This window comes from uncultured Shewanella sp. (assembly GCF_947497935.1).
GTDB lineage: Bacteria > Pseudomonadota > Gammaproteobacteria > Enterobacterales > Shewanellaceae > Shewanella.
Genome location: NZ_CANMIO010000002.1, coordinates 57,672 through 115,342, shown reverse-complemented (window position 1 = coordinate 115,342; position 57,671 = coordinate 57,672). Strand labels below are relative to the sequence as shown.

55 protein-coding genes (2 of these 55 cut by a window edge) are annotated in these 57,671 nt (G+C 47.3%); 15 read left to right on the top strand and 40 right to left on the bottom strand.

Annotated features, from left to right (window positions below; translation table 11 throughout):
* The 3 genes from typA to pdxY all read left to right on the top strand — a co-directional run.
* On the top strand, positions 1-1,177 hold the 3' portion of the coding sequence (typA, locus tag Q1A86_RS02700) for a translational GTPase TypA (protein ID WP_299803135.1). Its footprint begins 653 nt before the window's first position; only the last 1,177 of its 1,830 coding nucleotides appear in the window; the start codon falls outside the window, past its left edge; it ends in the stop codon at positions 1,175-1,177.
* A gap of 662 nt (positions 1,178-1,839) precedes the next feature.
* Positions 1,840-3,294 carry a disulfide bond formation protein B gene (locus tag Q1A86_RS02695; RefSeq protein WP_299802748.1) on the top strand — a complete coding sequence of 485 codons (1,455 nt, stop codon included), beginning with the start codon at positions 1,840-1,842 and terminating at the stop codon, positions 3,292-3,294.
* 289 nt (positions 3,295-3,583) lie between these two features.
* The gene (gene pdxY / locus Q1A86_RS02690) at positions 3,584-4,447 is read left to right on the top strand and encodes a pyridoxal kinase PdxY (RefSeq protein ID WP_299802747.1); all 864 of its coding nucleotides are present in this window, start codon (positions 3,584-3,586) and stop codon (positions 4,445-4,447) included.
* A gap of 555 nt (positions 4,448-5,002) precedes the next feature.
* Here the strand turns inward: pdxY and Q1A86_RS02685 are convergent.
* The 3 genes from Q1A86_RS02685 to Q1A86_RS02675 form a co-directional block, all read right to left on the bottom strand.
* On the bottom strand, positions 5,003-6,217 hold the full coding sequence (locus tag Q1A86_RS02685) for a 4Fe-4S binding protein (protein ID WP_299802746.1): 1,215 nt from the start codon (positions 6,215-6,217) through the stop codon (positions 5,003-5,005).
* A 183-nt stretch (positions 6,218-6,400) separates the two neighbouring features.
* Positions 6,401-7,048: a DUF2959 domain-containing protein gene (locus Q1A86_RS02680; protein WP_299802745.1), complete on the bottom strand. Its 648-nt coding sequence runs from the start codon at positions 7,046-7,048 to the stop codon at positions 6,401-6,403.
* A gap of 28 nt (positions 7,049-7,076) precedes the next feature.
* Positions 7,077-7,298 carry a hypothetical protein gene (locus Q1A86_RS02675; protein ID WP_220760816.1) on the bottom strand — a complete coding sequence of 74 codons (222 nt, stop codon included), beginning with the start codon at positions 7,296-7,298 and terminating at the stop codon, positions 7,077-7,079.
* Positions 7,299-7,419: 121 nt separating this feature from the next.
* On the opposite strand from Q1A86_RS02675, the gene Q1A86_RS02670 reads away from it, so the two are divergent.
* From Q1A86_RS02670 to Q1A86_RS02650, 5 genes are all read left to right on the top strand, one after another.
* Positions 7,420-8,415: a virulence factor BrkB family protein gene (locus tag Q1A86_RS02670; RefSeq protein WP_299802744.1), complete on the top strand. Its 996-nt coding sequence runs from the start codon at positions 7,420-7,422 to the stop codon at positions 8,413-8,415.
* Positions 8,415-9,347: an alpha/beta fold hydrolase gene (locus Q1A86_RS02665; protein WP_299802743.1), complete on the top strand. Its 933-nt coding sequence runs from the start codon at positions 8,415-8,417 to the stop codon at positions 9,345-9,347. Before Q1A86_RS02670 ends, Q1A86_RS02665 begins: the two co-directional genes overlap by 1 nt.
* A gap of 19 nt (positions 9,348-9,366) precedes the next feature.
* Positions 9,367-9,960: a hypothetical protein gene (locus Q1A86_RS02660; RefSeq protein ID WP_299802742.1), complete on the top strand. Its 594-nt coding sequence runs from the start codon at positions 9,367-9,369 to the stop codon at positions 9,958-9,960.
* Positions 9,961-10,217: 257 nt separating this feature from the next.
* On the top strand, positions 10,218-10,655 hold the full coding sequence (dtd, locus tag Q1A86_RS02655; protein WP_299802741.1) for a D-aminoacyl-tRNA deacylase: 438 nt from the start codon (positions 10,218-10,220) through the stop codon (positions 10,653-10,655).
* 45 nt (positions 10,656-10,700) lie between these two features.
* Positions 10,701-11,165, top strand: a complete 465-nt coding sequence (locus Q1A86_RS02650; protein WP_299802740.1) for a thioesterase domain-containing protein — start codon at positions 10,701-10,703, stop codon at positions 11,163-11,165.
* Positions 11,166-11,196: 31 nt separating this feature from the next.
* Here the strand turns inward: Q1A86_RS02650 and Q1A86_RS02645 are convergent, their stop codons facing one another.
* From Q1A86_RS02645 to gmk, 29 genes are all read right to left on the bottom strand, one after another.
* Positions 11,197-11,523, bottom strand: coding sequence for a rhodanese-like domain-containing protein (locus Q1A86_RS02645; RefSeq protein ID WP_299803132.1), 327 nt, complete (start codon positions 11,521-11,523; stop codon positions 11,197-11,199).
* Positions 11,524-12,136: 613 nt separating this feature from the next.
* Positions 12,137-13,384, bottom strand: coding sequence for a beta-ketoacyl-ACP synthase (locus Q1A86_RS02640; protein ID WP_299802739.1), 1,248 nt, complete (start codon positions 13,382-13,384; stop codon positions 12,137-12,139).
* Positions 13,381-14,106, bottom strand: a complete 726-nt coding sequence (locus Q1A86_RS02635) for a 3-ketoacyl-ACP reductase FabG2 (RefSeq protein WP_299802738.1) — start codon at positions 14,104-14,106, stop codon at positions 13,381-13,383. The genes Q1A86_RS02640 and Q1A86_RS02635 overlap by 4 nt, the downstream gene beginning before the upstream one ends.
* Before the next feature lie 78 nt (positions 14,107-14,184).
* Positions 14,185-14,661, bottom strand: coding sequence for a thioester dehydrase (locus tag Q1A86_RS02630; protein ID WP_299802737.1), 477 nt, complete (start codon positions 14,659-14,661; stop codon positions 14,185-14,187).
* Positions 14,662-14,725: 64 nt separating this feature from the next.
* Positions 14,726-15,955, bottom strand: coding sequence for a beta-ketoacyl-[acyl-carrier-protein] synthase family protein (locus Q1A86_RS02625; RefSeq protein ID WP_299802736.1), 1,230 nt, complete (start codon positions 15,953-15,955; stop codon positions 14,726-14,728).
* Between the two features lie 22 nt (positions 15,956-15,977).
* Positions 15,978-16,688, bottom strand: a complete 711-nt coding sequence (locus Q1A86_RS02620) for a DUF3261 domain-containing protein (RefSeq protein ID WP_299802735.1) — start codon at positions 16,686-16,688, stop codon at positions 15,978-15,980.
* Positions 16,676-17,953 carry an NAD(P)/FAD-dependent oxidoreductase gene (locus tag Q1A86_RS02615; RefSeq protein WP_299802734.1) on the bottom strand — a complete coding sequence of 426 codons (1,278 nt, stop codon included), beginning with the start codon at positions 17,951-17,953 and terminating at the stop codon, positions 16,676-16,678. The genes Q1A86_RS02620 and Q1A86_RS02615 overlap by 13 nt, the downstream gene beginning before the upstream one ends.
* A complete protein-coding gene (locus tag Q1A86_RS02610) occupies positions 17,943-20,360 on the bottom strand; it encodes an MMPL family transporter (RefSeq protein ID WP_299802733.1) in 2,418 nt (805 codons plus the stop codon). Before Q1A86_RS02610 ends, Q1A86_RS02615 begins: the two co-directional genes overlap by 11 nt.
* Positions 20,360-21,124, bottom strand: a complete 765-nt coding sequence (locus tag Q1A86_RS02605) for an outer membrane lipoprotein carrier protein LolA (protein WP_299802732.1) — start codon at positions 21,122-21,124, stop codon at positions 20,360-20,362. The genes Q1A86_RS02610 and Q1A86_RS02605 overlap by 1 nt, the downstream gene beginning before the upstream one ends.
* A complete protein-coding gene (locus tag Q1A86_RS02600) occupies positions 21,124-21,570 on the bottom strand; it encodes a thioesterase family protein (RefSeq protein WP_299802731.1) in 447 nt (148 codons plus the stop codon). Before Q1A86_RS02600 ends, Q1A86_RS02605 begins: the two co-directional genes overlap by 1 nt.
* Positions 21,567-21,701 carry a hypothetical protein gene (locus Q1A86_RS02595; protein ID WP_299802730.1) on the bottom strand — a complete coding sequence of 45 codons (135 nt, stop codon included), beginning with the start codon at positions 21,699-21,701 and terminating at the stop codon, positions 21,567-21,569. Before Q1A86_RS02595 ends, Q1A86_RS02600 begins: the two co-directional genes overlap by 4 nt.
* Before the next feature lie 130 nt (positions 21,702-21,831).
* Complete coding sequence (gene hutH, locus Q1A86_RS02590) at positions 21,832-23,394, bottom strand: histidine ammonia-lyase (RefSeq protein ID WP_299802729.1); 1,563 nt, start codon at positions 23,392-23,394, stop codon at positions 21,832-21,834.
* Positions 23,391-25,142: a glycosyltransferase gene (locus Q1A86_RS02585; RefSeq protein ID WP_299802728.1), complete on the bottom strand. Its 1,752-nt coding sequence runs from the start codon at positions 25,140-25,142 to the stop codon at positions 23,391-23,393. Before Q1A86_RS02585 ends, hutH begins: the two co-directional genes overlap by 4 nt.
* Complete coding sequence (locus Q1A86_RS02580; RefSeq protein WP_299802727.1) at positions 25,142-25,528, bottom strand: thioester dehydrase; 387 nt, start codon at positions 25,526-25,528, stop codon at positions 25,142-25,144. The genes Q1A86_RS02585 and Q1A86_RS02580 overlap by 1 nt, the downstream gene beginning before the upstream one ends.
* Positions 25,525-26,904 (bottom strand): AMP-binding protein, encoded by a 1,380-nt coding sequence (locus tag Q1A86_RS02575; RefSeq protein ID WP_299803130.1) that lies wholly within the window; start codon positions 26,902-26,904, stop codon positions 25,525-25,527. Before Q1A86_RS02575 ends, Q1A86_RS02580 begins: the two co-directional genes overlap by 4 nt.
* Positions 26,901-27,449, bottom strand: a complete 549-nt coding sequence (locus Q1A86_RS02570; protein ID WP_299802726.1) for a hypothetical protein — start codon at positions 27,447-27,449, stop codon at positions 26,901-26,903. The genes Q1A86_RS02575 and Q1A86_RS02570 overlap by 4 nt, the downstream gene beginning before the upstream one ends.
* A 2-nt stretch (positions 27,450-27,451) precedes the next feature.
* Positions 27,452-27,697 (bottom strand): acyl carrier protein, encoded by a 246-nt coding sequence (locus Q1A86_RS02565; RefSeq protein ID WP_299802725.1) that lies wholly within the window; start codon positions 27,695-27,697, stop codon positions 27,452-27,454.
* 8 nt (positions 27,698-27,705) lie between these two features.
* Entirely contained in the window at positions 27,706-27,960 is a 255-nt protein-coding gene (locus Q1A86_RS02560) for a phosphopantetheine-binding protein (protein WP_248999947.1), read from the bottom strand.
* Positions 27,957-28,775, bottom strand: coding sequence for a 1-acyl-sn-glycerol-3-phosphate acyltransferase (locus Q1A86_RS02555; RefSeq protein WP_299802724.1), 819 nt, complete (start codon positions 28,773-28,775; stop codon positions 27,957-27,959). The genes Q1A86_RS02560 and Q1A86_RS02555 overlap by 4 nt, the downstream gene beginning before the upstream one ends.
* Complete coding sequence (locus Q1A86_RS02550) at positions 28,768-29,493, bottom strand: beta-ketoacyl synthase chain length factor (RefSeq protein ID WP_299802719.1); 726 nt, start codon at positions 29,491-29,493, stop codon at positions 28,768-28,770. The genes Q1A86_RS02555 and Q1A86_RS02550 overlap by 8 nt, the downstream gene beginning before the upstream one ends.
* Positions 29,494-29,737: 244 nt before the next feature.
* A complete protein-coding gene (locus Q1A86_RS02545; protein ID WP_299802711.1) occupies positions 29,738-30,607 on the bottom strand; it encodes a DUF3014 domain-containing protein in 870 nt (289 codons plus the stop codon).
* Between the two features lie 142 nt (positions 30,608-30,749).
* Positions 30,750-32,825 carry an ATP-dependent DNA helicase RecG gene (recG, locus tag Q1A86_RS02540; RefSeq protein ID WP_299802706.1) on the bottom strand — a complete coding sequence of 692 codons (2,076 nt, stop codon included), beginning with the start codon at positions 32,823-32,825 and terminating at the stop codon, positions 30,750-30,752.
* A 205-nt stretch (positions 32,826-33,030) separates the two neighbouring features.
* Positions 33,031-33,954 carry a calcium/sodium antiporter gene (locus Q1A86_RS02535; RefSeq protein WP_299802687.1) on the bottom strand — a complete coding sequence of 308 codons (924 nt, stop codon included), beginning with the start codon at positions 33,952-33,954 and terminating at the stop codon, positions 33,031-33,033.
* 181 nt (positions 33,955-34,135) lie between these two features.
* Positions 34,136-35,791 (bottom strand): AMP-binding protein, encoded by a 1,656-nt coding sequence (locus tag Q1A86_RS02530; RefSeq protein ID WP_299802682.1) that lies wholly within the window; start codon positions 35,789-35,791, stop codon positions 34,136-34,138.
* 327 nt (positions 35,792-36,118) lie between these two features.
* Positions 36,119-36,805 (bottom strand): tRNA (guanosine(18)-2'-O)-methyltransferase TrmH, encoded by a 687-nt coding sequence (gene trmH, locus Q1A86_RS02525; protein ID WP_299802678.1) that lies wholly within the window; start codon positions 36,803-36,805, stop codon positions 36,119-36,121.
* Positions 36,806-36,893: 88 nt separating this feature from the next.
* On the bottom strand, positions 36,894-37,277 hold the full coding sequence (locus Q1A86_RS02520; protein WP_299802672.1) for a RidA family protein: 384 nt from the start codon (positions 37,275-37,277) through the stop codon (positions 36,894-36,896).
* Between the two features lie 39 nt (positions 37,278-37,316).
* Entirely contained in the window at positions 37,317-39,422 is a 2,106-nt protein-coding gene (spoT, locus tag Q1A86_RS02515) for a bifunctional GTP diphosphokinase/guanosine-3',5'-bis pyrophosphate 3'-pyrophosphohydrolase (RefSeq protein ID WP_299802666.1), read from the bottom strand.
* 13 nt (positions 39,423-39,435) lie between these two features.
* The gene (gene rpoZ, locus Q1A86_RS02510; protein WP_012275521.1) at positions 39,436-39,717 is read right to left on the bottom strand and encodes a DNA-directed RNA polymerase subunit omega; all 282 of its coding nucleotides are present in this window, start codon (positions 39,715-39,717) and stop codon (positions 39,436-39,438) included.
* A gap of 61 nt (positions 39,718-39,778) precedes the next feature.
* Complete coding sequence (gene gmk / locus Q1A86_RS02505; RefSeq protein WP_299803128.1) at positions 39,779-40,402, bottom strand: guanylate kinase; 624 nt, start codon at positions 40,400-40,402, stop codon at positions 39,779-39,781.
* Positions 40,403-40,742: 340 nt separating this feature from the next.
* Here gmk and Q1A86_RS02500 point away from each other — a divergent pair, with 340 nt between their 5' ends.
* The 3 genes from Q1A86_RS02500 (at position 40,743) to Q1A86_RS02490 (ending at position 44,072) form a co-directional block, all read left to right on the top strand.
* Positions 40,743-41,873, top strand: a complete 1,131-nt coding sequence (locus tag Q1A86_RS02500; protein ID WP_299802639.1) for a DUF805 domain-containing protein — start codon at positions 40,743-40,745, stop codon at positions 41,871-41,873.
* A 130-nt stretch (positions 41,874-42,003) separates the two neighbouring features.
* Complete coding sequence (locus tag Q1A86_RS02495; RefSeq protein WP_299802631.1) at positions 42,004-42,912, top strand: NTP transferase domain-containing protein; 909 nt, start codon at positions 42,004-42,006, stop codon at positions 42,910-42,912.
* A 92-nt stretch (positions 42,913-43,004) separates the two neighbouring features.
* Entirely contained in the window at positions 43,005-44,072 is a 1,068-nt protein-coding gene (locus Q1A86_RS02490) for a phosphotransferase enzyme family protein (RefSeq protein WP_299802624.1), read from the top strand.
* A 14-nt stretch (positions 44,073-44,086) separates the two neighbouring features.
* On the opposite strand, the gene Q1A86_RS02485 is transcribed toward Q1A86_RS02490, so the two are convergent.
* On the bottom strand, positions 44,087-44,785 hold the full coding sequence (locus Q1A86_RS02485) for an SOS response-associated peptidase family protein (protein ID WP_299802616.1): 699 nt from the start codon (positions 44,783-44,785) through the stop codon (positions 44,087-44,089).
* A 199-nt stretch (positions 44,786-44,984) separates the two neighbouring features.
* Here Q1A86_RS02485 and Q1A86_RS02480 point away from each other — a divergent pair, with 199 nt between their 5' ends.
* The 4 genes from Q1A86_RS02480 (at position 44,985) to Q1A86_RS02465 (ending at position 49,353) form a co-directional block, all read left to right on the top strand.
* Positions 44,985-46,253, top strand: a complete 1,269-nt coding sequence (locus Q1A86_RS02480; protein WP_299802610.1) for an amidohydrolase family protein — start codon at positions 44,985-44,987, stop codon at positions 46,251-46,253.
* Positions 46,254-46,444: 191 nt separating this feature from the next.
* On the top strand, positions 46,445-47,887 hold the full coding sequence (locus Q1A86_RS02475) for a pyridoxal-dependent decarboxylase (RefSeq protein WP_299802606.1): 1,443 nt from the start codon (positions 46,445-46,447) through the stop codon (positions 47,885-47,887).
* A gap of 37 nt (positions 47,888-47,924) precedes the next feature.
* A complete protein-coding gene (locus Q1A86_RS02470; protein WP_299802602.1) occupies positions 47,925-48,362 on the top strand; it encodes a hypothetical protein in 438 nt (145 codons plus the stop codon).
* Positions 48,363-48,660: 298 nt separating this feature from the next.
* Positions 48,661-49,353 carry a TetR/AcrR family transcriptional regulator gene (locus Q1A86_RS02465; protein ID WP_299803126.1) on the top strand — a complete coding sequence of 231 codons (693 nt, stop codon included), beginning with the start codon at positions 48,661-48,663 and terminating at the stop codon, positions 49,351-49,353.
* Between the two features lie 69 nt (positions 49,354-49,422).
* Here Q1A86_RS02465 and Q1A86_RS02460 read toward each other — a convergent pair whose 3' ends face one another.
* The 7 genes from Q1A86_RS02460 to Q1A86_RS02430 all read right to left on the bottom strand — a co-directional run.
* On the bottom strand, positions 49,423-49,665 hold the full coding sequence (locus Q1A86_RS02460; protein ID WP_299802598.1) for a hypothetical protein: 243 nt from the start codon (positions 49,663-49,665) through the stop codon (positions 49,423-49,425).
* A gap of 116 nt (positions 49,666-49,781) precedes the next feature.
* Positions 49,782-50,402 carry a molecular chaperone TorD family protein gene (locus Q1A86_RS02455; RefSeq protein ID WP_299802591.1) on the bottom strand — a complete coding sequence of 207 codons (621 nt, stop codon included), beginning with the start codon at positions 50,400-50,402 and terminating at the stop codon, positions 49,782-49,784.
* Between the two features lie 48 nt (positions 50,403-50,450).
* On the bottom strand, positions 50,451-52,538 hold the full coding sequence (locus Q1A86_RS02450) for a hypothetical protein (protein WP_299802588.1): 2,088 nt from the start codon (positions 52,536-52,538) through the stop codon (positions 50,451-50,453).
* 1 nt (position 52,539) lies between these two features.
* A complete protein-coding gene (locus Q1A86_RS02445) occupies positions 52,540-53,157 on the bottom strand; it encodes a DMSO/selenate family reductase complex B subunit (RefSeq protein ID WP_299802583.1) in 618 nt (205 codons plus the stop codon).
* A gap of 9 nt (positions 53,158-53,166) precedes the next feature.
* Positions 53,167-55,617 (bottom strand): molybdopterin-dependent oxidoreductase, encoded by a 2,451-nt coding sequence (locus Q1A86_RS02440; protein WP_299802576.1) that lies wholly within the window; start codon positions 55,615-55,617, stop codon positions 53,167-53,169.
* A gap of 10 nt (positions 55,618-55,627) precedes the next feature.
* The gene (locus Q1A86_RS02435; protein WP_299802570.1) at positions 55,628-57,325 is read right to left on the bottom strand and encodes an MtrB/PioB family outer membrane beta-barrel protein; all 1,698 of its coding nucleotides are present in this window, start codon (positions 57,323-57,325) and stop codon (positions 55,628-55,630) included.
* A 9-nt stretch (positions 57,326-57,334) separates the two neighbouring features.
* On the bottom strand, positions 57,335-57,671 hold the 3' portion of the coding sequence (locus Q1A86_RS02430; RefSeq protein ID WP_299802563.1) for a DmsE family decaheme c-type cytochrome. Its footprint extends 527 nt past the window's final position; only the last 337 of its 864 coding nucleotides appear in the window; its start codon lies off the right edge, out of view; it ends in the stop codon at positions 57,335-57,337.

Here is a 57,671-nt window from a genome sequence, read left to right as displayed (position 1 = left end):
CGACTACAACTCATACGTGGGTGTTATCGGTATTGGTCGCATCAAGCGCGGTAGCGTTAAGACTAACCAACAAGTAACTGTTCTTGGCGCCGACGGCAAGAAACGTAACGGTAAGATTGGTCAGGTATTAGGTTACATGGGTCTAGAGCGTCACGAAGTTGCAGAAGCTAACGCTGGTGACATCGTTGCGATCACTGGTCTTGGCCAGCTACAGATTTCTGACACGATTTGTGCGCCTACTACAGTAGAAGCATTACCTGCGTTGTCTGTTGATGAACCAACACTAACAATGACTTTCCAGGTGAACACTTCTCCGTTCGCTGGTAAAGAAGGTAAGTTTGTTACTTCACGTAATATCCTTGAGCGTCTACAGCAAGAGCTAGTACACAACGTAGCACTTCGCGTTGAAGAAACTGACAGCCCAGATCGTTTCCGCGTATCAGGCCGTGGTGAACTTCACCTTTCAATCTTGATTGAAAACATGCGTCGTGAAGGTTACGAGCTAGCCGTTTCTCGTCCAGAAGTTATCATCAAAGAGATCGATGGCGAGATGTGTGAGCCGTTCGAAACACTAACTGTTGACGTTCAAGAAGAACATCAAGGTGCAGTGATCGAGAAGCTTGGTACTCGTAAGGGTGACATGAAGGACATGCAGTTAGACGGTAAGGGTCGTGTACGTATCGACTTCGTTATCCCTAGCCGTGGTCTAATCGGTTTCCAAACTGAATTCATGACAGCGACTTCTGGTACTGGTCTTATTTACCATTCATTCGACCACTACGGTCCTCTGAAAGGCGGCGACATTGGTCAACGTGCACGTGGTGTATTGATCTCTAACGCAACTGGTAAAGCACTAACATTCGCACTATTCGGTCTTCAAGAGCGTGGTCGTCTATTCATTGGTCACGCTGCAGAAGTATACGAAGGTCAAGTAGTTGGTCTTCACGCACGTGCTAACGACCTAACAGTTAACTGTTTGAAAGGTAAGCAGCTAACTAACATGCGTGCATCTGGTACTGACGAAGCACAGGTACTAACTCCGCATATCGAAATGACACTAGAGCAAGCGCTTGAGTTCATCGATGATGACGAATTAGTAGAAGTAACGCCACTGAACATCCGTGTTCGTAAGCGTTTCTTGACTGAAAACGAGCGTAAGCGTCATAACCGTAAGTAATGACCGCTTTTAGCTTCAACCTTTAATTAGGTTAAGTAGTAAAAAGCCCCCAACATGCAGATGTTGGGGGCTTTTTTGTTGTTTGCAGTTATGCGCTTTGAGTGGCATTGCTCACCCTATTTCCAGATTATTGTTTTAAATCCCATTAATTCATGCTTTTAGCCTAGAGTCACAACTTGCTTTAGAGTGTGAATTCCTACTCGCCTACCTGTTAGCCACAAGCGCTATCGCTCACTGATTTAGCGATAAATGAATCTGCTTTGCAAAAATAAGAATGCGCTAATACTCATTTGGAGGTATGACGGTTGTGGCACATTTTTTTAATTTGATTTGCCGTAATTTAGTCCGTGCTTTAGTAGCAAGTAAACCTAAACGTCAATGCTACTAATTCGGGCTGTTTTTGCCGCAGACATATTTGAGTCAATATTTGGCTTATTGCTAAGCGCATTTTTGAATTGAGTTCTAGTGAACTCTATTGGAGAAAGTTGTGGAATTTCTACTTTTTTGCCTGATTTTTATTGCTTGTTTCTTGGTTGCTTTTAAACCTCACAAACAAAAAATGGCGCATATTTTTTTAGCTCTGAGCATTTTAATGAGCATGGGTATTTGGTTAATCGCCACTTGGGGCATGTTAGTACCTGCCGGTAACTTGTGAGAACACGATGATGAATGAATTAACAGTAAACAGAATTGTATCGTTAGCGGCTTTAGCGCTGATCGCTTTGCCTGTGGGTATTGCTTGTATCATCTTAGGTTTTGCTATGGGTGACACGCCATGTATTCTTTGCTGGCAAGAGCGCACCGCTATGGTGCTGGTATCGCTGATTGCGATTTTCATCATGCGTTACGGCTTAAAGCCTAAGTATATTGGCGCACTGATTATTACCGCGGTATACGGCTTATGGGCGGGTTACCGTCATAGCTCGGCGCATATCCTTCGCGATATTGGTCAAGGCTTTGGCCCAGCTATTTTTGGCGTTCACACTTATGTGTGGGTGATTGTAGTGTTTGCGATTATCTTATTGTTTGCAGGTGTATTAATGCTGCTACAAGGCGATAAGCTCGTAGAGAAGAGCGATAGCAGTGAATGGAGCCTACTGAACAAGATCACGGTCAACGTGTTCCTAGTGATTATTGGCTTCAACATAGTACAAGCCTTTACGCAAACAGGCCCATTCCCATATATCGGTCAAAGCGATCCAGTGCGCATGACCTTTGATTCAGAGAAAACCATTTGGTCTACGGCTAACTGGCCAACGCTTTCTAAGCTGTCAGCGCGTGGTGCTTACTCAATCGAGAAGCCTGATTTTGCAACCATGACTCAAAATGATGCCACTAGAGTTGCGACAAGCGACGAGCTTCAATTGCTTAAAAGCGTTGAGCTGCCAAGTGACATCTTTGGCCTAGCAACGGGCATGAGCTACAACCCACAAAGCAAGTTGTACGCTGTCGTAACAAGTAATAATTGGGTTTATTTCTTAGATGACACACTGACGACTGTTTTGGCTAAAGTGCAGATTGATGCGGCTTTCTCTGCAGAAATATCTAACCTTGCCGGTGTGACTTTCGACGGTGAAACGTCAGTATTGGTGACTGCCGATCACAAGAGCTTTGTACGAGTCGAGTACGACCCAAGTGTGAAGTTTGATGATACTTATGGTCGCTTTATCGAAGGCACTGATGGCGTGCGTGAACTGAAACGTAGCCGCTTTGCGACAGTACGAGCTAAGTACAACTACGTTGCTAACGTTGGTTGGGACGCGAACACCCAAGAGTACTTAATGGTGACTCTGCCTGATACTAAGCGTAATAACTTTGTGGTTTCGCGTTTAAGTGGCAAAGACTACGAGCTTAACAGTGAAGCGATTATTAGCATCGACGCTGAGCAATACCCAAATGTAACCGGTATTAGCGTGGCAGATGATAAAGCTTATTTACTTAGCCATTCAGGGCTGCAAATCTTGACCATGGATTTGGCCACGAATACCGTTGTTGCATCAAGCGATGTCGCGGGTCTGAATAACCCACAAGCAATGACATTGGTAAATGGTGAGTTTGCTGTTTTGGATGCGACTGAAGCTAACAACCGCGTTAACTTCTACCAAGTTCAGCACTAATCATTTAAAGCAATGTAATAAATTGCTTTGATAATACTAAGCCCTTAATTGATCGTTAAGGGCTTTTTTAATGCTTTAAGCTAGCTCATATGGTGTGTAAGGAGGCCCTATCAACTGGTGATTGGCCATCGAGAATACAAATCCTATGCAATAGCTCACAAGCTGATTAAGTTTGAGAATACTAATTTAGCCTAATTGGTATAATTGCTAAAAATCTCTGCTAGTTGTCAATAAACGGCAATAGAGCACCCTCAATTAACATCGCTAATAACATTAAAGGTAGTGACCAATGAAGCGGATTTTATCCATTCAATCCCATGTGGTATTTGGCTGCGCTGGAAACAGCAGTGCTGTATTCCCAATGCGTCGTCTAGGTATGGAGGTTTGGCCAATTAATACGGTGCAGTTCTCTAACCATACGCAGTACGCACAAGGATGGGCTGGAATGATTATGCCTGCGGGTCAGATCACTGAGTTGGTGCAGGGGCTAGATAATATTGGTGAGCTGAAGAACTGCGATGCACTATTAAGTGGCTATTTAGGCAGTGCCGAGCAAGGCGGGGAAATTGTTGCTGCGGTGAAAAAGATGAAAGCTGTTAACCCTAAGGCTATCTATTTTTGCGATCCGGTAATGGGTCACCCAGAGAAGGGCTGCATCGTTGCACCGGGCGTGCAAGAGTTTCTAAAAACTCAAGCCTTGGCGGAAGCCGACATTATCGCACCTAACCTATTAGAGCTTGAAACGCTTACCGATAGAGAGCTACATAATCTCGGTGAGGTTATTAACGCTTGTGAGTGCTTGTTAGAGAAGGGGCTTGAGATAGTAGTGGTTAAGCATCTTGCTAAGGCCGCAACTTGCCAAGAGCAGTTTGAGATGTTGCTGGTGACAAAGGCTGGAAGTTACTTAGTATCTCGTCCGTTATACGAATTTGAAAAGCAGCCTGTAGGCGTTGGTGACTTAATCAGTGGCTTGATGTTAGCTAACCTGCAAGCCGGTTTTAGCCCAGTTGAAGCCTTCGAGCGCACCAATGCCTCAGTCGATGCAGTACTGCTAGAAACCTTTAACCAAGGCGCTTATGAGCTGCAATTAATCCGCGCTCAAGATGCGATTGCAACGCCAATCATTAAGCAACAAGCGCAAAAAGTTAGCTAATTTAAACTTAGTAGAGTCTGTATTTCATACTCTTGATTACCGCGTATTGATAATAAGTTTCAACTATCTTAGTTAATTAGCATGCTCCATCTATGGAGCATGCTCTTTGCTTACCATAACCGTAAGCGCAACGTTCGGCTTTTCCGTCTTTGCTTTCCCTAGATCCTAGATTCTAGGACGCTGCGCTTCGAGGACGGGCTGCGCCCTGCTAGGAACAGCAAAAGCTAAAAGCACCATCTTTTCCGTAAGCGCAGCGTTCCGTTAGGCCGAAGGCCGTTCGTCTATTATCGTCTCTGCCTTTCCTAGAACCTAGAACCTAGAACCTTTCTCAGCCTTTCCTAGGACCTAGATCCTAGGGCGCTGCGCTTCGAGGACGGACTACGCCCTGCTAGGAACAGCAAAAGCTAAAAGCACCATCTTTTCCGTAAGCGTAGCGTTCCGTTAGGCCGAAGGCCGTTCGTCTATTATCGTCTCTGCCTTTCCTAGAACCTAGAACCTGCTTTTCCTAGCACCTAGCACCTTTCTCCGCTTTTTCCTAGAACCTAGCACCTTCCGTTAATGCCCAATTCTATCTAGATGTTGAATCAAATACATTCTTGCCTCAACCGGTGTTTCGCTGTGCCAGAAGCCACCTAAATACGCGACTAGCGGCAAAAAGAACATAATCGTTAGCAGCATAATGGTGAGTCCACGTGCAGACAGTTTCCAGCCATTACGAGTACTCAAACTGAGTGCCTCCTTCTTAGGGCAAGCCGACATACAGCGCATACAAGCCTGGCATTCATCTGAGCGGATATTTATCTGCTTATGTACCGAGATATTGGCCGGACAAGCACGGCTGCACTTGTCGCAATTCATGCCTTTAGTTTCGATTAAACAGTGTTGAGTACTGCGGCGTATTTTAAGGGGACTTAAGAAACTTAATAGGCCTAATAGTGCGCCATAAGGGCAGATGTAGCGGCAAAAGCCTTGGCGTCGCCAAGCTGCTAAGCCGAGAATAAAGCCGAAACAGATAAGGGTGACTAATCCCGGAGTGATGAAGAATAGCGCCATCTTGAGATCGGCTATCTTGTGATAGTTACTGTTTAAGTAGCCGGGAATACTCTGACTCGGCATGCCGATGATGATGTATAGCAAGGCCAGTAATAACAGGTATTTGACCATACGCAGTGGCCAGTCTATCCAAGCTGGTGGCAATAGTTCTTGCTTGATAAAGCGTTTGCGAAGTTTATAGAGATACTCGCCTGCCAAGCCAAGCGGACAGGCCCAACCGCAAAAGGCACGCTTGCACAGTAAACCCGTAAGTAGCACGACTGTGAGCATAACCGCTGCCGCAGGATGGTTCTGGTCCCAAACTCCTAGAGTGAGAATAGCCTTTATTTCAATACCGCCAGCAATGGGTAGGAAGGCATCACCAACATCGGGTCGTATTAACCACGGGGTTATCCCCGATTTGAGTAATGCACTATTCACCGCAAACTGTACGCCAACTAATAACATGGATAGAGCAAGCAGGTGTTGCAGGCCATCTCGCATGTTATTGGCTCTTAGCTCACCTTGAGCCGCTTCAGGTTGGAACTTTGTCACTAAGCCTATGATGATTGCTGAAATCGCCAGTGCAGCGATAAGGGGCCAATATAGGCTAGAGATAATGGCTCCAGTAATGAGTCCGCCAGTGGCTAATGCGCCCCACTTCTTACCACTCCAATAAATCAGGCTAACGCTATAGGTCAGCGCTAGGGTGAGGGTCAATGATTCGATAAAGCTCATAAATAGCATCAGTTAAAATATGATTGATACTATTGTGAAACTTTTAAAGAAAATAAGTTCTGAGTAAGTACGTGGCTTGTGGTGGAGATCGAAGTTTTGCGATGGCAGAGTGTGAAATGTGGTTGAAGCTCACAAAGTTGGTTCCTAAGGGATAATGCTCAGGAACCAAACTTAAGAACTTACTTATTTGTTTTCTAACGAGGCGATAAACTTGTTCGACTCATCAATAGACTTGTTCATCTCTTTGATTAAGCCTGAAATGTCAGTCTGTAGGCTAGCAAACTCGCCTTTGATCGCGCCAATAGCTTGGGCATTCAAGTTATGCTTTAGGTACAGCATGTTATCTTTCATCGCTGTGAGTACCGGCTCCATCTTGCTTTCAGCACGGCGCATACTTTTAACGAGCTGAGAATAAGAGCGTTGAGTTTCTCTTAGTTTTGACTCACTGTTACGACGTAAGCTCGCTTTGCTTATTTCGCCAATTTCAGTTTGCCACTCGTCGAATAGTGCCTCGGCAACATCTTCAACTTTATCAATGCGATTGGTGACGTCATCGGCAGCACCTTGCGCAGACTCGTACTCATCTTTTGCCTTGTTATAGGCACTTTCAAGATCGCCACCATCGTGATTTAGCAGCGCCTGCATCTCTTCGAGGGCAGAGCTGAATTGCTCTTGGGCTTCTTCTTGTGATTCTTTGGCATCTTCGACGCGATCGACCATGATGTCACGTTTGTGATAACCCACTTTTTCCATGGCACCGTAATAAGCGCTCTGGCAACCTGTTAGCAATAAACTGGTAGCGACAATCGCACTGGTGATTATTTTATTCATTTTCTAATATCCCTGAAAATTCGGTGAGTTACTCTGAGCGATACTTAGCTGCGTCGATAATACTCCACAGGTGAGCGATACCGCCTATGATAGCGGGAACAATGAGCCACCAAAGGGCATAACCAACAACGGCAATAATACAAAAAATCAGTGCAGCTAAAATACGACCTTGAACGAGTTGTCCAAGACCTGGGAAGAAAAAGCTCGCGATAGCGGCAATAACATTGCCCGCAGATCCTTGTTGAGACATCAATTCAATCCTTATGCTTGTAAAGAGAAGGTTATAAGCTTTATTGTACCAAGATAATGATCCGCAGATCATTTATCGACTAATGAATTAAGACTAACTTTAACAGAATCAAGAGTAACAAGTGAAAAATAAGATAGCGATAAATCAGGTTCGTTCTTTTTTACTGAGCATTTTGGCATTTTTCTTACATCTACTCAGTCGCTTCAAAGAGGACCAAGTTAACATCAAGGCAGGGCACTTAGCCTATGTCACCTTGCTGTCTTTGGTGCCGATTGTCGCGGTGATGTTTTCCATGTTGTCTGCGTTTCCCGTTTTTTCAGGTATTCGTGAAAAGTTAGAGGGTTTTGTTTACGACAACTTTTTGCCAGCCGCGGGTGATACGGTACAAATTTACATTAACGAGTTTGTTGCCAACGCATCTAAGGGCACTAGCGTCGGTATAGTCGCTTTAATGGTGGTGGCATTGATGCTGATCTCGGCTATCGATAAGGCGCTCAATAGTATTTGGCGTACCAAAGAGAAGCGTCAGGCGGCGGTGTCATTTTCTATGTATTGGATGGTGCTGACTTTAGGGCCTGTACTAGTGGGGGCAAGCTTAGTGGCGACCTCCTATATTGTGTCGTTAAAGCTATTTAGTGAAACCGAGCTTTCAGGTGTGGTGCCAATATTGATAGAGCGCTTACCTATGCTGTTTTCTGTGGCGGCCTTCTTGCTCCTGTATATGGTCGTGCCGATCAAAAAGGTTAAGTTTCTGCATGCACTGCTAGGTGCGTTAGTGGCTGCGATGCTGTTTGAGTTGGGTAAGAAGGGCTTTGCCTATTACGTGACTCAGTTCCCCAGTTATGAGGCGATTTATGGCGCCTTAGCGACCATTCCTATTTTGTTTGTTTGGGTCTATGTTTCCTGGGTAATCGTACTCGTCGGCGCAGAGATCACCGCGGGGCTACCTGAATACTTGCATGAGTGTCAGCTGATCCGTGAAACCGCACTAGCCGAGGCTCAAGGCGAAACTAAAACCGAAACTAAAACTGAAACTAAAGCCGATGAGCCTAGCCAAGATAAGCAGGCTGAGCAAATCGATAAAGACGATCAAACCAAGTCGGGTAAGCAGGATTAATGTCTGTCGTGCAGCCGCCACTCCTTCGTCGAACCTGGTTAGATGTTGGGGAAGGGCATCAACTGTATGTAGCGCAGTACGGTAATCCCAATGGGATCCCACTGCTGTATCTACACGGTGGTCCGGGAGCCGGTTGCAGCACGGAAGACTTAAAACTCTTCGACCTGTCTGTCTATCAAGTTATTTTGCTCGATCAGCGCGGCGCAGGGCGTTCTCGCCCCCGCGGTGAGCTTAGGCATAATAATTTGCACACCTTGTTGGATGATATAGAACGGGTTCGTTGTTGGCTTAATGTTCCGCAATGGATGCTAGCGGGAGGCTCATTTGGTGCAACTTTAGCTCTGCTTTATTCTGCCTGTTACCCCAGTCGAGTGATATCACAAGTACTGTGGGGTTTGTTTGTCCCTAACCCCGCTGGCATTGAATGGCTCTATGGTAATAGCGGTGCAGCCCGTTTGTTTAAAGATGAATATAGCGCTTTTACTCAGGGTGTTGAATGCCAAAAGCTCGAGACTCTACTCGCTCATTATCGTGCAAGACTTAAGAATGAGTGCCGAGAGATCCGGCACGATTCTACCAGACGCTGGCTCGGTTGGGAGATGGCTTTAGCCTATCCCGGCTGCATGCTCGGCGAACCCAATGCACCTTTCAGTCAGTCTCTAGCAAGCATTGAGCTTTATTATGTAGCTAATGATTACTTTGGTGCATTTGAAAAACTCATCGTTAAATTGCCTTTGATTCAGTGTCAAACATACGTACTGCAAGGTGAAATGGACTGGGTCTGCCCCTTTAAGGTGTTACAAGACTTCTTTAAAGGCAGGGCGAGCCAGTTGGTAAAAGTGACTGAGATTAAAGGCGGGTATCACGCTTTGGCCGATGTTAAGATGGCTAAAGCGGTAACAGATGCCATACGGGAAATGGCCAAACAATAGATAAGGAAATATAGACGCTATGAAAAAACTGATTGTTGCAGGCTTAACTATGAGCCTCACTATGGGGTTAACGGCATGTGCTTCGACTGAAAACACTGCAGAGGCAGAGGCAGAGGCAGAGGTCGTAGTTAAAGGGCCTGAAAGTGTTGATTTAGGCGGTTTGTCTAACGAAGAAGCCACAACTAAGCTGCTAGAAGCACTGTTAAGTAAAAATTATTTGGCATCTCGCGCGGGTCCTAATGGGGTGGCTGTAAATTTCGATAACAACCAATTTATTTTGCAGCCTAGCATCAATCCTGATGGTATAGATCGCATCATGATGAATCGCTTTTATGCCATTCATCCTAAGTATGTGGGCAGCAAAGAGATGTTGTTTATGATTGGCACCCTTAACCAGAAGCTGAACTTCGCTAAATTTGTCGTCCGTGATCAAGGTGCAGTTATTCAGGTGCAAGGTGCGGCAACATTTGTAGATACCATCAGCATGGAAGAGATCCGCCGTTTTATTCTTTGGACCGATGAAGGCTTACGTCAGGTCGGCCAGTCGTTACCGGAAGGCGCTGAAGATGTGATCAAGCCTATTCCAGTGATGAAGAACATTCAGTCGATTTAAGTAAACAAGGTTCTAGGAAAAGAAAAGAAAGGTCCTAGGTCCTAGGGAAAGCTAAGACGTTAACAGCCGAACGGCCTACGGCCTTACGGAACGCTGCGCTTACGGAAAAGATGGGAAAAGCGGGAAGCTAACTAAGAGCGCAGGTGATGCTTTTGGCTTTTGCTGTTCCTAGCAGGGCGAAGCCCGTCCTCGCAGCGTAGCGTCCTAGAACCTAGGTCCTTACTTTTAAATATTTAATTTTTTTGGAGAGTGTGTACGTGATTGCCTTAATTCAACGTGTGAGTGAAGCAAAAGTTGTCGTTGATGGCGCGACTATCGGTGAGATAGATAAAGGCCTGTTGGTGTTACTCGGTGTTGAGCGTGAGGATAACATCGAGAAGATGCAAAAGCTGGCCACTAAGGTGATGAGCTATAGGGTGTTTTCTGATGAGAATGGCAAGATGAATCTTAACCTTGAGCAGGTAGGTGGCAGTCTGTTAGTGGTATCGCAGTTTACCTTAGCTGCCGATACTGGCCGTGGACTGCGCCCGAGTTTTTCAGGTGCAGGTACGCCAGATCAAGCCCGTGAACTCTACGAGGCCTTTGTCGATTTCTGTAAATCAAAAGGCGTGAACACCCAGACGGGTCAGTTTGCTGCAGACATGAAAGTATCATTAGTTAACGACGGCCCAGTGACCTTTAATTTGCAGGTGTAGAGCTGTACTGCGTCCGCAGGGGGAAGGCTGGTATTAGGAAAGTAGATGACAGAGTCAAACTATCAAACATTACTAGAACAGTTGCAACAAACTTGGCATCAAACCATACCTGTTAGTGAGTTTATGCAGATAGCACCGTTGGCGTTTGATGGTGATACTTTTGAGGTTTCAGCTCCACTAGAGCCTAATATTAACCTGCATCAGACCATGTTTGCTGGCAGTATTTATACTCTTATGACGCTGACTGGTTGGGGCATGTTATGGCTGCAACAGAAGTTGGCTAATGTTGATGGTGATATCGTCTTGGCTGACGCCAATGTGCGTTATATCGCCCCCATCGACAGCCAGCCAATTGCTAAGGTTAAATGGCCTGAGTGTGACCTATCAAAACTCGCATTAGGCCGCCGAGTAAAGGTGCGTATAGAGGTCGAGCTCTTTTGCAATGACAAGCTATGTGCCAGCTTTTCAGGGCTGTATGTCAGTAAGGCGTCAGTTCAACTTAAACCTTAACTAGTTGCGAGCTCTGCTTTAAATGATGATTTTAGCTTTTAGGCTGACAGCTGAGTAGATCTTTTAGTGCACCGCCGTTGATCACGCTCTCTAAGCCGTTAGCCGTTAAAATATCGCAGCCCTTTTGGGCGCGAATGCCAGCGCCGCAATAGAGCACAAACACTTGCTGACGATTTTCAAGCTTGTGCAACCAAGTATCTAAGGTATCTAAAGGAACGTTGATCGCTTGCGGCAGGTGACCACCAGCAAACTCTTGCGGCGATCGCACATCAATCACAGTCGCGCCTTTTTCTATCAGTTGCCAGCATTGCTCGCCAGCAGGTTTGGTCGATAACTTTGAGATTGTCGTTTTCATTATTTTTACTCTACCTTGAGTTTTCCTATCAAACTTATGCTGATATTTAAACCTTTAATTAGATTAAATTCAATAAGTTTTTTCTAATGCTTGGTTTGTGCTGGTTATAGGTTTATGGCTAGAGAAGGGAAATTAACGATGAAAATCAGCTATAAAAAAGGACCTAGGTTCTAGGACGCTGCGCTTTAAAACAAGGACCTAGGTTCTAGAACGCTGCGCTGCGAGGACGGGCTACGCCCTACTAGGAAAATCAAAAGCTAAAAGAACCACCTTTACCATTTCTTAGTTTTAAAACAAGGTACTAGGTTCTAGGACGCTTCGCTGCGAGGATGGGCTACGCCCTGCTAGGAAAATCAAAAGCTAAAAGAACCACCTTTACCATTTCTTAGTTTTAAAACAAGATACGAGCATCCTAGGATGCTTCGCTGCGAGGACGGGCTACGCCCTACTAGGAAAATCAAAATCCCGACATACAGAAAAACATACTTTTTCGGTTTTACCTAGGACCTGCTTTTCCTATCTTTTCCGTAAGTGACGTAGTCACGTCCGTAAGGCCGTAGGCCGTTCGTCTTTGCTTTCCCTAGGACCTTTCTTAGCATTTCCTAGGACCTAGGTCCTATCTTTTAAACCGCTTAAAGATCAGCGAAGTATTAATACCACCGAAGGCGAAGTTATTACTCATCACATAATCGGTTTCAAGCAAACGAATGTCATCTTTGATGTAGTCCAGTTCGCCGCACTCAGGGTCGATATCTGTCAGGTTTAGCGTGGGTGCAAACCAGCCTTCATTCATCATCTCTATGCTCACCCAGGCCTCTAGCGCGCCGCAAGCGCCCAGTGTGTGGCCAGTGTAGCTCTTAAGTGATGAGATAGGTTGCTTAGCACCAAATACAGCATGGGTTGCTTGAGTTTCAGCGATATCGCCGCGATCGGTTGCCGTACCGTGGGCATTCACATAACCAATTCTATCAGGGGTAATAGCTGCATCTTTCAGCGCTAAGCGAATGGCGGTTTCCATGGTCTCGCTATTTGGTTGAGTCACATGTAGACCGTCGGCATTGGTACCAAAACCGACTATTTCGGCATAGATTTTTGCGCCGCGAGCTTGAGCGTGTTCAAGCTCTTCTAGCACCAGTGTGCAGGCACCTTCGCCTATCACCAGACCGTCGCGGTTTTTATCGAACGGGCGCGGCGTTTCAGCTGGAGTATCATTTTGGGTGCTGGTGGCAAATAGGGTGTCGAATACAACCGCTTCGGTGGGGCAAAGTTCTTCGCCGCCGCCAGCCAGCATTAGATCTTGCTGGCCATATTTAATGGCTTCATAGGCGTAACCTATGCCTTGGCTTCCTGATGTACAGGCGCTGCTGGTGGTATGTACGCGGCCTTTTAAACCAAAGAACACGCCAACGTTCACTGCTGTTGTATGCGCCATCATACGGATATAGCTGGTGGCGGTAACGCCAGACATATCACCGTCTTTTAGCATGTCACCAAAGGCGATGATTGGATCGGTACTGCCGGTAGATGAGCCGTAGGCTATGCCCATAGCGCCAGAGGTGACCACGGGGGCATCAAGTAAGTTAGCATCTATTAGCGCTAGTTCACTGGCCCGGGTGGCCATAATCGATACACGCCCCATGGAGCGGATCTTTTTGCGTTTATAATGGCTCGGCACTTCAAAGTCGGTGATCGGCGCGGCTAAACGGGTATGTAGATCTTCAAACCTGTCCCATTCATCCATACGCACTACGCAATTTTTTTGAGCTTTTAAATTGTCGGCAATCGTTGGCCAGTCATGCCCGAGTGCTGAAATGCCGCCCATCCCAGTTACCACTACACGGCGCGGAAAAGAGGTTTGGCTCATATCATGCCTCCATTCACCGAGATCACTTGGCGAGTGATGTAGGCGGCATCTTCAGACATCAAGTAATTGGCTAAACCAGCAATCTCAGAAGGCTTACCCATGCGGCGCATTGGCACGATAGTGTTGACCATCTCTTTAGGGATATCGCTGACCATATCGGTTTCGATTAATCCCGGCGCGATGCAGTTAACGGTAATTTTGCGTTTCGCGAGTTCTAGAGAAAGCGCCTTGGTTGCGCCGATAATCCCGGCTTTAGATGCACTGTAATTGACCTGGCCACGATTACCCGCAATACCTGATACTGACGCTAGGGTAATAATGCGTCCACCTAGGCGGCCTTGCACCATAGGCATCACGGTAGGGTGGATCACGTTATAGAAACCATCTAGGTTAGTGTGTACTACACTGTCCCACTCGCTTTCTGTCATTGCAGGAAAAGCGGTATCGGCATTGATGCCTGCATTGAGCACCACGCCATAATAAGCGCCGTGTTGTTCGATATCTTGTTCAATAGCCTGTTTAACTGCAGCTCTGTCGGCAATATCAAACTGCAAACAGCTGACCTTAATACCTAACAGCTCAAGCTCGGCTTTTGTGGTATCGGCTGCACTTTGATTGCTATGAAAATGCATCGCAATGTCGAAACCTGATGCGGCAAGCTTGAGTGCGATAGCTTTGCCTATGCCACGGCTTGAACCTGTGATTAATACTCGTTTTGTCATCTTGTTACTCCCTGCGTAGCCACCTTGTTCTGTAAAACGCTTTTATATTTGGCGCTACGGCTATGTCTTTTCAATTTATCAGTCGCTCGTACTGGCAATATAAGCCTGAGTATCTTGGGGCTGAAACACATTCACATTGGCTTCGGCGACGACCACTTGGTTATGTAATATTTGGCAATCGAATACCGCCAACCCTGATTCTTCCTGGTAGAGACGAGTCACCTGAGTTTGGTAGCTTTGCCCTGCATCAAACTGCGAGATGTGCATCTTAAGTTTTCGACTGCCTAATAGGAATCCTACGCGAATAATATCATCACGTAGATGGGCTTCAACGCCTGCCAGTGCCGCGATGCTTTGTGCCATGTACTCGATCCCAACATAGTTGGGCACGCCATTTAAGCGGTCGTCGAAATAGGGGCTGCAGGCCGAGATATCGGTTTGCGTCAGTAAACTATCAGGGCTATGACTCAGTAGTTGACTGATTAAGATCATTGGCTGACGATGGGGGATAAACTCCGCGACATCGAGATCTGCAAGTTTTGTAGCATCAAACATCTTGGTGTATCTCTTTTAGTTTTTTGTCTAAGGGCGAGTGTTTAAGGCGTTATTGTTTATAGCATTAGCCATTAAGTTGCTTCACTCGACTCAAAATGACACTGGCATTACTACCACCAAAGGCAAATGAATTACTCATCACATGGATGACTTTGCTCTGCAGCCCTTTGTTCACCAGTGGTAAGGCGGGATCGTTAGGGTCTTGTTCTCCATCCCAAATCTGTGGCGGCAGATAATGCTGCTTATTGTAATCACTGAGCAGCAGATAACAAAATGCGGCTTCAATAGCGCCTGCCGCACCTAAGGTGTGGCCCGTTAATGGCTTTGTAGAGCTGCAAGCTGGCAGTGTTTGCGTAAACACCTGCTGTACCGCGCGGCTTTCCATCGCATCATTTTTTTGGGTCGCAGTGCCATGTAAGTTGAGGTAATCAATTTGCTCTGGCTGTAAGTCTGCCATCATTAGCGCGGCTTGCATGGCTGCTATCGCACCACGACCTTCAGGATGAGGCGCTGAAATATGATGAGCATCGCTAGACTCGCCAATACCACTGAGCACAATAGACGAAGTCTCTGCCGCTGGGGGTTCTACTGCCACTTTCTCTAACGTAAACAGTGCGCCGCCTTCACCTATGTTGATGCCATCACGATTAGCGCTAAAGGGTTGGCAGTGTCCGGCTGAGATTGATTCGAGAGAATGGAAACCATTAAGAGTGAGCTGACACAGGGTATCTATTCCGCCGACAATGACCATATCGCAAACGTCTGCATTGATTAGGCGCTTGGCGCTGGCAAAGACCTTGGCGCTCGAGGAGCAGGCGGTAGAGACGGTATAGCAGGGGCCTGTGAGAGCAAAGTATGCTTGTAGAAACTGGCTGGTGTCGCCTAATTCCTGCTTTGAATAGTCATAATCTTGAGGAAACTTCCCAGAACCTTGCTGTTCGGCAAGCGCCGCCTCACCAGTGGCTATGCCCGACGTACTGGTACCGATAACCAGGCCGATCCGCTGGCTGCCATATTGGGTTTTAGCTTGCTCGACTGCTTGCTCGATTTGTTGAGCGATGAGTAGAGTCAGCTGGTTGTTACGAGTATCAAAATGCTTTAAAGCCGCAGGGATGGTAGGCAACGTGGCATCGACTTGACCAACAAGTACCGCTCGTTCAAACAGTAGGTCATCTCGCCACTGCATGCCGTCAGTGTTACCGGCAACTAAGTTGTCGAGTACATCCTGAGGTGTATGCCCTAGAGGTGTACATAAACCTAAATGAGTTATCGCGATTTGAGTTGTTGGCTTCACTTAAATTTCCACTAAATTAGTTTTAAATCGGGCTGATGGCGAGTTTGAAGTTAGCAGCTTTAATGCTGAGTTCAACTTGTGCTTGCCACTCATCTAGGCTGCTGTAGCGAATTTCAATTATTGGCTGACTCAGGTAAAGGCTATTGTTAGCGCTATTATTAGAGCTATTATTAGAGCTATTATTAGCGCTATTATTAGCGCTATTATTAGAGCTATTATTAGAGCTATTATCAACGTCATTGCCAGTAAAAAATAGTCCACGACACAGTGGAGCGTCACATTTGTATGGCTGAATTTGAGCCCCTTGTAAGTGGCGGTTTACGCTTGCGTCGGGCCAGTATATCAATTGCATAATAGCTAACAGGTATTCAGCCTGAAATTGATCACCAAGCAACTGGCTCTGCTCGCTTACTAGAGTCTGATCATCATAGGTCAGTGTAAATAAGGCTTGCCCGAGGGGGGCGAGACCGACCAAGGTTAATTGCTGCTGATCTAACTCTAATTGACTTAACAGCTCATGTTGGCTGTCTTGGGTCTCAATACTGACCTTTTGAGTGACGCTAATTGCGCTTGTTTCAAGCCCTGCAGTTCTAGGCGCCGCGATATGCTCTGCAACGGGGGCAAGGCAATAGCTCACGTCTTGTGCCAGTTCGACACAAGTCTGCCGTTGTAAGATGTGGCTGCAGGCTGTGAGTAGCAGAGAACTAATAATAAATAGACTTAATCGCGACATAGTTCTACAACCATATTTAAACGACGCTTTGATTCGCTAACGAATGGGTTTTTCTCATCCCAGGCATAACCTGCAAGAATAGAGCAGATCATCTGTTTGATTTTAGGGTCGGGATCTTCGAAAAAGATTGCATCTTGAAAACGGCAGTCATACCAAGCTTCGACGTAGGTTCTAAAGGTATCGACCCCTTTCATCAAAGGTTTTGCATAGTCTTGTTGCCAATCGACGCTCTCGCCGTTTAATTGTCTGACAAGCGTACTCGCGGCCATCGACGCCGACTGCATCGCAATCGTGACCCCAGATGAAAACACCGGGTCGAGAAACTCTCCGGCATTACCTAGTAGCGCAAACTTGTCAGTGGCCAATGTTTTAACGTTAGCCGAGTAGCCTTTTAGGAGCCCAGAGTCATTAATTAACTCGGCATTTGCCAGCAGTTTTTTCAGCCCTGGCTCTTGGTTGATCATTGTCTTGAGTATGCTGTCTAGATCGCAATCAATTCCATCATGCAAACCATCTAGTTGATACGGCTCGCCGACAACACCCACAGAGCAACGGCCATCACTAAAGGGGATTAGCCAATACCAGATATCTTGGTTATCAGGATGCACGCTAATAAGGATTTTATTACGATCGAAACTCGGATCGGTAATATTGTCTCGCACGTGGTTAAACACGGCGCTACGAGTCGGCAAGGTGGACGGTTTTTCTAAGTCCAATAACTTAGGTAATACACGACCAAAGCCGCTGGCATCGAGCACGAACTTGGCTTCTATGCATTGTGACTCGTCTTTATCGTTAATGACTTTAAGCCTTGGGTCGGCGCTTAAATCGATCGACTCAACCGTGTGTCCATAGCGAATATCAACCCCTTGTTTTACCGCTTCATCGGCTAACAGCTTATCGAACTTAGCGCGTTCAACTTGAAAAGTGGTGCCGGGGCCTTGAGTAAACTTGTCGGTAAAATCAAAAGTGGTGTAGCTCTCTCGGTACTTAAAGGCGGCGCCATTTTTAAATTGAAATCCCGCTCGGTTTACCGCTTCTAGCATATTGGCTTCGTCGATTACCGTCATGCAGCAGGGGAGCAAGCTCTCGCCGATAGAGAAACGCGGAAAGTACTGTTTCTCAAGCACAAGCACCTTCTTTCCCTGAGCGTGCAGTAGGCTAGCGGCGATACTGCCTGAGGGCCCCGCTCCAATAATGGCGACATCGACACTTTCGGATGCATCCGTTTCAAACGTATTCTGAACAGCTTTATCAGTCGGCATTAACGGACTTCCTTGTAAAAATTTGAATAAAGGGCGAGAGCAAAAAGGTAAAGCTAATCCCCAGTAACAGGGTTAGGCCAAAAGCATTAATCGCTGGAGTTTGGCTAAAGGCAAGCAAGCCAAATGCTAGTAAGGTCGAAACTGCCGACATAAATACGGCCATCATCACCCCGCGAGTCTGTTGTTTCGACTCGGCAAAAAACAGACTGTAATCGACACCAATACCAAACACCAAGATAAGTGATAATGCATGAAATAGAGTCAGGGGATTATGCATTATTCCCAGACACGCCAAGGTCAGCAGGGCTGATAATGCAGGCACAGCCACGACGATAGCTGCTAGTTTGGCGCCAAACCTAAAGGTGAAAATGATCCCAGCAACCAGTAAGGCTAATGCGAGTAAGGCTAAGGTGAGCTGTCGGTAATGGCCCATTACGGTAGAGATATCGCCAACCTTATCGACAAGTTGAACGTGACTATTACCTGTAAATAGCTGGGCAAGGGCGTCGAGCTGGGTAATGCCACCCAGCAACACTATGGCTCCATAGCCTTGGTCTGTGTCCGATTGTGGCGATAGCCACAGCGGCTTAAAGCTGGCGCCAGCTTGATGGCTTAAGAAGCTATCGGCAGTGATAAACTTGCTGTGAGCTGCGCGATACTCAGCGATGAGAGGCGGCTTGATATTGGGCTCTAAACCTAGAGTGGCAATAATCTCATCTAAGTGCTCAAGATAGATCTGCCCTTGTAACTGATAGTTCCGCTCTTGAGCCTGCTGGCTGGGCAAGAAGCGGCTTAGGCTTAAATGATTGCCCAAGATCCTATCTTGTTCGGCACGCTCTAAAATCGGTTCAACGGCCTCTAGCTGCTGTTTGAGCTGCTCTTGTGTTGCCGCGGTGACTAACAGAAACTGATTATCGGTTCCGCCACTCAATATGGTGCGAAGCTGGTCTTCCTCGGCTTGAATATCACTCGGGGTATGTTGTAACTGGCGGATATCATCATTTGCCGTGAGTTGGCTGATGCCGATACCGATAAACCCAATACTGCAGATTACTAGTACTAATCGAGCAACAGGCTTTTGGGGCAGGGCTCGGTTTAGCATAAAGGCTTGATATTGGTTGGCTAAGTTCAGTGCCGTGTTGGCCTCTTTGAGTGGGCGCGCAGCCAACGTTGGGTAAGCCAGTAATAAAGTTAAGTAGGCGCCCACTAAACCCGATGCACAGAATACGGCGACCTGCTGCATACCCGGGAAAGGGGCGAGACCTATTGCGCTATAGGCGATAACACTGGTGACTAGTGCCAGTGTTATCGCTGCAAAAATCTTTTTAATGACAGTTTCGCTACTGTCGCTAGGGTGGTTTAAGCGCTCACAGTAGTAGTGAAAACAGTAGTCGATCGATATGCCGATTAAGCTGGTACCAAATACGAGGGTCAGCAGGTGTAGCTCACCAAAGAGTAGGGCGGTCGTGACAACAGCAAGCAGTAAGCTAGTGCTGACGGTGATGACGGCAATGGTCAATGGCATGAAGGAGCGAAATGCTAACCAGACTAAGCTAATAACGCCGATAAGTGATAATAGCCCTATGCTGGAGACTTCTTGCTTGGCGTTTTCCGTCGCAGCAGCGGCATGAAAAAGTGCGCCAGCTTTAATGATTTCTATGTCAGCATCTTGCTGGTTAACCGAGTTGAAAGCCGTTTGCAACGCTGTAAGTTGGCGTTGCTGTGCATTGGGGTTAAACGCGCTATCACTGCCTTTTGCCATCACGATGGCGGCAAAGCGAGGCTGCGAAATTTCAGCCGATGGTGCGATAGTGGCAAGCAACACTCCTTGCTTCACTGATAACTGTTGTGATGGTGCGAGCGCCATCAAGGAGTCAGGGTAAAGTAGTAGGGGATCATGGCTGAGCAGTTCGCTATTAGCGTAGCTAAAGGCGTTATAGAGTTTTTCTAACGACGATTGAGTGAGTTGTTGCCATTGGCCTTGTTGTAGCAGGCTTTGCTGCTGTTCGGTTAGTAGCTGAAATCTGTGTTTAAAGTAATAGCTATTTAATGCCTCGGCTTGCGCCATATCGGCACTACTAATATCGACAAAAGCGACGGGGGCAGAGTCTTGTCTCAGTGATTTCATTGTTAGCTTGGCGGCATCGATTGCAGCCTGCTGGTTGTCACTAACAAAGCCTAAATAGACACGGTTTGCCAACTGTTGCTCAACCTGCGCCATAGCCCTTTGAGTCATAGGGCTTTCGCTGACTTTGGGAAGCATGGCGAGAATATCGCTTTGCACTTTTGCGCCGCTTTGCCACAAGCTAAAGCCCGTGATTAGCGTGATACTAATGAGGGCAAGCCAGAGGCTAAATCGAAATTTATTACTGGCTTGGCTTAAAAAACGACTCAAAAGGGAGTTCATTATGGCTGCTTACTCTCAGTGAGCTGAGCGTCAGCCTTTGGCGTCACGGTAGCGTCAGGTTTAAGTTGTTTTGTTGGGTTAAAACGAGCCTTATCGCTTGGGGTAAGAGGGCGTTCATCAATGGCTGAAAATGCAATTTCACTGCGATCGCCGTTGGCACTGAACAGCACCAAGCTTTGTATGTTCTCGTTGCCGATTAGCACCATTTTGGGTAGCGCCTTTGCGATTAGCGGATCGATTGGTTGTAATCCCAATTGCCAGAGACTATCGGCTGAGTTTGTTTCGGCCCGAACTAGGCTAAGGTTGAAATGCTGCTCTAACTGCTCAATATCACCGCTTAACAGGGCATTTAGTAGTTTTGGCATCACATCACTCATTTGACTGCCACTGCCAGTTTGCTCAGCATCATTGATGCTAACATTGCCCTGGCTATCTATCTGTATAAGCCGCTTATCTTTTAGGATAAGTGTGCTGGCGAAGGGAGTGGTTTGCTGCCAAATTATCCCGAGATCTTTAGCAAAGATAAATTCGCCCTGACTGACTAAGGGCTTTTTCAGCACCTTCAGATAGCGATGCTGAGTAAACTCCCCCTTTGCCTGCAGGCTAGGAGAGAGTTGCTCACTCAAGCTGAGTAAGTCGGCTTCAGTGGCTTGCTGCTCAAATAGCGCTGTATCGCTAGAGAGAGTGTCACTAGGCGCTGCATGAGTATTGCTACTTAGTAGTAACGGAAACAGTAATAACACTAGGCTCAATAGGTGTCTCATTAGCTCAACTCAGTTTGGCTGCTATCAGCGGCAAATAGCGCAGCAATCTTTTGCTGAAAAACGTCGGGGGTGACAAAGCACAGCTCTTGAGTCTGCATATCGACGGCAGCTTGAATGGTGTAGCCCTTAGTGATGCGCTTACCCGTTTGAGCATCGAGCACTTGATAGTTTATCTTGATGCGGTTTTCCCACTCGACTAACGCGGCCTTAACGATAACAGTCTGCTCGAAGGTACTCGACTGGACGTATTTTATCTGCACATCCACAATCGGCCAGCTAAACCCTGAGTCTTGCATTGCGCGGTAACCGTAGCCGATTTTATCCAGCATCTTACAGCGCACCAACTCAAAATAGCGCAGGTAGTTGCCATGCCAAGTGATCCCCATCGAATCGACATCGTGAAATGGAATTTCTACTTCTATCTCTGCGTGCAAAATGCCTTTCATTGATAGGCTCCTAGTTCGGAAGCTAACTTAATTTTTTTCACAGATAGTCCATGCCAACAGTTATTGCCCATAGAATCGACATCGTGAAATGGGATCTCTACTTCTAGTTCTGCGAATAAGATACCTTTCATTGATAGGCTCCTAGTTCGGAAGCTAACTTAATTTTTTTCACAGATAGTCCATGCCAACAGTTATCGCCCATCGAATCGACATCGTGAAATGGAATTTCTACTTCTATCTCTGCGTGCAAAATGCCTTTCATTAACCGCACACTTCCCAGTAACTGGTTTGGATCTTATCAACGGTTGAACGCAGTGTTTGCTCTAGCGGTCTGTCTTCGGTTAGTAGCTCAAAGACTTCTTCAATCTGAGCTAAAGTCTTACCCAATGAGGGAGTAATCGAGCTTGGCACTAGCTCCTCTTGCTCGATGCGCAGACGAATGCCTTGCGACATAGCCAGAAGTGCTGCCGCAGCCACTTGCTCTGTCAGCTGTAATACGCGCATACAGTCGCGAGCCGAGATAGTCCCCATGCTGACCTTATCTTGGTTATGACACTCGGTAGATCGTGAGAACACACTGGCTGGCATAGTGTTCTTCAGTGCTTCAGCAGTCCAGGCTGACACACCAATCTGCACCGCCTTAAAACCGTGGTTGATGGCTTTGCGCTTGCCTTTAGCTGCAGAAAGGTTGGCAGGTAAGCCATTATTGAACTTTTGATCCATTACTAGCGCCATTTGACGATCGATAAGATCGGCAATGTTAGCCACCGCATTTTTCATCGCATCCATAGCAAAGGCAATATGCCCACCATAGAAGTGTCCGCCGTGCAGGATATGCTCGCCTTCACCGTCAACAATAGGGTTATCGTTAGCACTGTTAAGTTCGGTTTCGATAAACTGGCGCATAAACGGCAGCGCGTCTTGCAGTACGCCAATCACGTGTGGCGCACAGCGAATGGAATATCTGTCTTGCAGTCTGTCTGAGTTACGCGGGTGGATATGATGATTTAAGTCTTCACGGATCCAAGCTGCGATCTGATTTTGACCCGGGTGCGGTTTCGCGGCAAACAAGATGTCATCGAAGTGATTCGAGTTACCTTTTAGGGTCAGTGACGCCATGGCAGTAATGCGGCTAGCAAGACGAGCCATATACTGGGCGCGGTCATAGGCAAGGCAGGCTAGCGCTGTCATTACCGCAGTGCCGTTCATTAACGCTAGGCCTTCTTTCGGGCGTAGTTTTAGTGGCACAATATTGAGCTCTTGGTACACGTCGCTGGTGGCACGTCGCTCACCTTGATAAATCACATCACGTTCACCTACAAGTACTGCTGCAAGGTAAGATAGTGGCGTTAAGTCACCACTGGCACCTACTGAGCCCTCTTCAGGGATCACCGGAGTGATGTTTAGGTTAAGCAAGGTTTCAATACGTTGTAACAGCGCGTAAGTGACACCAGATTTACCGATTGCCAGAGAGCTAAGTCTACATGCCATCACGGCACGCGCCTGCATTGGCGATAGAATGTCGCCCATGCCGCAACCATGAAAACGCGTCAGATGCAGCGGAAGCTCATGGACCAAGTCTAAACCAACAGTAACAGTACAAGAGTCGCCATAACCTGTCGTCACGCCATATACAACGCCTTCCTCTTTCAGAAGACTGTCGATAAACAGTGCACCTTTTTGGATATAGGTCTGATATTCGGTTGTCTGGTTAAGCTCAGCCTTTGCCCCTTTGGCAATCGCGACCACATCTTCAAGTGAGAGGCTATTGTAGCCAAATTTAACTGTTTGTTGGCTAGGGTTATGAGTCGTTTGTTGCATCATTTGCTTTGCTTGTCCTTTGTATTGCTGCTACTGCAATCATTGCTTTGCGCCTTGGCACGTTGGAACTCTTCGTCCTTGCGCCAAAAATCATAAAAATTGAACCATTGCAGGGGCTCGCTCAGAGCGAAGTGCTCTAAGCGCCTGCTAAATTCGTTAACGGCTTGTTCGAGCCGCTCGCTTCGGCCAGATCTTGGGCCCTTTAAGGTGCTGGCAAAATGCTCTAAATGCACGTGATAGCGACCATTTTGTCGTAGGCAGAACATGGTATAAACCGGGCAATCCAGTAGTCCTGCCAGAATGAACGGGCCTTGCGGAAATGCGGCTTGCTCGCCCAGAAAGTCTTGGTAAATTACGCGACCAGCAGTTTGCGAAGAGGTTCTATCCCCGGCAATGACTACCAGTTCACCCGCTTCGATTTTTTGCTGCAATAGCATAGATGTACTCGGGCCGAGTTCGGTGACTTGAATAAGGTTTAGTGAGCTATCGGGGTTGAGCTGCTTGAGTACCTTGTTAAAGTTCTCGGCATTTTGTGTCAGCACCATGACGTTGACTTTAACTTGGCGCTGGTGGATTGAGATCGCACGGCACAGCTCTAAATTACCTAGGTGCGATACCAGTAATACGGCGCCATTGCCTGCAGCTAGTTGACTAGCGAGTATCTCACGATTAGGGAAATCGACCTCTTCGAGTTTGATACGATCGCACCAGGCATCGATTCTATCTAGGGCGGCATTACCGAAGGCGAAGAAGTGCTTCAGGCTATCGCGCCAGCTCAGGGGCTCGCTCAATTGCGGATGATGCGGCTGTAGGTGCTTTACATGAGTTAGAAACTGCTTCGATGCGGCGCGTGCTGTAGTACCCGTTAAAAAGAAATAGCAGATCACCGGGTACATAATGGCGCGGCATAGCCAGTGGCCGCCAAGGCGGTAGCTTTCGGCTATCAGTTTAATGCCCCAATAACTGCCACGCTCGGTCATGTTCGACCAATGTTTATTTTGGTTAGAGCCAGCGAGCGATTGCTTTAGTCTTTGAAACAACTTTTTAGGTTGGCGCAACAACATGCCAAAGAACAGTTTACTGTGCATCAGTGAGATGCGCACGTTATCTTTAAGCCCTTGAAAATGGCTCACCCCGTCTTCGGGATAGATCACCCTAGTCGGCAGGTGGATAACCTTGACGCCTTGCCAGTACAGGCGCACTAAAACTTCGATATCAAAGTCCATACGTTCGCCCAAGGAGTGGCTTAAAAAGAGCTTCTCGGTTGCCGCTAATGGGTATACACGAAAGCCACACATGGAGTCTTGGATATCGAAACTTAAGGTTTCAATCCACACCCAGACGTGGGTTATGTAGCGGCCGTAGAGGCGGCCTTTCGGCACTGAATCGTCGTACTGCGGCAGGCCTGAAATTAACGCTTCTGGCGCTAATTCTGCACGCTCTATCATTGCCGGAATATCGTCTAAATCATGTTGACCATCGGCATCGACCTGCAGTGCATGAGTAAAGCCATCGGCATAAGCGGTGCGTAGCCCGGTCATCACTGCCGCGCCTTTGCCACGGTTGAAAGGGTGGTGTAATAAGGTCACCCAATCGTACTTTTCGGCCAGCTCTATCAGTAGAAAGCGGGTTTCATCATCACTGCCATCGTTAATTAGGTAGCAGGGAAGTTCAAAGGCTGCCAGGCGTTGCAATGTTTGCTCTATGGCACCTGCATGATTGTAGTTGGGGATAACGAGAGCAAGACGCATTAGTGGCTATCCGTGCTATTGATAACTTGAGTTGTTTCGCTATTGAGTGCGATGCGCCCCGATGCGAAGCGCTTGTCGCCGTCACTATAGGCAAACACGAGTTTAGCTTTAGCGGCATTGTGGCTAATGCTTAAATCAACTTGGGTATTGGGTAGTATTAATTGCTGAAACTTGAGTACTTCAAGGGTGGCAACATTAACCGGATAGCCGAAATGCTCGCAACCTAGCCTTATCGCCCAGTCGAGTTGAGTGACACCGGGCAGTACTGGCTGCTCAGGAAAGTGCCCCGAGAAAAACTCAAGGTCGGCGGCTATTTCTAGTGTCCAAGTTACTGAGTCTTGGTCATCTTTACAGCTGATGATAGGGGGCAATTTAGATTTAATCATTTGCTCTTAAACTTATCGATATCGAACAGGGCTAACATGTCCGCCTGCACTCGTTTACCTTGTGGGTTTACTGGTAACTGTTCGGTGTAGCGCCAGCGCCTAGGTAAGGTTACGCGCTCAAACTGCGACAACAGGTGACTCTTGAGTTGATTATTGAGTGCCAGCTTGCCGTTTGCTTCGAGTTGCTGCAATCCATCAGCAGAAAGCTCGATGGCAGCGCCAAGTTGCACTCTAGGCTGCTCAAGCATGACTAATGCGGCTTTTGCCACATAAGGATGGCTCTCTAGCAGTGACTCCATCTGTACCAATGACAGGCGCTTTTCTTCGACTTTAATGATGCGATCTAAGCGGCCCTGTAGGGTAAATGTACCATCTGCCAGCAAGGCAATTTTGTCATCACACTTAAGCCAGTCGTTGTCTGACAGGTAAGGGGATTTTAGCAGCAGTGCGCCGTCGGCCTCATCTTGCCTGATCTCAATCGGGGCAAAGCTCTGCCAACTCGAGTTGGCGGTATGTTGGCGACGATAGGCTATGCCGCCAGTCTCGGTACTGCCAAATACTTCAATCGGCGCTTGGCCGTAACAATCGGCCACGCCTTTAGATGCCTCATAACTTAGCGGGCCACCAGAGCTAAACACTAAGCTTGGTGCGCGCAGCTGGCGCTCATGGTCGAGTGCATCTGGAAGCCGAGATAGTTGAGCTGGACTGCTGATCAAGCATAAATTTGGGAACAGGTTGGCGTAGTAGCTTAGGGTTTCGGGGTATTCGACCAAATCGCTTAAAAAGGGGCGGCTTGCGGCCAATGGCCAAAGGATTTTAAACAGTAAGCCATAAATATGCTGGTGGGAGACGGTCGATATCACGCTGCAGTGGGGCAGATGCTGGGCAAAAGTATGTTCGAGTACGCTCACTTCGCTATCGAGTTGTTCAATCGTCTTAACGACTCGCTTAGGCTTACCGCTGCTACCCGAAGTAAAGAGGACTAGTTCGCCCCACTCTTGTGACTGAGGCCAGTTGTTACTTGGCGGGTTATGATCTTTATCTAAGCGTAGAAAGCTCTTTCCTTCGCAAATTGGCATATTGGAGAGGACGCCATCAAACTCATGGGTGAGCTGGCTTAAGGTGCCTGCCTGGGCATTAGCGGGCAGGATAATCTGTTTGCCCGCGAGCAAGCCTGCACATATTCCGACGGCAAACAGGTCGCTGCTATCGCAGCTCAGTAACCAGCGTTTAGAGTCAGAATCACTTAACTGTTGGTAAAGCTGAGCGACTTGGGCAGTAAATACAGAACCCGTCACAATATCGTGGTGATTGAAGCTAATTAGCTGCTGAGCTGTAGGTCCTTGACATAGCCAAGATTTCAGTAGATTCGTCATGATTTTTTCAACCAGAATGTTCTGTATAACCATTCGCCACCCAGTAGCGACCCGATAAGCAAGTAGGCAATCAGCCCGTTATAAAGTGTCCATGTTTCGATACTGGTGTAAAGCGCGGTATAAAGCGCCATGGCACCATTAAAGATGAATAATCCACACCAGATTAAGGTGACGCGATTGAGGTAACCGATAGCTTCATCGGGTAGGTTGGGCTCTTTTAGTCTTGCGAGTCGCTCAATCATGCTGGGGCCACGTTTTAGTGAATAGCCAAAAAGGCCCAGCATGGTGAGGTTAATCACCACAGGGTAGAAGAGTAACCAATTATTTTCTTTCGCGATAAAGCTTCCGGCGGTGAGGCCTATTCCTACTAGGATAGGCAACATCAACGCCTTCACTTTCTGTTGCTGCAGCAATAGCCGTATGACCAAGATGGCGCACAAGGCGAGCGCGATACTGCCAGCAGGCAAATAATGCAGACCAAAATACACCGCTAGTGGATAGCCTATCACTACTATGGTCGTCACTATTTGCAGAAAGAGTCGCATTACTACTTAACTAAGCCTTCGATAGCTGACACGACGTCATCTACGGTTCTAACGGCCTTAAACTCTTCAGGCTTAATCTTCTTACCTGTCATCTGCTGCAATTTGATCACCAAGTCAACGGCGTCGATGCTGTCTAAATCAAGCTCTTCGTATAAAGAAGCCTCAAGGGTGATGTCTTCGGCATCTACCTCGAACTCGTCGACTAAGATTTGAGTCAGCATCTCTAGGATCTGTTCACGACTTTGCATAATGCCCCCTAGGCTCGTTGTGACTCAATAAAACTGACCAAGCTAGCAACGCTATAGAAGTGCTGTTTGGTTGCTTCAGAGTTGGCTTCAATCTTCACATCAAATTGCTTTTTAATCGCTAAACCAAGTTCCAACGCATCAATTGAGTCAAGGCCAAGGCCCTCACCGAATAGTGCCGCTTCTGAGTCGATATCATCAATACTGACGTCTTCTAAATCCAGACAGTCGATGATTAGTTGTTTAATTTCGTTATCTAAGCTCATAAGTATCTATCTAGTTGTTGTTTATAATAGTTTTCGAGGTCACGAGTCATCTTTCGTGCCATTTTGGCATCGCCACCGGCCTCAGCATCATAGCGTAAATAAGGCAATGTTTCGCCAATTTCGATATCAATGCCAATGGTTCGTCTCGGTAGCTGATACCACTTTTGTTGCTTGCTGAAGCCAACGGTATTGGTTTTCAGAAAAACAGGCAATAGATCGCTGCGAGTACGCAGGGTGATATTGGCTGCTCCCCGGGCAAAATCATTAATTTTGTTGCCTATAACGGTGCGAGTCCCCTCGGGAAAGATGATTAAGTTAGTGCCACGTTCTAACACCGACTTGCAGTCGTCCAGTAACAGTTCTGCGCCGCGGTTGGGGATGTAGCCTGCACAGGAGACCACACCACGCAAAAACGGGTTACGCCAAAGACTCTGCTTTACAATGCAGCCAGCATTGGGCATTAAGCTGATTAAGACAACCACATCAATTAAGGTTGGATGGTTAGCCGTGACTATCATGCCTTTGGCATTGCTGAGACGGCTTAAATCTTCGTAGGTAACATTGATAAGCCCTACCCAAGTCATCATGCGTACAAAACCTTTAAACATGATGTGCACTGCGCGCTGCACACGTTCGATACGTTGCTGAGGAGTGCCAGGCCAAAACCTGAGGATTGGTAGTATGGTCAATGAGCTGAGAAGGCCGCCGAGTCCAAATACCATATAGCAGGCGGTACCGCCTAACCAACGTGGGACATATGCGAGCCCAGAGAGTCTAGGGGCGATAGGCTGTTTGTGTGCAGCTGGACTAGTCACAATCAAGCTCCCAATGCCAGCCAGAAAATGATCCGCTTATATTCTGTTTAGCCGCCAAACTCGATAGCAGTAGGCCAATACTGAGCTCGTTATTGGTCTGTTCATTTATGGGGGTTAAGGTCAATGTTGCTAGCGCAGCTTGTGTGTCATTGGCGGGAGCGAGCATAAAGGCGGTGGCGATAGCACACTCGGGAACCGCTGAAAATTGACGGTAAACCTGGGGCACCGGCTCATCGGCATAGACTAATAATAATGGTTCTGGATCTGCGTGTAGCTGACCAAAGGCTTCGATAAACCCTTGGCTAAATGTGTTTTTGCCTGCGGCGATGGAGGTGGATGCCGCCCGGTTACCGCTTAAGATACTGTAGATGCCGCTGGCGGTATTGTGCACCGACTGGCTAAAGCCTGTGGGGGATAATGCTGACTCATCGACAATATCGTTCAGCAAACCGATAGTGCGATTAATTTCCCCGTGTTGCGAGGCAAAAATGCTACGGCATTGCTCGGTTGGCGCGCATTGATTAATCGCTTCGAGCATGGTTTTGGTGAGCTGACTGAGTCTTCTGCGTTGCATCGCTGGCACATGAGCCAACTTGGGCACAGCTGCTTGTTCAGTCGCTTGGTTTAAAGCTGTGACAGGCCAATTTAACCACTCGCTGGCGTGTTGGTAATGTGGCGACCATGCGCCCCATGAAAGAATGCTGAACTTCAAATGCATCGCCTCAGATACGAATATCCTTTCGTATTGCCCTGACTAGTAAAAGATATGTTTGACCCTATTAAGCCTATTGCGGCGACGTGATCAAATATAACGTGGTATTCACTGGCCATTCTACAACATAAATCATGAGTACAATACGCCTTTTGCGATACAAGTGTCGCTCGAAGGTGAGCTGTTGGTGAAAAAATGTTGGCTTTGCGAGCGAGCCCTGTTAATTCAGGGCTCTTTGATGAGATGGGAGTTAGTTAAGCTGTTTTTGTAGACGGCGTAGTGCTGACTTTACCTTACGTGAGTTTTCTGGTCCCATACGGATCATTAACTTCTGCGCATTAGGCAGTGCCTCTAGTTTGGGATCGACAAACTGATAGTTAACGCTGACACCATCTAACTCGATGGGTTGCTCGATAATTGGTGCATCTAACATGACTTCGATGGCTTGCTGCATGCGGTCATTGAATGAAGTATCGCTGTAGCCTAACTCTGAAAATGCTTCACCGAGTAGTGGTGTCATCTCTTTGTAGGTCTTGGCGAGTTGTTCGTCATTTAAGCTTGCTAGGAAGTCGGCGTATAAGTCATACCTGTGGTAACTGTCAGGGTTGATATAGGTCTTATTAGCAATTTCTGATACGGTGAAGCTATTGCTAGGCGCCTTCAACGGAGACATTTTTCGAGCCAACTCACCTTGCGCTAAGTTATCAACGAACACCACAAATTGGCGAACCAGATTATCTTCAATCAACAGTGGTTCAATCGCCATACCATCGGCAACGGCTGTCACTTTTTGATGCACATAAGTGTCACTATCGGCTAGCGCGGGCAGTGGCTCAACTTGAGGAACGGGATCCACTTCTGGTAGCTGAACAGGCACGGCCTCAACTATTTCTAACTCTGGCTCGGGAACAGCTTCAGTTTCAAGTGGCTGTTCTGGAACAGGATCGGGGATCACCACTGGCGCAATGATTTGTGGCTCTTCTACTTTTTCGTTACCACTGAGGTAGTAGTAGCCGCCAGCAGATAGCGCTACAACGGCAACGATAGCCAGAATTGCTAGACCATTGGTGCCAGAACTTTTTTCCTGTGGGGAAATTCTATCTTCTTGACTAAGTTGCATTTTCACTCCTCTGCGACAGCGCAGTGATACGACTAATAATTAAAGTATAGCTTCAATCCATTTTGCAAAATTCCAACGGATTGTCTATAGGCTAAGGCTCTATTAAGGATATTTAATTTCTGAAGCAGACTAAAGCAGTCGGTTAAGCTTGTACAAACTGCTCTCTATCGCCTAACCAGCGCTCAATGATGGCATCGACACTATTTGGTGTTTGCTGCATAACGTGGGCAGCGAGTTTCTGTACATGGGGAATAAGCGCCTGATCGCGCATCAAGTCGGCAATTTTCATATCGGCAATACCGGTTTGTTTGGTGCCAAGGACTTCACCTGGACCACGGATCTCCAGATCTTGCTGAGCTATCACAAAGCCATCATTGCTTTGCCTCAGTACTCCAAGTCGCTTTGTTGCCGTTGCCGATAGTGGCGCCTTGTACAAGAGTACACAATGGCTGGCTACTGCCCCACGTCCCACGCGTCCACGCAGCTGATGCAGCTGGGCTAGGCCTAAACGCTCAGGGTTTTCAATAATCATCAAGCTGGCATTAGGCACATCTACGCCAACTTCAATCACGGTCGTGGCCACCAGTAAATTGAGCTCTCCCGCTTTAAAGTCCGCCATAATCTGCTGCTTCTCTGCGGGCTTCATTCGCCCATGCACTAAGCCAACTTTTAACTCGGGCAGGGCGCGCTTTAGCTCCTCCGCCGTGTCTTCGGCTGCCTGACATTCAAGGACTTCGGACTCTTCAATTAAGGTACAAACCCAATACGCTTGACGCTTGTCGTTAATGGCTGCCTGACGGACACGTTCGAGTACCTCTTCACGACGTTGCTCGGAAATAGCCACTGTGGTGACCGGTGTTCTACCTGGCGGCAGCTCATCGATAATCGAGGTGTCGAGATCGGCATAGGCAGTCATGGCGAGTGTTCGCGGTATAGGCGTGGCCGTCATGATCAGCTGGTGAGGGTGGAAGCCCTGACTGATGCCTTTTTCACGTAGACCTAAACGCTGGTGAACGCCAAATCTATGTTGCTCATCGATGATAATCAAGGCGAGCTTATTAAACTGAACCTGATCTTGGAAAATAGCATGGGTGCCAATCACAATATGGGCATCGCCAGATTCGATATCGGCTAATGACTGGGCTCTGGCTTTGCCTTTGAGTTTTCCAGCAAGCCAGCCAACCTTTAACCCTAAAGGTTCAAACCAGCTCTTGAAATTGATTGCGTGTTGCTCGGCCAGCAATTCGGTAGGTGCCATCATCGCTACTTGATAGCCGCTCTCTATGGCCTGTAGTGCTGCTAGGGCGGCGACTAAGGTTTTACCTGAGCCCACATCGCCTTGTACCAGGCGCATCATTGGCTCGTGTTTGGCTAAGTCTTGGGTGATATCGGCAACCACTCGTTGCTGAGCACCGGTAGGCTTGAAAGGCAGGGATGCTAAAAACGGATTCAGTAGCTGACCCGTGGCATTCATGCTTACCGCACTATCACGGTTACTGCGCTGGCGCAGACGCAACATGCTGAGGTTGTGAGCCAGCAACTCTTCTTGAATAAGACGTTGCTGCGCCGGATGCGTACCTTGCTCCAGTTCGAACAGTGAAACCTGATTATTGGGTCGATGCAGGATCTGTAACGCCTGCTTTAAATCTAAATTATTGGGCTGCAAGTTAGCAGGTAGCAGTTCCTGTAGGCCGCCACTTTCCAACATAGCGAGTGCTTGCTCGGTGAGTTTAATCCAACTCGCCTGCTTTAAGCCCTCGGTAGTAGGGTAAACAGGCGTGAGCGTGTCGCTGAGTTGTTGGTCTTCACCCGGTGAGATTAATTTATATTCAGGGTGAATAATTTCAACACCGTGATTACTGCGACGAATTTCACCATAGGCACGAATGGTCATGCCTATCTCTAAGCCGTTACGCTGAGCTACAGAAAAGTTAAAAAACCTGAGGGTTAAGCTGCCAGTATCATCGCGCACGGTGCAGGTGAGCATGCGCTTGCGGCCCTGAATAATTTGGCTCGACTGAATAACGGCTTCGATGGTGCCGTAGCTGCCAGGATAAAGCGAGGCAATAGGATAGACTTGAGTGCGATCTTCATAGCGCAGCGGCAGATGAAACAACAGGTCTTGCACTGTTGTTATGCTCAACTTAGCTAGTCTCTCGGCCATCTTCTTAGCGACGCCTTTGAGATCTGTGATAGGAACAAGATCGAGTCTTTGCAAACTGTTAGCACTCAAACACTGTAAATTTATACATATATTATCAGAGTTATCGGTTTACGCAAATTTGACGCTTATTGGTTTGGGAGTCAAGCTGCAGTTTATGTTGGTGGTGGGACGTAATGACTGTTAACTCAGGAAGGTTAGAAACAAAAAAGACCTAAACTGCGACTGCAATTTAGGCCTTTTTATTGACTGAGCTTAACGCTTAAACTTGAGCCACTAGGTAGCCTATGTAACCTAGGTAGCCCAATACAAGTAACGCCGCTTCACGACGACCAATACGCAGGCCCGTGTAAGCAAATGGCAGTAAGATCACGGCAAAGGCAATCATGGCTATCCAGTCTAGGTTGCTGATTTCGCAGCCACTGATTGGGTGGATAAGTGCAGTAACGCCTAAAATACCCAAAATGTTAAATAGGTTTGAGCCGACAACGTTACCAATCGCGATGTCACTCTGACCTTTTAGTGCGGCGACGATTGAAGTTACAAGCTCTGGCATACTGGTACCAATCGCTACGATAGTTAGGCCGATGATCACTTCGCTAATGCCGAATGATTTCGCCATCGCTACTGCGCCGTCAACGAATAAGATACCGCCACCAACTAACATACTGATACCAATAACGATAAATAGCACAGATAGCATTGGATTTTGCTTGGTGCCTTCAACATCATCGTCCGTCTGCTTTTCGGCAGTGAAGTAGCTGAAAGTTAGGTAAGCCACAAGCAGTGCAGAGAGAATTGCGCCGTCCCAGAAGCTTAAGCCGCCATCGAGTAGCAGGCTCCAAAATAGCAAAGACGCTAAGATCATGATTGGAATATCACGGCGTACCATTTGCGACTCGATCTTAATCGGACGAATTAGCGCTGTGATACCTAAAATCAGGCCGATGTTGGCAATGTTAGAACCAATCACGTTACCTAAAGCAATGCCGCTATTGCCTGCAATCGCAGATTTTACGCTAACCGCAAGTTCAGGTGCACTGGTACCAAAGGCAACGATAGTTAGGCCGATGATAAGAGGCGTAAGCCCCAGTCTAAGTGCTATTTGGCTTGCACCTCTTACTAAGGCTTCGGCGCCTACAGTAAGAATTAAAAAGCCGCCGAGTATCGACAATAAAATAAACATGGTTAACTCTATAATTTGGATGTTTCTGAAAGGATGGCAAGAATAGTTTCTTTCAAAAATTGCGCAATCAAAAACTGTCTCTGCATCATTAAATTTAGTTAATTGATGGCTTTTTGGTCAAAAAATAAAACGGCACACCTTGAAGTGTGCCGTTATTCATTAATGGGCAACGCTGAGGAGTTTAGATTTCATCTTCCCAACAGATTTTTCCACCGCGAATGCCATCGACTTTGTCACTAAACTTCTTCTCAAGTACATGACGCTTAATCTTCAGCGTTGGCGTGAGTACGTCATTTTCAACATCCCAAGCTTCATTGACGATAACGATAGCATCGACAGTCTCGTGAGACTCTAGGTGTGGGTTGACAGAATCTATGGTGCTCTTTAAAGAGCTTCTCACTTCTTCTCTTGGTTGTAGCGCCGCGCCTTCAGACAATTGCACTAAGGCAATTGGGTGTGGTAAGCCAGAACCGATAACACAGATCATCTCTACATGAGGGTCTTGTGCAAGCTTGCGCTCAATTGGCACGGGTGCAACGTACTTACCCTTAGCTGTTTTAAAGTTGTCCTTAACTCGACCAGTGATGCTGACGTTGCCTTCATCATCGATAGAGCAAAGGTCACCGGTATGGAAGAAGCCATCGTCATCGAAGCACTTAGCCGTCTCTTCCTCTTGCTTGTAATAACCTTGCATTAGTCCTGGGCTCTTAACTAAGAGCTCACCCACGTTGGACTGCTTGGCTTCACAGCCTTCGACCGCGCGGCCAACTGAACCAATTTTACGGGGATCAAATGGGTGGTTAATAATCGAGTAGGCGCAGTTTTCTGTCATGCCCCAGGCTTCTGATATATTGAGACCAATCTTGTGATACCACTCAACCAGTGATGGCGGAATTGGCGCTGAACCTGAACCCAGTAGATGGCAATGTTCTAGCCCTAAACCTTGGTGGATTTTACGTTTTACTATGCTGCTAATAATAGGCACTTTTAGCAGGAAGTTGAGCTTACTGTAGCCAATCTTGTCGATAATATTTTTCTGGAATAGGCTCCATAGGCGTGGCACAGAGAAGAATACCGTAGGTCTTGCTCGCTGAACGTCGGCAACGAAGCTATCTAGGCTCTCGACGAAGGCAACGCTGCTACCTGAATAGAATGAAGAGCCCTGAATTGCGACGCGCTCGGTAATATGTGCCAGTGGCAGGTATGAGAGTAGTCTGTCTTCGATGTCTGTTTTTAGGTCGCGGACGACGGCAGTGCAGGTCCAAGCGTAGCTGGCAAAATTTTGAATCGCACCTTTAGGCTTACCAGTTGAGCCTGAGGTATAGATGATGGTCATCACCTGCTCAGGTGTTGGTAGCGGCGCATCGATCAATGGCTGACCTAATGTCAGCATCTTATCCCAGTGATACTGAGATGGCATGGTATCGTAAGGCATGGCAATACGCAGGATATCGCCGCCTACACCCGCTTCTTGATCGGCCCAATAATCGAGTTTACCGATAAAGATCGCCTTAGCTTCACTGTGCTCTAGGGTATAGCGAATAGTATCGGCATTGGCTGTAGGGTAGATGGGGACACTGATATAACCGCCGTGCATCAGGGCTAAGTCAGTAATAAACCACTCGGCGCAGTTCTTAGAGAGGACGGCAACCTTATCGCCTGGATTGAGACCTAAGTGTCTCAATGCGCCAGCAATCTGCTGCATCTTGGTTTGCACATCGCGCCAAGTAAAAGTCTTATATTGGCCGTCAATAGGCTGCTTTAGGTAAACTTGATCACCTTGTTTTTCAACCCAATGTTCGAGCATCTCAATCGGGGTTTTCATAGAAGATTCCATCGCAATTCCATATTGATAATTGTTGATTCCAATTCAGCCAGATAACGTCTTTGTTGTTTTAATCGTTCGTTTAACAGGCTGTTTCAATCTTGAGTATGGCGAAAAATGTGATCTAAGACAAACTTTTTCAAACGGGTGTTACAATTTTGTGTCTATAAATAATGACGCTGTACGATTAGGGGGGGGGTTAGGAAATATTTGATGGTGGTAGATAGAAAAATACCAGCACTAAACTGATAGGTATTAGTCCTGGTATTGATGAGCGTTTTTACACTGATGCAAAAGGCCGGCTCTTAGGAAGTACGCTTCGCAACACCCCTTGAGAGATTACTCTGAAGGTGCGCGCATCTTCTGCCACCAATCATCATCGGCAAGGATTTGGCCATCTTCATCTATTGCTGGATAAGGAAGCTGTTTGCGGCGACAAGCTTTGGCATAAATCGGGTGCCCCTGCTCGAATAGCTTAACCTGACAATAAGCATCATCCAGCTTACGTGTACCATACATGCCAGCTTCTGTGCGTTGGCGCTGAGCTTCATACATAATTAGCGCCGCAGCAACCGATACGTTCAGTGATTGCACCATGCCTATCATTGGGATGATGATATGTTGGTCCGCCGCTGCTATGCCTTCAGGGCTCACGCCATCGCGCTCGTTACCCATAATAATCACTGTCGGTTTTGTGTAATCAATCTCTCTAAAATCGACGGCGGTATCTGAAAATGTGGTTGCCAAGATTTGCATATCTTTACTGCGAAAATCTTTAACCGCCTCATCCATGGTGTGATGCACGCAAGTCTTAACCCATTGTTGACTACCTGACGCGGTATTGCCGGATACGCGCATTTCTAGATCGGACCAAACGGCATGGACTTCATGTATGCCAGCTGCATCGGCTGTGCGTAGCACGGCGGCAATATTGTTACCCTTGTGTACGGTATCTAAGCAGACGGTGAGATCGGGTTGGCGATTATCTAGCATCTGATTGATGCGGGCGAAACGTTCAGGACTCATGGTTGGCTTCTAATTAATGTGGCGTTAAATAACAGGCTTTAATAACAAAATGGGCGCCGTAGCGCCCAATGACTTTAGTCGTGGTGGATTAGATCTCCATCACTCCATCCATCTCAACAAGTGAATCTTTCGGTAGTTGTTTCACACCAATAGCGGCACGTGCTGGGTAAGGCTGCTCAAAGTAGCGGCCCATAATTTCATTAACCGTTGCGAAGTTGCTTAGGTCAGTCATAAAGATATTGAGCTTTACGATATCGCTTAATGAGCCGCCAGCGGCTTCGCAAACAGCGGTTAGGTTGTCAAATACTTGTACAACCTGAGCTTCAAACTCATCGCTAACCATTTCCATGGTCGTCGGAACAAGTGGGATCTGGCCTGATAAATAAACTGTGCTACCTACTTTAACCGCTTGAGAGTAAGTGCCAATTGCTTGTGGCGCTTTAGCGGTCGCGATGATAATTTTATCTGCCATGATCTTTCCTTGTCTTTGTTAAATACAGTGTTGAGTCAGTTATCGATTCCGAGATGTACGTAGTACTTCAGGTAGTACTCTGATCCGACGCATCACGTTAGCTAAATGAATGCGGTCTCGTACTGAAATACGTAGGTTGATGAGGAAAACTCGTCCATCACGCTCTTCAGTGGTTAGGTTATGAATGTTTGAACCTGCGGAGGCGACAATCGAGGTGATTTTGGCAAGCGCACCTTGGTGGTTCACTATCTCAACTCTCAAGTTAGCTTGGTACTCGACGCCTTCAGCACTATCCCATTGTACTGGAATGTACTTGTCTGGCTCACCTTGATAACCACGAATGTTAGCGCAGCTTTCCATGTGTACCACAAGGCCTTTACCTGGACTAACATGAGCAATTACCGCGTCACCAGGAATGGGGCGACAGCAGTTAGCGAAGGTCACTAGCATGCCCTCTGCGCCACGAATAGACATGGTCGGCACTTCATTTTGCTCTTGAGTATGGGGCTTATCCCCAAGCAGTCGCTGTGCGATAACAATGCTCATTGCATTGCCTAGGCCAATATCGGCAAGCAGAGAGTTAAGCGAGTCGTGTTTGGTATCACGAACGACTTTATCGATCTGCTCTGGTGATAAAGTGTCTAGCTTAGTTTCGCCTAGGGCATGATTGAGCAGACGTTTACCCAGTAGTACTGCATCATCTTCTTTCAGACTTTTCAGTAGCTGGCGGATCTTAGCGCGGGCTTTACCCGTTACCACAAAGTTGAGCCAAGCCGCATTTGGACGCGCGCCATTAGCGATAATGATCTCTACGGTTTGCCCCGAGATCAGTGGCTGACTGAGTGGATAAGCCTGGCGGTTAACCTTAGCGCCAACACAGGTATTACCCACATCGGTATGCACTTCATAGGCAAAGTCGACCGGGGTAGCGCCCACAGGCAGCTCTAAGATACGGCCTTCTGGGGTAAAGACGTAGATCTCTTCAGGGAAGAGCTCGGTCTTGAAGTTTTCAACAAATTCAAAAGAGGTGCTCGCGCTTTGCTGAAGTTCCAGCAAGCTCTGCATCCATTTACGGGCACGCACTTGTGTAGTCGTACCTTGCTCGGCTGAGCTGCCTTTCTTGTACAGCCAGTGAGCCGCGACCCCTTTATCTGCCATCTGATCCATATCTTCGGTACGAATTTGGATCTCAACCGGCACGCCGTGAGGACCAAAGAGTGAAGTATGCAGTGACTGATAGCCGTTAGCTTTAGGGATAGCGATATAATCTTTGAAGCGGCCAGGATGCGGCTTATAAAGGCCATGCATGGCACCCATGACGCGATAGCAAGTATCGATAGAGTCAACGATGACTCTAAAGGCATAGATATCCATGACTTCCTGGAACTGCAGCTCTTTATTGCGCATCTTGTTGTAGATGGAATAAAGGTTCTTCTCACGTCCTTTTACCGTGCCTTCTAGGCCTGTATCTTCAAGACGGGTATTAATTGCAGCTTCAATGCTTTGAATAAGCTCTTTACGATTACCACGAGCGGCCTTGACCACCTCTCTAAGTACGCGATATCGCATTGGGTAATAGGCTTGGAAACCTAATTCCTCTAACTCACTCTTAATATTATGAATACCAAGACGGTTGGCGATTGGGGCGTAAATTTCGAGGGTTTCTCGGGCGATGCGACGGCGCTTATCGGGCCTTAGTGCACCTAAGGTGCGCATATTGTGGGTTCTATCGGCAAGCTTGATTAAGATGACACGAATATCTTGGGTCATCGCCATCATCATTTTGCGGAAGTTTTCAGCTTGGGCTTCTTTCTTATCGCGAAATTTGAGTTTATCTAGCTTGGAGACGCCTTCAACCAATTCAGCAATCGACTCGCTGAAAATTTCAGCCAGCTCTTCTTTGGTTACTGGGGTATCTTCGATAGTGTCATGCAAGAGAGCGGCCATAAGCGTCTCATGATCGAGACGCATATCGGCCAGGATGCGGGCAACCGCAACCGGGTGGGTAATATAAGGTTCGCCACTCGTGCGCATCTGACCTTCATGGGCATCACGCGCCACCTGATAGGCCTGCTTGAGTAATTCTACCTGCTCAGGTTCTAAATAACCTGAAGCAGACTCCTTGAGACCTTCAAACAGATACAAGTGACTCTACTCCTTATATAGCGTTGCGGCCTTCAGCGATGGCAGCAACAGCAGCAATTTCAGCTGCTTCACGTTCACGAACTGTTTGGCGCTCATCGGCATCCAAAGTATCAGCTGTGACTAAACCTAGCTCGATTTCGCGCAGGGCGATAACCGTTGGCTTGTCGTTCTCTTCTTCAACCATAGGGTCTTTACCCTGAACAGCGATTTGGCGAGCACGACGCGCTGCAACCAGAATCATATCAAAACGGTTGCCGATTTGGTTTACGGCATCTTCTACAGTTACGCGAGCCATGTTTGGAAACTCCAGTGTTTTATCGATTGAAAAAATGACGCAAAATTGTACATGAAGACAGTTAGCCTGCCAACAGATCTTTAATCATACCATTTTGCGTATGAATTTGGCTAGCAGAGGTTAATCTTTGACTGCGAATGATCGCTAAAAGATCGGCCAGTGCCTTGTCGAAATCATCGTTCACTAAAACGAAGTCATATTCATTGTAGTGGGACATCTCTGAAACCGCTTGTGCCATGCGGCCTGCAATCACTTCTTCGCTGTCCTGTCCGCGGCCTGTTAAGCGGCGTTCTAGCTCAGTTTTTGACGGCGGTAGAATAAAAATACCAATAGATTCAGGCATCAACTCTTTAACTTGCTGAGCACCCTGCCAGTCGATATCTAAAAATACGTCAATACCTTGCGCGAGAGTTTGCTCAATCGTGACACGAGAGGTGCCATAATAGTTACCAAATACTTCTGCCCACTCAAAAAAAGCGCCATCGGCGATTAAGCTCTTGAATTCGTCTTGATTAACGAAGTGATAGTGCTGACCGTTCTCTTCACCAGGACGGGGTTGTCTAGTGGTGTGCGAAACTGAAACTTGCATATCTACAGGCTGGTCTCGTAACAGGGCCGAAATAAGCGATGATTTACCTGCGCCACTTGGCGCCGAGACGATAAATAGGTTTCCGCGAGCGGTCATTAGCTGCATATCCGATGTTTGTACCACTAAGAGCTAGCTACCAGCTCGAATGGGGCGATAAAAGGTTAAGCGAGCCATTATACAGCCTAGGGTGATATTTGCGCTAGTCGCAGTTAGGGGAAATCATCCTCTTAGCTGGGTTTTTTATTGGGTGACTTCTACTGAGTATCATTTATCTTTAATGATAAAATTGCCCGAAAACACTGACATTGATAGGCAAATTCGGTAGGCTACTTCTTTACTTTTTATGCTTTCGCCTGAGCATGGAAATGGGGCGCTGTTACAACATCAAGTTGGGGGAACAGCCGAGTCATAGATTATTATTTAAGGTCGCAAGAGTATGCAGCTAAAGTCACTTTTATGTGTGAATGGTTTAGATAATGGACAGCGTTTTGCCACTGTCAGTGGGTTGATTTATTTCGCTTTATTGTTGGCCGTTGTGCTTTTCAGCCCCTCTGCAGCTTTGTATGGTGTGGCGTTGTTTATTGGCCCATTACTCGCATTAACCAGTATTCGTCGCCTACGGGATAGTGGTCAATCTCCTAAGTTAGCAGTATTGACCTTGTTACCTTTTTTACTGGTGCTGATAACCCTAGTGCATATCCACAGCATGATGCTGTTGTTGACGTTATTGGTTGTTGCAGGCTTAGCGATTGGTTATTTAGCCTTGCTTCCAGCAGTAACAGGTGCAAATTATGTGCAGGGCTATTCAGGTCCAGTGGATATGAGTTCAAACAAAGTCACGACTGATAGGGCAAGTCAGCGGGTACGAGTGGAGCCGACCTTAGGTGGTGACGATAATGCGGCGACCAGTTTTGCGGCAGATAGCAACGCCGAATCTGTGCAGGCTGATGAGCTAGCTCAGCAAGAGCGTGAGCATGATTCTAGCTGGGGGGAGCAGCCTTCACACAGAAGAAGAGCTCAGCCAGCAGCGTTGAATATGGCTCAACTGCAGCAGGCGCTACAGGTTAATAAGAAGTGGTTATTCGGCATTTCGGGTGTGTTAGTCAGTGTCATGCTAATTGGCAGTATCTGGTCGCTAATTCCTACCTCTGAAGCTGAGGTCGAAACGGCAGCATTGCCTGAAAGTGTTATTGAGAGTGCGCCTCAGACCGAGAGAGTCTCGACGGCAATGCCTGATGGTTTTAGCTTGGTGCTTGAAGAGGATGTACTCATCATGCGCTGGCTGGGTGAAACAGGCTCGCCAACTAACCTGTGGTCTTTGGCTACGGCAAAAGGCGACAAAACTTGCTCGCGGATGCGTTTTAATAACGGCACTGAATATCGTCCGTTAGTGGTCGATTTGCTTGCCGATACGGGTACAGAAGCCCGATTTTCTCCTCTCGATACCGAGGCTATTATTGTCGATATGGCTAGGCGCGGTAACGTCAGCCTTTGCGGTTATAACTTCAGCTTGAAGGGCAGCCAAGCCGCTCTGGGTAAGGTCGCCGCTTTTCGCACTTATTTATAAGCTTAGATAAGCTGAGCTTGCCAGCGTCTATTAGCGCTGGATATTAGTCTGTAGACTCATTAAACTGCTTCGCCTTGTCGTGGTGCGGCACTTTAATCGTTTGAAGAGTGTCATTGTTTGAGAGAGAGTCATGAGTAACAACAAGCAGGATTTAACCTTAGTGATCCTAGCGGCAGGTTTAGGTAGCCGATTTGGCGGCGATAAACAGCTGGCGCAGCTAGGGCCAAATGGTGAGACCATGTTGGAGCTTTCGTTAAAGAGTGCCTATAAAGCCGGGTTTAGCCGCGCGGTGCTGGTGATCCGTCCCGAGCTGACTGAAATGCTAGATGAGGCGCTAGCGGGAAAGCTAGCCGATGACTTTAGCTGCGATTATTGCATTCAGTCACTCGATGATTTACCCAATTCAGCTGCTGAGTTTGTCGATGTCGCACAGCGTCAAAAACCTTGGGGAACAGCCCATGCACTTTGGAGTGCGAGACATCATGTTGTTGGTCCCATGGCTGTGATCAATGCCGACGATTTTTATGGTGACAGTGCATTTAGCTTACTCGCCGATGGATTATCGCCAAAAGATGACGACTGGATGATGGTGGCCTACCCAATCGGGTTAACCCTGTCTGAAAATGGCGGCGTAAACCGTGGCTTATGTCAGGTTGAGGCGGGCAAACTGGTCGATGTCGCCGAATGGCTCGATATTCGCTGTGAAGCCTCGGACTTAACTGGTACGTTAGATGAGCAGCGTTTAACCATTGCCGATGACGCAGTGGTATCTATGACCTGCTGGGGCTTTAAGCCAGATATTTTTGAAGTGATTGAACAGCAATTCAGTCACTTCCTTAAGGACAATGGTCAGCATCCTAAGGCCGAGTGTTACTTGCCAACGGTTGTACAGGCCAGACTCGATGAGCAGTCGAATACGCAGGCAGGCAAGGTGGTGAATGTCAGCGTGGCTAGGGAGTCTTGGTACGGCGTGACCTACCCAGAAGATGTGAACTGGGTAAGAGAAAAATTGCAGCAAACCCTTAGCAAAAATAGATAACGGTAAGTTGGTTCCTTTTTAATAATATGCTGCAAGGAAGGTCTGGAGAACAAGCCCAGATAGCAGAGATATAGAGATTACTGGAGTGTTGGGTGATTGATTTTATAAGACAAAATGTTTTGTCGCATTTTGGTGTTGATGCAGATAGCGCTAAAGTGTCTCCATTAGGGAATGGTCATATTAACCATACTTTTTTGGTCCTCAGTGTTGAGCGAGAGTTTGTTCTACAAAAGATTAATACAGAAGTATTTAAAACACCGCTAGCTTTAGTTAATAACGCGCATAAGATCAGCCAGCACTTACAACAAAAGCGCACAATGGATGCTTACGGTTTACAGGTGGTTTCCCCTGAACTAACCCTTGATGGTACGCTTTTTGTCGATCTCGGCGAGCAAGGGTTTTGGCGCGCGATTAATTATCTGCCCCATAGCCATAGTATCGATGTAGTAGGCTGCGAAGCCGATGCTGAGATGGCGGCCAAGGCTTTCGGGCATTTCTCCTGTGCCTTAACAGATCTCGATGCTGAGCAACTTGAAGACGTTATCCCTAACTTTCATCATCTACCTGGCCGCATTGAATTATTAGCTCAGGCAGCAGCTAGCAATCCTCAAAATCGACTCGCTGAATGTCAGCAGTGGCTTGAGTTTGTTATGTCACAGACTGAGTTGCTTGAAGAGTTAACCGAGGTTGAAGCTAAACTCCCTCGTCGTATTTGCCATAACGACACTAAGATCAACAATATGTTGTTTGATAAGCGTGACATGAGCAGCCTTGCGATTATCGACTTAGATACCTGCATGAAGGGTTATCTGATGTATGACTTTGGCGACATGGTACGTACCTTCTGTAGCCCTGAAGAGGAAGACTCGACTGCGCTAGACAGGGTGCAGGTCAGAGAGTCTATCTTTGGCGCTATCTGTAAAGGCTACCTAAGTGAGCTAGGTGAAGTGTTGTCTGAGGATGAGCGTAAGAGCTTATGGTTAGGTGCAAGAGTGATCTGTTTGATGATTGGGGTGAGATTCTTAACCGATCACCTCAATGGCGATGTCTATTTCCAAATTCATCATGCAGGCCATAACCTAGAGCGTGCAGCCAATCAGTTTACAATGTATCAAAGCTTACTGAGTCAGCAAGAAACCTTAAGCGCCTATCTTAACTAGGCACTTAGTAAAATTTATACAAGATAATCGTTAGGAATAAGCCGAGTAGCTTCACCAATGGGTTGATGCTGACTCGGCTTATTTATTTGCTGCACTAGAAAGTCGTGCCTAAGAGCTGGCTTTAGCAAATCATCAAACATCTCAACTTGTTGGTTAGCGGGGTTTAACCAAGCATCGAGCACCTCATCATCTTGCGGCAAGATCATCGGGCTGGCTTTGCTATGAAACGGCATAAGATCAGGATGTGGTGGATTAGTGATGATGGAACAGGATGTGGTCACTTCGCCGGTTTTGGGATGTTGCCAGTCTCGAAATAACCCGCCAAAAGCTACCGCCGAGTTCTCGGCGATAAAGTCATGATAATAAGTTTCTCTTCCCTTTTTTTCGGTTTCACCAAAACCACTGGCAATCACTAAGCAGCGACTCTCTCTAAATGGCAGAAAACCTGCGCTATTGGGCGTGTTTAGCTTGTCGAATCGAGTGTTAAATGAGGTGTAACGGCTGGGTTTAAAGCCTTCATAGCAAGTTTCAAGCAGTAACCACCAAGTGGCAGTTTGCAATCGACGCTCACCATCAATCTCACGCACGATGCTGATGTCATTAGTGGGCATCTTGAAGTGTCCAAACAACATCTCTTGCTGATTGCTAACCCGCAAATCATCCATCAATGTTTGTACAAACATGTCATCAATAATATTGAGTCGACCACACATAGCTAATTACCGTAAAGGAGTCACCTCATTGAGTATATGAGTGATTGTTTGTTGAGTATAGCGAGAGCTGAAAGGAGGCTGTTAAACCATTCATTCCAGTGTCACTAAATGGCCATTTAATTGTGGGGGCTGTTGTTAAGATTTGTTCATCAGTTAGATGAAATCATTTTAGTGAAGCAATGCTACCGAGGAATCAACGATGAAAAAGCTCATTATCAACGCTAATGTTTTTAACGGCACAGACAACCAACTGTTAGAGAAGGTTGCAGTGCTGATTGAAGATAACTTGATCAGTAAAATTAGCCGCCAAGATGACATTGATTTGTCGATTGCGGATGAGGTGATCGACGCTAAAGGCGGCACCGTGATGCCGGGTTTAATGGACGCACACGTTCATATTACCTTGTCGGCTCCTTTCAATGTGATTGACACCATGACCCGCGAAGAGGTGGCGATTCGTTCTGCACGAATTTCAGAAGAGATGCTGATGCGCGGTTTTACCACCATCCGCGATGTTGCCGGTAACACCCTCGGCCTTAAAAATAGCATCGACAAAGGTTACGCCAAGGGGCCACGCATTCTGCCATCGATGGCAGCGGTTTCTCAAACCAGTGGTCACTCGGACTATCGTCAAAATCAAGCGCAGGAGCGGATCGGTCAGCATGAAGACTCACCTATGATGAAGCTTGGCGCAATGAAGGTCGCAGACGGCAGATCAGAAGTATTAAAAGCGGTGCGTGAGCAGCTGTTTATGGGCGCATCGCAAATTAAGATCATGGCCGGCGGCGGAGCATCATCCACCTTTGACCCACTCGATACGCTGCAATTTACTCTTGATGAGATGAAAGCGGCCGTCGAGGCGGCAACGGATTATGGCACTTATGTTGCGGCGCATATCCATACCGCAGACGCAATGCGCCGCGCCGCAGAGGCGGGCGTGATGTCGTTTGAACATGCCACCATTATGGATGATGACATTGCCAAAACCATTAAAGACAAAGGTATTTGGGTGATCCCATCCTACTTTACCTCATCACTGATTGCAGAGCGTAAGATCCCGTTACCTAACGAAGAGACCTATCGTAAAACTGAGCGGGTAGGTAAGGCGATGCTCAAATCTGCCGAACTGATTAAGAAATATCAGATCGATAATATCGCCTTTGGTACCGACTGCGTCGGCGAAGCCAGCGTACACGCCACTCAGCTTAATGAACTAGGTGCGATTGAGCAGACCTTCGACACGATTACCGCACTGCGTATGGTGACCTCAAACTGTGGACGCTTATTCGAGATGTCGACCTATCAGCATCCGTACCAACAAGGAGTGTTAGGTCGAGTTATTGAAGGCGCCTATGCTGACCTACTGATCATCGAGGGCAACCCGCTTGAAGGTGTCGCCTGCGTTGCCGATACCAACAAGCAAAAGGTGATTATGAAAGACGGCATCATCTACAAAAACACCCTGTAATCGCGACTGCTATTGCAGCATAACGGCCTAATAACGGCGCTTAGTTGATATAACTAGGCGCCGTTTTGCTATCTGCGATATGGCAGCTTGTCGTAAGCGCTGGCCTTTTGTTTTACCTGTCACCAAATGGCCATTTTTGAAAGATGTCGCTGGTATATTAGACGGACATTCCTACTTGAAGAGTATTAAATATGTCACATCATTTTAAAGATTACCGCGGTTCACTAGAGCGTTCTTTAGATCACGCAGTTTCGTATCTTGAGTCGCTAGATGAACGCCCTGTCGCTCAAGAGATCACGTCGCAGCAGCTACGAGGTTTAATTGCGGGTGAAATGCCACAGCAAGCCACAGCGCCAGAGCAGGTTATCGATGAAATGGCATATGCGCTCGATGCAGGTCTTGTTGCATCAGGTGGACCGAGATTTTTTGGTTATGCCATCGGTGGGACTTTTCCTGCGGCATTAGCTGCAGACTGGTTAGTTAGCGCCTGGGATCAAAATGTGCCCTACTACGTATCTAGCCCTGCAATGGCGGTAGCCGAAGAAACGGCGGCAGAATGGATGGTGGAACTGTTGGGATTAACCAAGGGCTCTGCGGTGGGTTTTACCTCAGGCGCTCAAGAAGCGATTTATACCTCACTCATCACCGCGCGTAATTCGCTGCTAGAAAATGCAGGCTGGGATGTGGCCACTAAAGGTCTATATGGTGCGCCGCAGGTGAATGTGGTCGTCAGTGACCAAATTCACTCAACCATCAAACGCGCGCTTTCGATGATAGGTTTGGGGATTGAAACCATAGTAAAGGTGCCGACGGACGATAATCTTCGCCTTATTCCAGAGGAGCTTGCGCGGGTGTTAGCCGATATAAGTGGCCCAACGCTGGTATGTGCCCAAGCGGGTTGTATCGATTCGGGGGCGTTCGATCCTTTTGATGAGATTGCTGATGCGGTGGCAGCGCATGGTAACGCTTGGCTACATGTGGATGGTGCAATCGGTCTGTGGGCGGCAGCGAGTGATAAGCAAAAGCACCTGTTGAAAGGCATTGAGCGAGCAGACTCCATCGATACCGACGGCCATAAGTGGTTCAACATGCCTTATGACTGCGGCATGGTGATAGTGAAAGACCCAGCTAAAATCACCTCCGCAATGGGCGGCGGCAATATGGGGGATTACCTAAATGATGCCATGGAGAAGCCGGATCGTAACGCAATTAACTTCGGCATTGCCGCATCGAGGCGCGCCCGTGGTCTGCCTGTCTATGCCGCGTTCAAGTCGCTGGGTAAGCAAGGCATTGTTGACCATTTAGATAACTGCTGCGCATTAGCCAAGCGCATGGCTGATATTTTGCGGGAAGTGGACGGCATTACCATTCTTAATGATGTGGTGTCGAATCGATTCTCAGCGCAATTTGGCACAGGTGATGTGGAATATCGCAACGAGCTAACCGCGCGCGTGGTACATAGGCTGCAGCAAGAGGGATACCTTTATCCTTCAACATCAGGCTACAAAGGCCTTAAGACCATGTTGTTCTCAGTGCTGAATTATCACACTTCAGTAGAGGATATTGATATTTCAGCAAATAAGATCATTGAAGCGTTTAACATCGAAAAAGCGTTACTGCCTAAGTCGGTTTAACCTAATGAATTCAACGAGCAAAGAGAGTGGAGGAAGTATGACTCAGCAACGATTTGTAGGTTATAGCCTAGCCGTATTGGTTTATTTAACTGTACTCAATTTCTTTAATGAGTTTTGGCACTGGGTTTCCATCGAGTCCTTTAGCATTTCACTTATTGCAGCATTACTTTTGCTGACGCTACTTAAGTTGTCGATTAAAACTGAGCATAAGGTGGCCGCCTTTTTTAAGGCTAAACCGGGCAGGGCTGCAAAAGTATATAGAGGCATTAGCACCTACATTATCTTGGTGGGCAGCAAGTTTATGATCCTTGAAGCGATAAATGTGATGTTTGGCGAAAAGGTCTCATTTAGCGGACCGTTCAATGGCATCGTCGCTTTCTTTGCCGTTGTGTTTACCATTCTCATTGCCGAGTTTGCAGTAGGTAAAATATATGCAGGCTTGAATGACACCAATAAGCTGCAAGTCGCATGCTGATCGGTTAATTCATCAATAGCAAACCGCCTCAATAGGCGGTTTTGTGTTATCTGTAATCGAGCCACTTTCAACATAGAGGGGTTATCGCCAGTTGAGAACACAGGTCCGAAGTTATATGCCTGTTGTTTTTAGTTTGATAAGTCACTCCGCCGTAGCTTTCGCTTCCGTATCTTGGGTAACTATTGAGCGGGTATTTGTTGATATAGAAGATCCTGATCACTATTTGCATCCACTAAACAGTTAGACAGAGTATGTTTTGATAGATTAGTAAGATTGAAAACTAAGGGTAATACAGTTGATGATAAGACAGGCTAGAGAGGTAAAACTACTCGATATTGCAAGAGAGCTGATTCTAGAGCAGGGCATGGTATCGTTTAAGTTCACCGATATAACTAAACGAGCAGAAGTGTCTCGAGCCACACTGTACAAGTATTTTTCAGGCAAAGAAGATGTGCTGGTGAGTCTGTTTGTTCATGATGCGGGTATTACTAAGCAGATGTTATTAAACATTCAAGCTGATACCACGCTAAATCATCGAGAGAAGATTTTGCTGAGCTTACTAGCACCTGTTGCAAGTTCGATGGAAACATTAAATCGGTCTGGCACTTTATTGTTAAGTGCCAATCCCGGGATTTTTATGTATGCGAGCGATACGCAAAAAGCTCGACTTGAGCAGATCGTTTCTGAGATAAGACAGATAACCCTCGAGTTTTGGTTGACTCCCTTTAAGCAAGGGGAAATGGGCGTTACTCAAGAGCTGTTAGAAGAGGTGATGGCATTAACCTTTCCTTATCAAAGAGGTTGTATTGTGATCCCTCAAAGTGTGATGACGGTAGGCAAGCACATTCATTACCCTTTAAGAAAGGTATTTGAGAACCTGTTGAAGTCGACAGAGGCATTAAGTTGGTGCGAAGAGCACGCAAATGTTGATTATGAAAAAGTCTTGATCGGCATTGGGCGGCATAAAAAAGAGGGCATGATTGCCTGTTAGAGCTTGCTCTGACAGGGCGGTTTGTTTTGCTTCAATTACACAGAGCCGCTCTAGTTGGGCCCTGTGTTGTCATATCATGCTGGTACTTTTATTTTCGGGAACAGATTCAATCAGTGGCTGCAGTAAGGGACAGTTTGCTTTAGCCTGCTTAACAACATAAACCACGATATTTTGCACATCATTTCTTTCACTCGTTAACGTGCATATCGCGCTGCCCATACAGACATGAATAAAAGGTTCTGTCTCGATATCGGCACTGTTGTAGGCCTCTTCGATATAATCTCGTGCTGAAGAGGCGATGTAATTACTCACAGTTCCTATTGATACTTGAGCAAAAATCCTGGGATGAATTTCAAGAGAAGCGCTTATGTAGTCCTCTATCCTACTGGCGACCTTGGCGATTTTATATTGTAGTTTTATCGAGCCGATTAGCCCCATAGCGTACGCTCTTGCACTATGACGCCATTAGACTCAACTAATACATCTAGGTAATCTTTAAGTAATAATCCCCAGCCTAAGTAGAAGTTAGTTTTAGCGTGCTTAATCGTTAGCTCTGCCACTCGATATGCCCATGGTGCTAAGTGCTCAGCAACGACGGCTTGCAACTCAAAAGTCTTGTTTTGTTTAATGGTATATTCCACAAGTTGCAGCACCAGTGATAAGTGGTCGATAGGTTGGTTATCACCATCAATGGTATTGATCGTTATACCTAAAGCGTCGATGCGATCTTGTAGCTTTTGCGTGCTGGGCCCACATAATAAGTTATCTTCACTAAGGTAATACGAGCCCCATAGTGGCACTTTCATCTTACCAGGACCGATAAAAAGCTGATTAAAATCGAGTCGTAGTTCAGGTAACTGCTCACTGCTATATTGCTTCATGTAGTTGCTTATAAGTGCAACACCTTCGCTGCGGGTTTTACTTTCAGACAGTAATGGATAGCACAGGTTGAAGTTATTTTCTTGATACATCTCCAGTATCTTATCGCTAGGGTCATGATACATATTGGCGGCTAAGATTGGGGTTATTTCAGCTAATGCGTTATTCATATTTACTCCAGTATAAAAGGCGGCCAAGTGGCCGCCTTGAAGATATATCTACTTATCTAAGCTAGGCTCGTACTGGTAGAACTCAAGACCAGAAGTTGGGCCCACGTTACACCAAGTTGATGTACCAAAGTACAGCTTATCGTCGATATCGACGACGTTACGGACACCATTAGAGCACTGGTTACCGAAACCGTTAGTGGTTAGCTTACGTGCTTTACCGTCAGCTTCGATAATCGCTAGATCGCCACCTGGAATAAATTCATCAGTTAGACCGTTCGCTTCCATCTCAGTTTTTGTGTAATCGTACATCCACATGGCTGGGTTGTTAGCCATTTGATTCTTCCACTCACCGTTCTGGAATACGATGCCGTCGAATAACATGTACTCACCAGCATAGGCATTGAATAGCAGATCATGTAGACCAGAGAATGCATCGAAGAAGCCCCAGAATAGCTTGCCGTCTTTGGCAATTGAGGTCCAAGAGTAAACGTTACCCGGGTTGCCCATGCCAGCCTCGCCATGAGTAGGCTTCTTGCCGAGTAAGTTTGGTGTCGCTTTCCAGCCGTTACCATCGTTAACTTGCATGGTCTCGTAGCCGTATAGCAGCTCTACCTTAGAAGTGTCACCATCGCTAACCGCATCGATATTGTTAAGGTCAATACGGAAGATCGAAGTCGCGCGCCATTCGTTGATCATAAACTCTTTGTGATTGATCTCTTTATTCGCATCAATGACTGAGTAATCATGTGGGTCAAGACCTGTTAACTCAGTAAATAGCTCAGGATCGGCCTTAGCAAAGTGCTTATAAGCCGCATCAGTGCCTTGATGGTAAGTACCAAAGTACATGTAGCCATCGTTTATCGCACTCGTGCCCCACTTGGCACCCCAGCGACCTTTGGTGTCTGGATCATATTGATCCATACCAAATACTTCGCGGAACGTAAGCTGGTTATCAACACTGTAACCAGCAGTAGGGATCGGATCAGATATGAGAATGACAGACTCTTTGTACTTATCGTTACGTTTACCTTCTTGGTAGACAAAAGGATGCGCAGAAGCTGACATGATCAGACGCTCAGTACCATCAGTATGAGTGAATTGGCGCCAGTCACCAACCATACCGTACTGGACACCATCGGCAGTTTCTTCGTTATCAAGTTGAGTCGAGACTTTACTCCAGCCAGTGCTGGTCAGTGGATCTGTGCCTTCGATATTACCACCAGCAAACGGATCATCTTGTGTACCTACCCAGCGCAGTAGTTGAGTTGGACCATCCCCCGCTTGGGTCATCCCTGTTTCTGCACCAACAAGAGTGTAGAAGCCTGTCGTACCATCTTGGTGCTCTAAGGTGCGGAAGCGACGAGTCGTGTCACCAACAATATCGCGGTAGCCGATGAATGAGCGCTCCTTAGCGTTGAATACGAATAGGCGTAGACGTCCTTGATTTTCAGTCGTCTTCCAATGTCCGGCAACGAATACTAGATCACCAACAGTACCTGCTGCACGGAAGCCATAAGTGTTGTTGATAGGCTTGAATGCTTCGGTGAACTCAGGGCCGCCAGATGTCAGCATGCTTTCATGAATAACTTCTTTTTCGCCAGTGCGGAAGTTGTAGATGAAGATCTGTGATGGTGTGCCAGTGGTTCCCGGTACAGAGCAACCAGTAGTCTCACTCTCAAACGTGGTCAACTGAATAGGCATGCCGATATTTTGGTATGGCCAGACACACCAACCGTTAGAGATGGTACCCATCCATAACTCTTCACCATTTTCAGCGCTGTCATAGACGGTAGTGCCCCAGGGGTAAGAAGCGTTACGCATCTCTTTGTATCCTGCAGGCATGGTATTTTCCCAATCTCGCAGAGGATCGTACTCATTACTAGGGCTGGTGGCACTGTAAAATGCACCATCGACAATAGTACGACCGGCATGCACAAAAGGACCATCTACAACTGGAGGGGCAACGGGATCTGTAGGGTCTGTTGGATCATCCGGCTCTGTTATTGGGCATTCATCAGGGCTTGTTACTTCTGAACCGTTTTCGCAGACATATATCGTTTCTGAGTCGTCATCAGAGCAGCCGGTAACCATAGCACCTGCAAGCAGGATAGCGACAAGAGAAAGTTTAGTATTCATGTTATACCTCGTTTGGATTTACTACAGAACCGGCACCTGAACCTACAGGTTGGCCGTCTGGATGTACTCTAAGAATTAGATTGGGTTTGGTAATGCTTGCTGCCGGTAGCGGGGCAATTTCAGCCGTTTCACCGTATTTGGCGCGCAGCTCATCGATGGGACCAAAGTCCAATGCACGATGAATGCAGCTATCAACACACATCGGCTGTTTACCTGCATTAAGGCGGTCGATACAGCCGTCACACTTGGTCATTTTGCCTCGAGCCTCATCAAGTTGCGGCGCGTCATAGGGGCAGGCCTGAGCGCAAGATGAACAGCCGATACAGATGTCGTCATGCACTAAGACTAAGCCGTCTTCGATACGCTTATGCATAGCACCCGTCGGGCACGCTTTGGTGCAAGCTGGGGTATCACAGTGGTTACACGAGATTGATGTGTAGTAGGCAAAGACAGATTGGCTGAATACGCCATTACCATTGTCGGTGCAGCTTCCGCCTGCATATTCATATACACGGCGAAAGTTACGTCCTACATTCAGGTCATTCTTATCTTTACAGGACACCATACAGGCCTTGCAGCCTGAGCAGATTGCTGTATCAACATAGAATCCTAATTGCATGTTTTGCTCCTATGCCGAGTAGACTTTGACTCGGTTAGTATTAGATCGGAATGACTTAGCAACCGGGCTCGGCTTACTATCGGTTAAGGTATTTGCGCAGCCACCCACATCGATATCACCCTTCATTCGGCGCCACTGGCCTTGCGGCATAGCGACTACGCCGGGAACAATTCGTGGCGTTACACGGACGGTGATTTCAAGCTTGCCTCTGCGGCTCTCAACGATGACCTTTTGACCGTTGAGAACGCCAATGGAGCCTGCGTCTACGGGGTTTAGCCATAGGTGATGCTCTAGAACCTCATTGAGCCATGGGGTACTGGCATGAATACTGTGGGCACTGTGTTTACCGTGATAGTTAATGCACTGCAGTGGATACTCAGAAGCGGTTGCATCTTCGTATGACTCATCACAGGCAAAGTACACGGGGAGTGGATTGATCTCGTCGCTGCCTTCGGCTTGGGATTGTTTACTCTCAAAATATTGCGAGTAGATCTCGATCTTGCCGCTGGGTGTACCTAGTGGGTTGGTCGCCGGGTCGCTGATGAAGTCACGAATTTTCCCCACGTTTGGGTGTTCAGGCGCTTGTTGGCGCTGTGGGCCGAAACTGACAAACTCCTCAAAGGTGTCGCCTTGGATCCAAGGGTTACTCTTCTTAAATTCCGAGTAAACTTTGCGTACTTGATCTAAATAGGTCATACCACCATTGGTGAACTTACTGCCTATACCGAGTTTATCGGCGATCATATGACAGATATCGTAGGCCGGTTTGCATTCAAACATCGGCTCGATTGAAGGTGTGATGCCGTATGCATACATTAAAGAGCCACAATCCATCTTGTTGTAGCTTTGGATGACATCGTACATCTCAAGCCAGCTGACTTCTGGCAGGATGATATCGGCGTACTTAGCCGATGCAGTCATATGCTGTTCAACCACAACCACGTAATCGACTAAGCTTTCGTCGTTAAGCAGACGGTCGGCTCGGTTAATATCGCCGTTCTGGTTTGCCAGCATATTAGAAGATGCTAACCACAAGAAGCGCACGTTAGTATCTAGTGGCTTATCGGCTGCCATAAGTTCAGGATCTGAGTAGCGAACGTCATGGGTGCTTGGCTTCATCTGAGTACCAAACTCGATGGCATCGAGGTGCGATGCCGCAGGAATCGTCACGTCCATGATTTTCATGTTCATCAGATCTTTCAGCGTATCTGCTGGCATCATGGCGTAATGAGACAAGCCACCATTGCCTGGCGTACCGCCGTGGTTCATGCCTGCGCCGGAGATCTTACCGACCAGCAGTGGCAACATCATCACTGCGCGCGCATTATTCTCGCCGTTACCCTGGCGTTGAGGACCAAAACCTTGGGTGACAAATGGTGCTGCAGCCGTACCAATCGCCTGTGCTATTTCACGGATCTTCTCTGCCGGAATACCACAGATGGCTTCGGCGCGTTCGGGCGTTTTAGCAATGCCATCGGTGATACCAGTGATGTATTCCACGTACTTATCGTGGCCATAGGTGTACGTCTCAAGGAAGGGGATATCAGCGTATCCATCTTCTATTAGTACGTTTGCGATTGCCTCACACAATGCTGCATCAGTACCGGGGCGGATAGGTACCCACTCGTCAGTCGCTGTTACTGCTGTATCGGTGAATCTTGGATCGATATAGTAGGTCTTGAAGTTGTTTTTCTGCTTAACATTTAGATACTCATAACCAGAGCCTGCGCCGCCAAGGCGAGCCTCCATAGGGTTATAGCCAAAACAGACCATCAGATCGCTGCTTTCTAGGCTGCGCAAGCTAGAGCCAGTATTCCAAAAGCCAACGGTATCGCCAGCGTTAGAGGCAAGGTAGCCATACATGCCTGCAGACCCTTCACGATACTGTGATGCCGAGTAATCGTTATGGAAGAACAGGCATCCACCCGCCATATTCAGCAGACGTACACTCGATTGGGTTACGCCTGTGTTTAGGTCGTGAGAGCCACCACCAAGCGGCATGAAGATGGCATTTTTACCATATTGTGCGTAAGTCTTTTGTAGCGCCTCGGCAACACTGGTTACGGCCTCTTCCCAGCTGATGCGAACGAACTCATCAGAGCCACGGCGTCCTACACGTTTCATTGGATACTTGAGGCGATCATGGTTGTAGACTTTCTGACGCATAGAGCGTCCGCGCGGACAAGGACGGATCTCATGATCGAAGCTGCTCCAATCATCAGTTCTTTTGCCTTCGGTTTCGATGCGTGTGATCACGCCATCTTTACTGTGCACCTTTAAAGGACATGCTTGCCAGCAGTTGCTGGCGCATGTTCCCCATGTTGTACCTTCTCCAGCGGGAGGCAGCACGGGATCATTAGGGGGCAGCAGAGGATCGCTAGCACTGCTGCTGTCACAGCCGGTAACAGTGGCTACCGCAGTTGCAGCTGCGGTGAATTTAAGAAACGTACGACGTTCCATAATGATTACCTCAAAGCTTTATTGTGAAAAATGCACCGATCTTGTGGTCGGTGTAATTTTGATTGAGGTCAGCAATAGAGTTGATGGCTTCAATCGGTTGGTTGGCGTAATTCGTGTCGTAGTGGCGTTCGTAGGTGTAAGCTAAACGAGTCGAGAAACGCGTATTGATGCGGTAATCCATATGGATTTCAGCAAGGTGTTGATACTGGTAGTAGTCACCCATTTCGGTGGTATCTACCGAGGTGTCACTGCCTGAAAATGAGAAGGTGTAGGAGCTGCCGACAGAGATGTCTTCATTGATTTGGTACTGCTTTAGACCAAAACCAAAGTAGCTAAACTCATCCGCAATCTTAGTGTTATGCAGTTCTAGACTGTCGATGGTTTGAGTACCCGCGTAGGCATTGAGTACTAACTGGTCATTGAAGCGATAGAAGCCGTCTAGGTTGACAAGCACTTCATCAGATTCCTTCAATGCAGAGCTATTGGAGTAGTCATCACTGGCTAAGGTCACTTTGAGGTTAGCGCCATAGTTGTTGTGGCTATAGCCCAGACCAAGCTCAGTGCTGAGGCGGTCTCTATCGGCAAGGTAGTACTTCTCAAAGATGTCGTCGCCAATACGATAATCAGAGCCGGTGCGTTCACCGCTGCTGAGTTTAACGTGAGAGTTAAGCGCGCCTACGCGGTAGTCAATACGAGCAAATAGCTCATTCTCTTGGGTCTCTTCACGGTCACTGTCTGAGCGAGTACGGTCATTTTGCTCGAAACCGGCGCTAAATTTAGCACTGCCTAAACGGTAGCTAGCATCGACGCCGTAGCGAGTCTTGCTGGTATCGATTGGTGTGTTAATAGCGTCGAAGAATTGATAAGAGCCGCTGACATTATCGCGGTCACTGTAGCTGTAGAAACCTGCTAGCTTAATGCCTGCAAAGCGAGAGCTGATGCGAGCGTTATAGTCGAGGGTTTCCACTTCACCGTCGAAGTTTAAGATAGGTACTAATGAGTTTTCTTGCTCAATCGCATCATCTTGAACCATCTTGCCAGAGGCAGCGCTCATGCTTAGGCGAGTAGTGCCGAAGTTAAGGCCGCCTTTTACGCTAGCTTGTTGAGCACGGTTATCAGCATCGATACCATTATTGTCAGTAAAGTCTGAATTAAAGGCGGCAACGCCTAGGTTCCAGAAATCACCGTGCAGTTGCACACCCGCATTCATCACTTGAGTTGTATGGTCGATGGCCTCTAAGTAGTTAGTAGGCTTAGGGTCAACGACAGAGCTAATGCGCTGACCTTGTTTGTCTTCCGAGCTTGCCTTTACAAAAGCGGTCACCAACTGAGTTTGGTACTTAGCAGCAGCCGATAACTGCTTACGCTCGGCGCCAATATCGTTATCATCGAGGTTCCAGCGGTCAACATAAGCTAGCTCCAGAGCGACATCGCCGTATTTAGCAGTAGCTTTTAGATAACCATTGTCGGCACCTGCGTTTTTAGCATCAACGCTGTAGTGCTGGCTTTGGATATCGGCACTGACACCATATTGATTATCTAAGTGAGTGCTTTGCTCAGTCATCACGCCAACAGTGTTGTGTTGCTCCGGAGCGGCACAACGCTGACAGGCGTAGTTTTTTTCAATGTGTTGCGGCACAGAAAAGTTAGCTGCACTGGCGTTGGCTGAGAGAACAGCTAGCGCCACTAAAGTAAGTTTTGCGGTCATTGGTGACTCCTATTTCTCAAACAAGTGGCCAGAAGGGTGGTTAGAGCCATGAATTTTGTTGTGGCAATTCATGCACGATTGACCTTGAGTAAAACCGTCTAAGCTGTTGTGTACATCACCAGGGTGACCAGCTTGGTTATGGCAGCTCTGGCATAGTTGAGGCGCACGACTATTGAGTAGATTGTCGTTAACAGAGCCATGAGGGTCATGACAGGTGGTGCAGTCTTCAACTACAGGAGAGTGTTCCCATAAAGTTGGCCCACGTTTTTCTGCATGGCAGCTATAACAGGTGTCATTTACTGCTAGCGGCATTTCTTCATGAGGGTTGTGGCAATCGCTACACTCT

Bases quoted from the DNA above. Each gene is read 5' to 3' on its own strand.
- Q1A86_RS02550 (WP_299802719.1), bottom strand. From the start codon at position 29,493: ATGCATTTGAAGTTCAGCATTCTTTCATGGGGCGCATGGTCGCCACAT.
- Q1A86_RS02475 (WP_299802606.1), top strand. From the start codon at position 46,445: ATGTCACATCATTTTAAAGATTACCGCGGTTCACTAGAGCGTTCTTTA.
- Q1A86_RS02665 (WP_299802743.1), top strand. From the start codon at position 8,415: ATGTCTGTCGTGCAGCCGCCACTCCTTCGTCGAACCTGGTTAGATGTT.
- Q1A86_RS02675 (WP_220760816.1), bottom strand. From the start codon at position 7,298: ATGTCTCAACAAGGATCTGCGGGCAATGTTATTGCCGCTATCGCGAGC.
- Q1A86_RS02535 (WP_299802687.1), bottom strand. From the start codon at position 33,954: ATGTTTATTTTATTGTCGATACTCGGCGGCTTTTTAATTCTTACTGTA.
- Q1A86_RS02685 (WP_299802746.1), bottom strand. From the start codon at position 6,217: ATGAGCTTTATCGAATCATTGACCCTCACCCTAGCGCTGACCTATAGC.
- Q1A86_RS02465 (WP_299803126.1), top strand. From the start codon at position 48,661: ATGATAAGACAGGCTAGAGAGGTAAAACTACTCGATATTGCAAGAGAG.
- Q1A86_RS02500 (WP_299802639.1), top strand. From the start codon at position 40,743: ATGCAGCTAAAGTCACTTTTATGTGTGAATGGTTTAGATAATGGACAG.
- Q1A86_RS02435 (WP_299802570.1), bottom strand. From the start codon at position 57,325: ATGACCGCAAAACTTACTTTAGTGGCGCTAGCTGTTCTCTCAGCCAAC.
- Q1A86_RS02445 (WP_299802583.1), bottom strand. From the start codon at position 53,157: ATGCAATTAGGATTCTATGTTGATACAGCAATCTGCTCAGGCTGCAAG.
- Q1A86_RS02650 (WP_299802740.1), top strand. From the start codon at position 10,701: ATGACAGAGTCAAACTATCAAACATTACTAGAACAGTTGCAACAAACT.
- Q1A86_RS02695 (WP_299802748.1), top strand. From the start codon at position 1,840: ATGATGAATGAATTAACAGTAAACAGAATTGTATCGTTAGCGGCTTTA.
- Q1A86_RS02470 (WP_299802602.1), top strand. From the start codon at position 47,925: ATGACTCAGCAACGATTTGTAGGTTATAGCCTAGCCGTATTGGTTTAT.
- Q1A86_RS02630 (WP_299802737.1), bottom strand. From the start codon at position 14,661: ATGTTTGATGCTACAAAACTTGCAGATCTCGATGTCGCGGAGTTTATC.
- Q1A86_RS02585 (WP_299802728.1), bottom strand. From the start codon at position 25,142: ATGCGTCTTGCTCTCGTTATCCCCAACTACAATCATGCAGGTGCCATA.
- Q1A86_RS02480 (WP_299802610.1), top strand. From the start codon at position 44,985: ATGAAAAAGCTCATTATCAACGCTAATGTTTTTAACGGCACAGACAAC.
- Q1A86_RS02680 (WP_299802745.1), bottom strand. From the start codon at position 7,048: ATGAATAAAATAATCACCAGTGCGATTGTCGCTACCAGTTTATTGCTA.
- Q1A86_RS02610 (WP_299802733.1), bottom strand. From the start codon at position 20,360: ATGAACTCCCTTTTGAGTCGTTTTTTAAGCCAAGCCAGTAATAAATTT.
- Q1A86_RS02565 (WP_299802725.1), bottom strand. From the start codon at position 27,697: ATGCAAAGTCGTGAACAGATCCTAGAGATGCTGACTCAAATCTTAGTC.
- Q1A86_RS02635 (WP_299802738.1), bottom strand. From the start codon at position 14,106: ATGACAAAACGAGTATTAATCACAGGTTCAAGCCGTGGCATAGGCAAA.
- Q1A86_RS02495 (WP_299802631.1), top strand. From the start codon at position 42,004: ATGAGTAACAACAAGCAGGATTTAACCTTAGTGATCCTAGCGGCAGGT.
- Q1A86_RS02485 (WP_299802616.1), bottom strand. From the start codon at position 44,785: ATGTGTGGTCGACTCAATATTATTGATGACATGTTTGTACAAACATTG.
- Q1A86_RS02575 (WP_299803130.1), bottom strand. From the start codon at position 26,904: ATGACGAATCTACTGAAATCTTGGCTATGTCAAGGACCTACAGCTCAG.
- hutH (WP_299802729.1), bottom strand. From the start codon at position 23,394: ATGATGCAACAAACGACTCATAACCCTAGCCAACAAACAGTTAAATTT.
- trmH (WP_299802678.1), bottom strand. From the start codon at position 36,805: ATGAGTCCTGAACGTTTCGCCCGCATCAATCAGATGCTAGATAATCGC.
- Q1A86_RS02545 (WP_299802711.1), bottom strand. From the start codon at position 30,607: ATGCAACTTAGTCAAGAAGATAGAATTTCCCCACAGGAAAAAAGTTCT.
- Q1A86_RS02570 (WP_299802726.1), bottom strand. From the start codon at position 27,449: ATGCGACTCTTTCTGCAAATAGTGACGACCATAGTAGTGATAGGCTAT.
- Q1A86_RS02605 (WP_299802732.1), bottom strand. From the start codon at position 21,124: ATGAGACACCTATTGAGCCTAGTGTTATTACTGTTTCCGTTACTACTA.
- Q1A86_RS02455 (WP_299802591.1), bottom strand. From the start codon at position 50,402: ATGAATAACGCATTAGCTGAAATAACCCCAATCTTAGCCGCCAATATG.
- Q1A86_RS02620 (WP_299802735.1), bottom strand. From the start codon at position 16,688: ATGTCGCGATTAAGTCTATTTATTATTAGTTCTCTGCTACTCACAGCC.
- Q1A86_RS02660 (WP_299802742.1), top strand. From the start codon at position 9,367: ATGAAAAAACTGATTGTTGCAGGCTTAACTATGAGCCTCACTATGGGG.
- pdxY (WP_299802747.1), top strand. From the start codon at position 3,584: ATGAAGCGGATTTTATCCATTCAATCCCATGTGGTATTTGGCTGCGCT.
- Q1A86_RS02560 (WP_248999947.1), bottom strand. From the start codon at position 27,960: ATGAGCTTAGATAACGAAATTAAACAACTAATCATCGACTGTCTGGAT.
- gmk (WP_299803128.1), bottom strand. From the start codon at position 40,402: ATGACCGCTCGCGGAAACCTATTTATCGTCTCGGCGCCAAGTGGCGCA.
- Q1A86_RS02640 (WP_299802739.1), bottom strand. From the start codon at position 13,384: ATGAGCCAAACCTCTTTTCCGCGCCGTGTAGTGGTAACTGGGATGGGC.
- Q1A86_RS02530 (WP_299802682.1), bottom strand. From the start codon at position 35,791: ATGGAATCTTCTATGAAAACCCCGATTGAGATGCTCGAACATTGGGTT.
- Q1A86_RS02600 (WP_299802731.1), bottom strand. From the start codon at position 21,570: ATGAAAGGCATTTTGCACGCAGAGATAGAAGTAGAAATTCCATTTCAC.
- Q1A86_RS02615 (WP_299802734.1), bottom strand. From the start codon at position 17,953: ATGCCGACTGATAAAGCTGTTCAGAATACGTTTGAAACGGATGCATCC.
- Q1A86_RS02440 (WP_299802576.1), bottom strand. From the start codon at position 55,617: ATGGAACGTCGTACGTTTCTTAAATTCACCGCAGCTGCAACTGCGGTA.
- Q1A86_RS02580 (WP_299802727.1), bottom strand. From the start codon at position 25,528: ATGATTAAATCTAAATTGCCCCCTATCATCAGCTGTAAAGATGACCAA.
- Q1A86_RS02520 (WP_299802672.1), bottom strand. From the start codon at position 37,277: ATGGCAGATAAAATTATCATCGCGACCGCTAAAGCGCCACAAGCAATT.
- Q1A86_RS02450 (WP_299802588.1), bottom strand. From the start codon at position 52,538: ATGAATACTAAACTTTCTCTTGTCGCTATCCTGCTTGCAGGTGCTATG.
- rpoZ (WP_012275521.1), bottom strand. From the start codon at position 39,717: ATGGCTCGCGTAACTGTAGAAGATGCCGTAAACCAAATCGGCAACCGT.
- Q1A86_RS02595 (WP_299802730.1), bottom strand. From the start codon at position 21,701: ATGAAAGGTATCTTATTCGCAGAACTAGAAGTAGAGATCCCATTTCAC.